Annotated in this window: 30 protein-coding genes and 6 pseudogenes (2 of these 36 only partly in view); 8 read left to right on the top strand and 28 right to left on the bottom strand. The window is 67.7% G+C overall.

Annotation, left to right across the window (positions count from 1 at the left end; translation table 11 throughout):
* A pseudogene (locus tag AZL_RS18670) lies at positions 1-1136 on the top strand (IS256 family transposase); its annotated part reaches 76 nt to the left of the window's first position; the annotation flags it as partial.
* A gap of 26 nt (positions 1137-1162) precedes the next feature.
* Here the strand turns inward: AZL_RS18670 and AZL_RS34485 are convergent.
* Entirely contained in the window at positions 1163-1984 is an 822-nt protein-coding gene (locus AZL_RS34485) for an IS5 family transposase (RefSeq protein ID WP_012976045.1), read from the bottom strand.
* Positions 1985-2075: 91 nt separating this feature from the next.
* On the opposite strand from AZL_RS34485, the pseudogene AZL_RS34480 reads away from it, so the two are divergent.
* Positions 2076-2982, top strand: a pseudogene (locus AZL_RS34480) (IS3 family transposase); the annotation flags it as partial.
* Between the two features lie 67 nt (positions 2983-3049).
* Here the strand turns inward: AZL_RS34480 and istB are convergent.
* The 12 genes and pseudogenes from istB to AZL_RS18610 form a co-directional block, all read right to left on the bottom strand.
* Positions 3050-3649 (bottom strand): annotated as a pseudogene (istB, locus tag AZL_RS18660) (IS21-like element ISAzs2 family helper ATPase IstB); the annotation flags it as partial.
* Positions 3650-3700: 51 nt separating this feature from the next.
* Positions 3701-5314: an IS66-like element ISAzs18 family transposase gene (locus AZL_RS18655; RefSeq protein ID WP_012975330.1), complete on the bottom strand. Its 1614-nt coding sequence runs from the start codon at positions 5312-5314 to the stop codon at positions 3701-3703.
* Positions 5315-5400: 86 nt separating this feature from the next.
* Complete coding sequence (gene tnpB, locus AZL_RS18650) at positions 5401-5748, bottom strand: IS66 family insertion sequence element accessory protein TnpB (RefSeq protein WP_012976042.1); 348 nt, start codon at positions 5746-5748, stop codon at positions 5401-5403.
* A complete protein-coding gene (locus AZL_RS18645; protein ID WP_042443257.1) occupies positions 5745-6161 on the bottom strand; it encodes an IS66-like element accessory protein TnpA in 417 nt (138 codons plus the stop codon). The genes tnpB and AZL_RS18645 overlap by 4 nt, the downstream gene beginning before the upstream one ends.
* A gap of 315 nt (positions 6162-6476) precedes the next feature.
* Positions 6477-7541 (bottom strand): malate/lactate/ureidoglycolate dehydrogenase, encoded by a 1065-nt coding sequence (locus AZL_RS18640; RefSeq protein ID WP_012976041.1) that lies wholly within the window; start codon positions 7539-7541, stop codon positions 6477-6479.
* Positions 7538-8908, bottom strand: coding sequence for a nucleotide sugar dehydrogenase (locus AZL_RS18635; RefSeq protein WP_012976040.1), 1371 nt, complete (start codon positions 8906-8908; stop codon positions 7538-7540). Before AZL_RS18635 ends, AZL_RS18640 begins: the two co-directional genes overlap by 4 nt.
* Positions 8905-9453, bottom strand: a complete 549-nt coding sequence (locus AZL_RS18630; protein ID WP_012976039.1) for a diadenylate cyclase — start codon at positions 9451-9453, stop codon at positions 8905-8907. The genes AZL_RS18635 and AZL_RS18630 overlap by 4 nt, the downstream gene beginning before the upstream one ends.
* A gap of 4 nt (positions 9454-9457) precedes the next feature.
* The gene (locus AZL_RS18625) at positions 9458-10522 is read right to left on the bottom strand and encodes a branched-chain amino acid aminotransferase (RefSeq protein WP_012976038.1); all 1065 of its coding nucleotides are present in this window, start codon (positions 10520-10522) and stop codon (positions 9458-9460) included.
* Positions 10523-10660: 138 nt separating this feature from the next.
* Positions 10661-11485 (bottom strand): alpha/beta hydrolase, encoded by an 825-nt coding sequence (locus tag AZL_RS18620; protein ID WP_012976037.1) that lies wholly within the window; start codon positions 11483-11485, stop codon positions 10661-10663.
* A gap of 4 nt (positions 11486-11489) precedes the next feature.
* Entirely contained in the window at positions 11490-13409 is a 1920-nt protein-coding gene (locus AZL_RS18615) for a glycosyltransferase family A protein (protein WP_012976036.1), read from the bottom strand.
* A gap of 3 nt (positions 13410-13412) precedes the next feature.
* Complete coding sequence (locus AZL_RS37060) at positions 13413-13577, bottom strand: hypothetical protein (RefSeq protein ID WP_247894350.1); 165 nt, start codon at positions 13575-13577, stop codon at positions 13413-13415.
* A gap of 47 nt (positions 13578-13624) precedes the next feature.
* On the bottom strand, positions 13625-14836 hold the full coding sequence (locus tag AZL_RS18610; RefSeq protein ID WP_012976035.1) for a benzoate/H(+) symporter BenE family transporter: 1212 nt from the start codon (positions 14834-14836) through the stop codon (positions 13625-13627).
* 528 nt (positions 14837-15364) lie between these two features.
* Here AZL_RS18610 and AZL_RS18605 point away from each other — a divergent pair.
* Together AZL_RS18605 and AZL_RS18600 are read left to right on the top strand one after the other, a co-directional pair.
* Positions 15365-16705, top strand: a complete 1341-nt coding sequence (locus tag AZL_RS18605; protein WP_012973088.1) for an IS1380-like element ISAzs3 family transposase — start codon at positions 15365-15367, stop codon at positions 16703-16705.
* A gap of 211 nt (positions 16706-16916) precedes the next feature.
* A pseudogene (locus AZL_RS18600) lies at positions 16917-17385 on the top strand (transposase); the annotation flags it as partial.
* Between the two features lie 54 nt (positions 17386-17439).
* On the opposite strand, the gene AZL_RS18595 reads toward AZL_RS18600, so the two are convergent.
* The gene (locus AZL_RS18595; RefSeq protein WP_012976033.1) at positions 17440-20415 is read right to left on the bottom strand and encodes a Tn3-like element ISAzs29 family transposase; all 2976 of its coding nucleotides are present in this window, start codon (positions 20413-20415) and stop codon (positions 17440-17442) included.
* 95 nt (positions 20416-20510) lie between these two features.
* Between AZL_RS18595 and AZL_RS36620 the strand changes: the two are divergent.
* Together AZL_RS36620 and AZL_RS34470 are read left to right on the top strand one after the other, a co-directional pair.
* A pseudogene (locus AZL_RS36620) lies at positions 20511-20633 on the top strand (recombinase family protein); the annotation flags it as partial.
* 98 nt (positions 20634-20731) lie between these two features.
* A complete protein-coding gene (locus AZL_RS34470; protein WP_012976031.1) occupies positions 20732-21235 on the top strand; it encodes a GNAT family N-acetyltransferase in 504 nt (167 codons plus the stop codon).
* A 43-nt stretch (positions 21236-21278) separates the two neighbouring features.
* On the opposite strand, the pseudogene AZL_RS18585 reads toward AZL_RS34470, so the two are convergent.
* Positions 21279-21614 (bottom strand): annotated as a pseudogene (locus tag AZL_RS18585) (DUF4158 domain-containing protein); the annotation flags it as partial.
* 349 nt (positions 21615-21963) lie between these two features.
* Positions 21964-27012, bottom strand: coding sequence for a beta strand repeat-containing protein (locus AZL_RS37530; protein WP_148219482.1), 5049 nt, complete (start codon positions 27010-27012; stop codon positions 21964-21966).
* Between the two features lie 406 nt (positions 27013-27418).
* On the opposite strand from AZL_RS37530, the gene AZL_RS18575 reads away from it, so the two are divergent.
* Both AZL_RS18575 and AZL_RS34465 read left to right on the top strand, forming a co-directional pair.
* Positions 27419-27919 carry a recombinase family protein gene (locus AZL_RS18575; RefSeq protein WP_086935439.1) on the top strand — a complete coding sequence of 167 codons (501 nt, stop codon included), beginning with the start codon at positions 27419-27421 and terminating at the stop codon, positions 27917-27919.
* A gap of 482 nt (positions 27920-28401) precedes the next feature.
* Entirely contained in the window at positions 28402-29265 is an 864-nt protein-coding gene (locus tag AZL_RS34465; protein WP_012976027.1) for a helix-turn-helix transcriptional regulator, read from the top strand.
* 66 nt (positions 29266-29331) lie between these two features.
* On the opposite strand, the gene AZL_RS18565 is transcribed toward AZL_RS34465, so the two are convergent.
* The 12 genes from AZL_RS18565 to AZL_RS18510 all read right to left on the bottom strand — a co-directional run.
* Positions 29332-30042 (bottom strand): formyltransferase family protein, encoded by a 711-nt coding sequence (locus AZL_RS18565; RefSeq protein ID WP_012976026.1) that lies wholly within the window; start codon positions 30040-30042, stop codon positions 29332-29334.
* Positions 30043-30113: 71 nt separating this feature from the next.
* The gene (locus AZL_RS18560) at positions 30114-32468 is read right to left on the bottom strand and encodes a phenylalanine--tRNA ligase subunit beta (RefSeq protein ID WP_012976025.1); all 2355 of its coding nucleotides are present in this window, start codon (positions 32466-32468) and stop codon (positions 30114-30116) included.
* Positions 32469-32498: 30 nt separating this feature from the next.
* Complete coding sequence (pheS, locus tag AZL_RS18555) at positions 32499-33533, bottom strand: phenylalanine--tRNA ligase subunit alpha (protein WP_012976024.1); 1035 nt, start codon at positions 33531-33533, stop codon at positions 32499-32501.
* Positions 33534-33641: 108 nt separating this feature from the next.
* On the bottom strand, positions 33642-39872 hold the full coding sequence (locus AZL_RS18550; RefSeq protein ID WP_042444224.1) for an AMP-binding protein: 6231 nt from the start codon (positions 39870-39872) through the stop codon (positions 33642-33644).
* Positions 39869-40720, bottom strand: a complete 852-nt coding sequence (locus AZL_RS18545; protein WP_042444222.1) for a homoserine O-acetyltransferase/O-succinyltransferase family protein — start codon at positions 40718-40720, stop codon at positions 39869-39871. The genes AZL_RS18550 and AZL_RS18545 overlap by 4 nt, the downstream gene beginning before the upstream one ends.
* Positions 40717-44664 carry a non-ribosomal peptide synthetase gene (locus tag AZL_RS34460; RefSeq protein ID WP_148219481.1) on the bottom strand — a complete coding sequence of 1316 codons (3948 nt, stop codon included), beginning with the start codon at positions 44662-44664 and terminating at the stop codon, positions 40717-40719. The genes AZL_RS18545 and AZL_RS34460 overlap by 4 nt, the downstream gene beginning before the upstream one ends.
* 14 nt (positions 44665-44678) lie before the next feature.
* Entirely contained in the window at positions 44679-46055 is a 1377-nt protein-coding gene (gene glyA, locus AZL_RS18535) for a serine hydroxymethyltransferase (protein ID WP_012976020.1), read from the bottom strand.
* Complete coding sequence (locus AZL_RS18530; RefSeq protein ID WP_012976019.1) at positions 46055-50080, bottom strand: condensation domain-containing protein; 4026 nt, start codon at positions 50078-50080, stop codon at positions 46055-46057. The genes glyA and AZL_RS18530 overlap by 1 nt, the downstream gene beginning before the upstream one ends.
* 8 nt (positions 50081-50088) lie before the next feature.
* Positions 50089-56337, bottom strand: coding sequence for a non-ribosomal peptide synthetase (locus tag AZL_RS18525; protein WP_042444220.1), 6249 nt, complete (start codon positions 56335-56337; stop codon positions 50089-50091).
* A gap of 14 nt (positions 56338-56351) precedes the next feature.
* Entirely contained in the window at positions 56352-57083 is a 732-nt protein-coding gene (locus AZL_RS18520; protein ID WP_012976017.1) for a thioesterase II family protein, read from the bottom strand.
* A gap of 2 nt (positions 57084-57085) precedes the next feature.
* On the bottom strand, positions 57086-57307 hold the full coding sequence (locus AZL_RS18515) for an MbtH family protein (protein ID WP_012976016.1): 222 nt from the start codon (positions 57305-57307) through the stop codon (positions 57086-57088).
* A gap of 6 nt (positions 57308-57313) precedes the next feature.
* A protein-coding gene (locus tag AZL_RS18510) for a branched-chain amino acid aminotransferase (RefSeq protein ID WP_012976015.1) crosses the window boundary here: on the bottom strand, positions 57314-57671 show its final stretch. It continues 743 nt past the right edge of the window; the window shows 358 of its 1101 coding nt (coding positions 744-1101); its start codon lies off the right edge, out of view; the stop codon is at positions 57314-57316.

The raw sequence follows: 57671 nt of genomic DNA, 5'->3' as shown, positions 1-57671 counted from the left end.
CGTTTGACCAGAACGGCTTGCTCGACCAGTTGAAGAAGGCGCTGACGGAACGGGCGCTGAAGGCGGAGCTGGATCATCATCTGACTGGTGACGAAAGCGGGAACCGTCGCAATGGCTACGGCCGCAAGACGGTGCTGACCGAGGGCGGGTCGATGGACCTGTCCATTCCACGCGACCGGACGGGAACATTCGATCCGGCGCTGATCGCCAAGTACCAGCGGCGGTTCCCCGGCTTCGACGAGAAGATCATCTCGATGTACGCGCGGGGCATGTCGACGCGGGAGATCACGGGGCATCTGCGGGAGCTCTACGGCATCGAGGTCTCAGCCGACCTGATCTCCACGGTGACGGACGCGGTGATCGAGGAGGTAACGACCTGGCAGAACCGTCCTTTGGAAGCGATCTACCCGCTGGTGTTCCTGGATGCCATCCGGGTCAAGATCCGGGACGAAGGCTTGGTGCGCAACAAAGCCATCCATGTGGCCATCGGCGTGCGGGCCGATGGCGCCAAGGAGGTGTTGGGCCTGTGGATCGAACAGAACGAAGGCGCCAAGTTCTGGCTGCGCGTGTTGAACGAACTGAAGAACCGAGGCGTCGAGGACATCCTGCTGGCCGTGGTCGATGGGCTGAAGGGCTTTCCCGAGGCGATCGCCGCCGCCTATCCCGAGACGATCGTCCAGACCTGCATCGTTCACCTGTTGCGCCACAGCATGGAGTTTGCGTCTTGGAAGGACCGCAAAGCCATCGCCGCAGCGCTGAAGACGGTCTACGACGCCGTCGATGACAAGGCCGCCGAGGTGGTGGCTCTGACCGCCTTCGAAGACAGTCCCTGGGGCGAAAAGTATGCGGCCATCGGCAAGGCGTGGCGGCGGGCGTGGCCGGAGGTCATTCCGTTCTTCGCCTTCCCCCGCGAGGTCCGGCGTATTCTCTACACCACCAATGCCATCGAAGCCTTGAACTCGAAGCTGCGCCGGGCGGTGCGGGCCAGGGGGCATTTCCCCAATGACGAGGCCGCCCTGAAGCTCCTCTTTCTCGTCTTGAACCGCGCCGAGAAAGACTGGAAGATGCCGCCGCGGGAATGGACCGCCGCCAAGGCGCAGATGGCCGTCATCTTCGGCGAGCGGTTCGCTAAGAGTCGGACTCGAAATCGTCATAGCTGTATCTATGTCCTGACCACCCGTCTTGAGAGCAGTTTGACGCTTGCGATGAAGATCCAGGCGACGGCACTCTCGACGGTGGCCTCGAAGTCCTTGGCGAGGCGCCGATTGCGGTTAAGCCAGGCGATGGTGCGCTCGACGACCCAGCGCCGGGGCAGCAGTTCAAAGCCTTTGGCGGCGTCGGACCGCTTGACGATCTCCAGGGTCCATGTCCCGATCTGGGCCAAAGCGGTTTCCAGTTTGGGTCCAGCGTAGCCGCCATCCGCAAAGACGTGGCGAAGCCAAGGGTAGGGTGTGCGAACGGAGGCGAGGAGCGCCGGAGCGCCATCACGGTCCTGGATGTCGGCGGCGTGAACGATGGCAGCGACCAGCAACCCATTGGTATCGGTCAACACATGCCGCTTGCGCCCTTTGATGCACTTGCCCGCATCGTAGCTCCGAGGTCCACCAGCTTCCGTTGTCTTGACCGACTGGCTGTCGATCACACCCGCTGTCGGGCTGGCTTCCCGCCCCATACTTTCCCGAACGATTGTTACCAGGGCGTGATTGATCGTCTCCCAGGTCCCGTCGTCGCGCCAGCGGTAGAAATAGCGCTGCACCGTCGTCATCGGCGGGAAATCCTTCGGCAGTTGCCGCCACTGGCACCCGGAGGTCGCCAGAAAGAGGATGCCGTTCACGATCTCCCGCATGTCGACCGTTCGAGGCCGGCCCAGGCGTCGAGCCGTTGGGAGGAGAGGTTCGAGCACAGCCCACTCCGCGTCCGTCATGTCGCTTGAATACCGCAATCCTTTCCGTCGATACTGCGCTCGGGTGATTTCGGTCCACATCGTCTTGTCATTCATCATGCCCTCTGTGCCAATGAGAGTGAGACACCGTGCCCCCTGAAGTTTAAGCTTGAGGGGGTAGGAAACTGATTTCGTGGTTATGCCCAACAAGATGCCCCTGTCCGCCCCTGTATCGGAGGCGGTTCCCGACGCCGGTGAGACGCCGCGGGTTGTTGCCGCGCCTGTGGCAGTTCCCCCGGAGTTTTCGTCGCGTCCGAAGCGCCGGACCTTCACGGCGGCGGAGAAGCTGCGGATCCTCGCCGAGACGGATCGGGCGGCGGACACCGGTGGGATCGCCGCGATCCTGCGGCGGGAAGGTCTGTATTCGTCGGCCCTGACCGACTGGCGCCGGCAACGCGATGCCGGTGCCTTCGAGGCGCTGAAGCCGCTCAAGCGCGGGCCGAAGGCGGCTCCCGCCAACCCGCTGGAGGCGGAGCTGGCCAAGGCCCGCCAGGACATCGCCCGTCTCCAGCGCCGCCTGGAACGGGCCGAGGCGGTCATCGACGTCCAAAAAAAATTCTCGGACCTGCTGGGGATTGCCTTGCCTCCCGCCGACAGCGACGAGACGCCGCGATGAGCGCGATCGCCACCTTGGCCCCCGACCGCGGTCTTGTGAGTGCGGCCTGCGCCGCTGTCGGCGTCGCCCGCGCCAGCGTCCATCGGCACCGGGTTCGGCTGGCCGGCCGGGAGCCGGCGCCTCGCCCCCGGCCACGCCCGCCGCGGGCGCTCGCGGTCCAGGAGCGCCAGACGGTGCTCGCCCTTCTGCGCGAGCCGCGCTTCGTCGCGATCTTGCCCCGGCGGAAGTCTACGCCACCCTGCTCGATGAAGGCGTCTATCATTGCTCCATCCGCACCATGTACCGCCTGCTGGCCGAGCATGACGAGGTCCGCGAACGCCGCGATCAGCTCCGCCATCCTGCGTATTTCGGCGAATTCGCCCAGGCGTTTCGGTTGAAAGCGCCCACCGTTTCGGCGAAGCCGCCCACCCGAATTGAAAGCTGGTGGGTGCCGGGGCCGAACCCTGGATTTACGTTATGAAGGTTGTGGGTTTAGTTGCCAAGCACCGGCCTTAGGTGTCGGGGGTTTCGCAGGCGGCGTCGGCCTTGGTGCGGCGCATGGGGTCGCCATGCAGGTCGATGCGGTAGGCCCGGTGCACGAGGCGGTCGAGGATGGCGTCGGCGTAGGTGGCATCGCCGATGAGCCGATGCCAGTTGGCCACGGGAACTTGGGTGGCCAGCATGGTTGCGGCCCGGTCGTGGCGGTCGTCGATCACCTCCATCAGGTCCAGGCGCTGAGCCGCGGTCAGCTCGGTCATCGCCCAGTCATCCAGGATCAGCAGGTCGAGCCGGGCGATCCGTCGCAGCAGCCGGGCGAGCGAACCGTCCAGGCGGGCGGTGGCCATATCGTCCAGCAGGCGGGTCAGCCGGGTGTAGAGTACGCTGTGGCCTTCCCGCGCCGCCTGGTTGCCGAGTGCACAGGCCAGCCAGGTCTTGCCGATCCCGGTCGGGCCGGTGATCAGAACCGGCCGGTTCTCCGTCACCCAACGCCCGGTGGCCAGCTCGCGCACAACACCGCGGTCGAGCCCACGCGGGGTGCGCAGGTCGAGATCCTCCAGGCAGGCAGTCTGGCGCAGCCGGGCGCGCTTCAGCCGGCTGGCGAGTGCGGTGGTAAGCGTCGTCTGGCGACTGCGGCGGAATTGGGTTGACGGCTCCGCTTCCGTTCACCCGTGGTCGGGAATCGTGAGGTTCCAGGGCAGGAGATCGGCGATTCGGTTGATCGGGTGATCCGCGATGCGGTCGAGCACATGTCGCAGGTAGGCCTGGGGATCGAGGCCGTTGAGTTTGGCGGATTCCACGATGGTATAAATCGCCGCGGCACGCTCCCCGCCGGCGTCGGAACCGGCGAACATCCAGTTGCGTCTTCCGATGGCCAGCGGCCTGATCGCTCGTTCGGCGGCGTTGTTGGAGTTCTCCAGCCGGCCGTCGTCCACGTAGCGCGTCAGTGCCGTCCAGCGCGAGCGGGCGTAGCGGATCGCCTTGGCCAGGTCGCCCTTGCCGGGGATGCGCACCAAGGCGGCGTCGAGGAAGGTGGCCAGTTCATCGAGAACGGGCCGGGCTTCCGCTTGGCGAATCCGGCGGCGGTCCTCGGCGGGCTGGCCGGTCAGGGGGCGTTCGATGTCAAACAGCCTGCCGATCCGTTTCAGCGCGTCGGCGGCCAGGGGCGAGCCGGTTTCGGTGTGCTCGTCGAAGAATTTCCGGCGCACGTGAGCCATACAGGCCACTTCGGCGACAGCGGCCGGTTTGCCGCCCTTGGCTTCGTACAGAGCATCGAACCCGCCATAGCCGTCGGCATGCAGGTGCCCACGGAAGCCAGCCAGCTCCCGTTGCGGATGTTCGCCTTTGCGGTCGGGGGTATAGCGGTACAGCACCGCCGGCGGCCCTTGTCCGGCGTGCGGGCGTTCATCGCGCAGATAGACCCACAGTCGCCCCGTCTTGGTCGTGCCACGCCCGGGATCGAGCACCGGCACCGGCGTGTCGTCCGCGTGTAGAACCGAACCGGCCAGCACGTGCCGGCCAATGGCCTCGGCCAGCGGCGCCATCAGCGCCGCCGCCTTGCCGACCCAGTCGGCCAGCAGCGAGCGTTCCAATTCCACGCCTTCGCGGGCGTAGATGGCCGATTGCCGATAGAGCGGCAGGTGATCGCAATATTTGGCGATCAGCACATGCGCCAGCAGCCCGGCCGAGGGCAGGCCGCGCTCGATGGGCAGCGACGGCATCGGCGCCTGCACCATGCCCTCGCAGCACCGGCACGACAGCGCCGGGCGGACGTGGCGGATCACGGTGAAACGCGCCGGGATGTAGTCCAGAACCTCGCGGACATCCTCGCCCACCGGACGCAGGGCGCCGCCGCAGGAGGGGCAGGCCTCAAACGGGGCGTGCACGATCTCGGTGCGCGGCAGATGCTCCGGCAGCTTGCGCCGGCCGGCTTGGGCACGGCTCTCCGCCGAGGGCGCCCGCGGCTCGGCGGGATCGGCCGGCATCCCTTCGGCCGCCGCGGCAGCCTCCAGATCCTCCAGCGCCAGTTCGAGCTGGTCGATCTCGCGGTCGATCTTCTCGGAGGAACGCCCGAATTGCATGCGCCGCAGCCGAGCCAACTGGATCTTGAGCTTCTCCACCTCCAGCGCTTTGGCCACCAGGCCGGCCTTGGCGGCGGCCAATTCGGCCTCGCTGGCCTCACGACACCGACGCTCGGCCGCCAACTCCGCGGCCTGCGCCGCGATGATCGCGCGCAGCGTCTCAATGTCGGTGGGCAGCGGCTCGGCGGTAGCGGGCATGGCCGGAGTCTACCCGATCGGCGGCTCCCGGAGGAGGAGCGATCACCACCCCGGCGCCGATCATCGGCGGGCGTGGCGGCCGGGACTCACCCCGCCATCTCCGGGCGCCATGTGCGCTGCGGGGCGCGCCAATCCATGCCCTCGATGAGCATCGCCAACTGGGCCGGAGTGAGCACCGCCACGCCCTCGCGGCTGATCGGCCACACGAAGCGCCCCTTCTCCAGGCGCTTGGTGAACAGGCAGAAGCCCTGGCCATCCCAGTAAAGAACCTTCACCAGATGACCTTGCCGACCCCGGAAAACAAACAAATGGCCGGCGAACGGGTCCTGCTGAAGGACCTGCTGGGCGAGCATGGCCAACCCGTCCATGCCCTTGCGCATGTCGGTGGCGCCCATCGCCAGATAGACCCGCACCCCGGCGGGAACCGAGATCATGGCGAATCCAACGCGCCGACCAGTCGGCGCAGCGTGGCCGGGGCGATATCCTCGGCGACGCGCAGCACGCGGCCGTTGGCGAGAACCACCTCGACCAGGGCGGCACGGCGCTCGGCTGAGGGTGCCGGCTCCGGCGCCGACGGCGTCTTGGTGGGAGAGAGCAGGCCGGCGGACGGCGGCCCCTCCAACACATGAACCGGCACGAAGGAGGGCGCCGCGGCAGACAGTTCTCCGCTCTTGAACTGTCGGCGCCAGCGGTAGATCAGGCTGGTGCACACGCCGTGGCGGCGGGCCACCGCGACGACGGCGCCGCGCCCGCCGTGGGCCTCGCCGACCAAGCGGATCTTCTCCTCGGCCGAGTAGGTGCGCCGCCCGCCGGCGCCGGTGATGACCTCGATACGTTGGACTGCCACAGTGCAAACCACGCTGCTTGCCACGATGCCAAGCCAGCCACACCCACCGGTGCCGCCGACGTCCAGCTTTCAGCACGCGGCACACTCCTCCCGCAAGGCAGCACTCAGACGACGCTTACGAAATAAACTTTCAGGACAGACTCTTAGCTTGATTCCGCCTCCCTAAACCCGTTCCGTCGGTCTTCGTCACCAATACAAGCCACCCCGGATCCCGAACAGAGCTTAATGTAAACAGTCCGGACCAAGGGCTGGCATAGTTGCTGGCACCCATGGCACCATCCCGTACTGCGCACTGGTTCAGTTCGCGGGGCAAAGCTACGGGTGAAGGTCTTCGGTGCTCGCGCCAACTTGCTGCGCTGTGCCGTGCAGCTGCTCCAGGGTCGTCGGATCCAGTGGCACGCCTTCAGCTAGGCGATGACGGCGCATTCTGCTTTCCGGCTCGCCTGGTATCAGCACCTGCCCGCCGGGCTCCGCCGGCCGGGTGGAGTGTACATAGCCGACGAGGTCCTCGACCTCGCGCACCAGCGTGCCGGGACTGCCGAGATGATCAGGATCGATCAAGATTGCCAGCATGTTGTTGGTGATAGTCCCCGGCCGAGGGGTGCCCGGCTGCATCGTTCCGGCACCCGTAAGCGCGCCAGCCAGCAATTCGCACAGAAAGGACAGCCCATATCCCTTGTGTCCGCCGAACGGCAGCAAAGTACCGGAAGGCTGCGCGAACATCACCGCCGGGTCGTTGGTCGGATAGCCGGCGGAGTCGAGAATCAATCCATCTGCCAATGCTTCGCCACGGTTCAGGGCCACCCGGCATTTGTTCCAGGCGATGGCGCTCGTCGCGAAATCGAGCAGGATGGGATCGGCACCGGTGCGTGGCATGGCGATGCAGATGGGGTTGGTGCCGAACCGTGATTCACCGCCGCCGAACGGCGCCACCAGGGGCGCCGTGCCGGTGATGTTGACGAAGCTGATCCAGACCAGCCCAACCGCCGCTGCCTGTTCGCCGTAGGCACCGATCCGGCCCATGTGATGCGCGTTGCGGACCGCCAGCAGGGCCAGTCCGTCCGTGACCGCGCGCCGGGCAGCCAATTCCGTTGCGTGGAAGACGACCGTCTGGCCATACCCCTGTTCGCCATCGACCACCAGGATCGCGCCGGTGTCCCGCACCACCCTGCCGGCTCGGTTGGGGTGGAGGAAACCAGCCTTCACGTTGGAGAGATAGAGCGGGAGGAGGCCAACGCCATGGCTGTCGTGCCCACAAAGGTTCGCATCGACCAGACTACCGGCGACGTGATCGGCCTCCGCCGCCGAACTGCCCATGGCTGCGAGCACGCCAGCGGAAAAGCGGCGCAGGGCGGCGGAGGGAATGTGGACTGCACTCACGCCGTCACCAGGGTCGTTGGAGCTACGTTCTTGCGAGCGCAAACGTTGCGGGTATCGACGATGAGGTCGATACCGCGGGCCAGAATGCCGTAATCCACATCGTCGTGATCAGTCGCGATCAGTGCGAGATCATATTGTCGCAGCTCAGCCGGGCTCAAGGCGACGGAGCTGCGCGGCCGGAGCCCAGGGTGTTCGTGAGACCATCTGATCGCCGGCACATGTGGATCATGGTAATCGACTTGCGCGCCCCTCTGCTCCAGCAGCTCGATCAGGCGCAATGCCGGGCTTTCGCGCAGATCGTCGATGTTCTTCTTGTAGGCAACCCCGATGACAAGCACGCGGCTGCCGTTCAGCCCGCGCCGCTTGACGCGGTCCAGGGCGGACGCCGCACGCTCCACAACCCGGCGTGGCATGGCGGTGTTTATCTCACCGGCCAGTTCGATGAACCGGGTGGAAATCCCATATTCCCGGGCCTTCCATGTCAGGTAGAAAGGATCGATCGGAATGCAATGGCCGCCCAATCCCGGTCCCGGATAGAAAGGCATGTAGCCAAAGGGCTTGCTCTTGGCCGCTTCGATCACTTCCCAGACGTCCACGCCCATTTCCTCGTAAACGACCTTCAACTCGTTCACGAGCGCGATGTTTACCGCACGAAAGATATTCTCCGTCAGCTTCACCGCCTCCGCTGTGCGCAGCGAGGACACGGACACGGTTCGTACTACGATCTTCCCGTAGAAGAGATTCGCCAGCCGCAGAGCGTCGGGCGAACCGCCACCGACCACCTTCGGGATCGAGGCCGTGTGGAAGTCGGGATTTCCGGGATCCTCCCGCTCCGGGGAAAAGGCCAGGAAGAAGTCGCGATCATGGACCAGACCGCCCTTCTCCAGGATCGGGCGCACCACCTCGTCGCAGGTTCCCGGATAGGTCGTGGATTCAAGAATGACGAGCTGGCCCCGCCGCAGACTGCGAGCGATGTCACGCGTAGCCTGCTCCACGCAGGTCAGGTCGGGTTCGCGGTGGCGGTTCAGCGGGGTCGGAACACAGACCACCACAATGTCCGCTTCGTCCAGGCGGGTGAAGTCGCCCGTCGGCTCAAAAAGGCCGCGGTCGATAAGATCGGTGATCCCTTCGGCTGGGATATGTTCGATGCAGCGGCGACCGGCGACCAGCGTCTCAATCCTATGAGGATCGGTGTCGAAACCGATCACGCGCATGCCGGCTGCGGCGATTGCCTGCGCCAGCGGCAGGCCGACGTAGCCCAGGCCGATGATGGCGGCGGTGGCCTCGCCGCGCTCTATCTGCAGGGCAAGCTCGTCCACGAGCGGGAGGCCATCGGCCCTGGAGGCCAAGATGTCGAGAAGGCTCATCGGATGTCTCCGGAATGCTTGGAATTTCCCCCATCACAGCGAGCGAGAACGGGGAACTGGCGTCGGCGGGACAATGCGTCGGCGGGTGAGGAGCGGAACAGGATGCGTCCCTGCACGAAGATCGTGACGGAGCGGTCCTTGTTCACGACGCCCGCGCAATGGACGCCGTTCGCCAGCGACGCGAAGCAGGCGGTGGCGAAGCGGCTGCCGGAACCGAAGAGGGAGATTAGTTCGGCCTCGGGCGAAATCGGAGGAGCAAGATAGCAGGACACATGCTCGATCTCGAAGTCGGTCGACAGCAGATGGAAGCCGTCGTGGTACGGGCTTGCCTCGTGGCCCAGCCGCAAGAGCACGTCGGGTAGGTCGCCCTTGAGATCTGGTTTGCTCAAGACCAAAGGCAGAAAGGGCAGCCCGGTCGCGGGTTCGCACAGGAGCGCTCCCGTTCCAGTGAACGTTTGGCCGGCATCGCGCGCCACCTGACACAGCGCGTCGCAAAGCCGGGCCTGAAAAGGGTCGGCAAAAAGCGGGGCGGCGGTGGTGGTCATCACGTCAGTCCACCGCCATGGACCAGCCGAACGGGTCGGGCCGCGTGCCACGCTGGATGCCGTCGAGCGCGTCGTAAAGCCGGCGGGCGAGGCTTTCTCCGCCGCCGTCGGGCAGCACGTGGGTGCGATCGCGGAAGGTGATCGAACCGACGGGCGCAACCACGGTCGCGGTGCCCGTCACAAAAACTTCGCGAACGCCGCCGTCGTCGATCCCCCGCAGCAGTTCATGGATCGGAATTTCACGTTCCACGACCGGCCGCCCCCAGTCGCCGATAAGCTGCATCACTGACTCCCGCGTCACGCCGGGCAGGATACGGCCGTTCAGCGGCGGGGTCAGCACCGTATCCCCGGTTACAACAAAGACGTTGGTGATGCCGGCCTCCTCAATCAGTCCGTGCCGGGCGCCGTCTAGCCAGAGCAGGTTGTCGTAGCCACGGGCACGCGCCGCCTCCAGCGCGACGATGGTCTGGCCGTAATTGCCGGAGGTCTTAGCCCCGCCGGCCCCGCCGTCCGCGGAACGGGCGAACTCCTGCGTCGCCAGAAGGCGGAAGGCTGGATTGCCGGGGCTGTAGTAGGGGGCGACCGGGGTGAGAATGATGTAGAACAGATAGCGCGACGCGCGTCGCACCCCGAGCGCAGCCTCGTTGGCCACCATGACGGGGCGGAGATGCAGCGAAGCTCCGGGAGCGTCCGGAACCCAATCGGCCTCGACGCGCAGCAGGGTGCGGACAGCATCGAGGAACATCGCCTCCGGCAGTTCCGGCATCGCCATGCGTGCGGCCGAGGTGTTCAGGCGCTCGGCGTTGCGGTCGGGCCGGAACACCGCGACGCCGCCGTCGGGTTGCCGGAACGCCTTGATGCCTTCGAACAGCGCCTGGCCGTAATGAAGGACGAGCGCCGCCGGATCGAGCGTGAAACTCCCATAGGGGACCACGCGGTGATCAACCCACCCTTCCCCTTCGCGATAGTCGCATACGAACATGTGGTCGGTTACGAATGTGCCGAAGCCCAGTTCCTGACCCCATGGCTTCGGCTTGCGGACGGGGGCGGTTTCGATATGGATGGTCAAAGGAACGGCTCCTGACGGCGGGATGTCGGCGGGCGGAAACGATGGGGACTGAAAGCTTCGGCGGCATGGGCAGCCGCATGGGCCGACGCTGTGCCGGTCGGCACGGATACCGGCAGTCGTCATCAATGGCCGCCGGTATCAGACGGGCGGCGGCGGTTCGCGGTTTTCGATCCAGCGTAGGCAGTCGTGCGCCCAGTGCAAGCCCTGCTCCAGCGCCAAGCCCAGCGCGTGCGGCCCGCGCTGGTAGAGATGCAGTTCGTGCCCCACCCCGTGACGCTCTAGCACATCGGCGAACAACAGGCTGTGCCGGCTGGACACTTCGGTGTCTTCCGTGGTGTGCCAGATGAAGGCGCGCGGACAGCCGTGCCGCACGGCGAGGATCGGTGAGAACGCCTCCTGCATCGCCCGGTCTTCCGCCAGGCCGCCCAGGAAATTGCGGCGCGTCTCCTTGTGGGCTATCGGGTCGGTCAGGCTGAGCACGGCATAGCAAAGCACGGAAAAGGCCGGGCGGAGGTCGAGCGGCGCCACCCTCCCCACCCCTTCGGCATCCAGGATCACGCGGCCGGCTCCGGTCATCATCACCCCGGCCAGATGACCGCCGGCCGAGGTGCCGACAAGACCGATGCGCGACCGGTCGATGCCCAGGTCCCCCGCCAGCGCATGGACACGCTCCAGCGCAGCGAAACCGTCGGCGCAGATGGCTCTCCGGTCATAACCGTGTGCGCCCAGGCGGAACTTCACAACGAACACCGCCACCCCCCTCTCGGCGAACCACTCGCCGTACCGGCGTCCGGACCGCTCCGACAGGAAGGTGTAGGCGCCGCCGGGAAAGGACAGGATTGCGGTGCCGGTGCGCCGCTCCGGCGACGGCAGATAGGCTTCCAGAACCGGATGGTCATGCTCGGCGTCACCCAGCGCAAAGGGCGGGCGGCCGTTCCACAGGTCAAGGCGTCGGATTTCCATGGCGTCACCGCCCACCGTCTTGCATACCGACGACCTGCCCGCGGGCATGGTCGATGACGAACTCGCGCCCGGCCCAAACCACGGCTGGGTCGATGGGAGTCCGCTTTTCGATCAGGGCGTTGCGGCTGTGCTCCACGTCTTCCAGAAGCCAAGCGTAATCCGCGCGGACAACCCCCTGCGTGTCCAGGAAATCCGCCAGCGTGCGGGCGTAGAACCGCATGATTTCAGGGTAGAAGCCGCTGATCAACTCTTCAGCCAAGCTTTCCGCCTCGTCCCGCTTGTCCTCGAAGCTGCGGCCGGCGAGCGCCGCCATTGCCGTGTCGCCCAGGGTGCTGGCGAGCGCTTGGTCCGTGCCCCGGGTACCGAGCAGCTGCGCGAACACCCGCTCCCGCACCACGGTTTGGACAGACCGGTCGCCGGCGGCGTAGAGGCAGATGGCGTTCTGCAAGAGCCAGCGCAGCGGGAACAGCACCCGCTCCGGAAACACGACGTCACGGAAGAAATCCTCGGAATAGCCGCGGATTTCGCTCTCAACCTGATCCTGGATGCGGGTCATGTGAAGGTAGAGGCCGCTTGCTCGCTCCAGCCCGCGGCTGCGCGTGTCGCCATAGAACACGCCCTGGCGGTTGGCGAAGTTACGGATCATCTTGGCCAGCCGGTCGATCTCGGTCTCCGTGTAGGCGGTTGCCGGACCGAGGACGGTGCGGCAGCCGACCGCCTGCTGGACCCGCCCCGACTGGTAGTCGGTACCGGTCACGATCTTCAGCGCCGGGCTGGACAGCTGGTGCTGCCCGCCGATAGCGAAGCTCCAGCAGCGGAACACCTTCAGCGCGTCGCTGGTATCGGGCGCCACCACCGCCTCGGGGATCCCCATACGCTGGAACATCCACAACAGGAACAGGTCATGCCCGATGACGGAGTGCCAGCGCCATTTCTCATCGGCCCGCACCCCCCCATTCTCCAGGAACAGCAAGGCGGAGTCGAAGCCCGAGACCGGCGCGCGGTCGAGAACGATTGTCCTGTCGTCCATGACGTAAGCCCAGGCACCGGCCGGATCCTCGATCACGCCATAGCGGCGGCCGCAGCCGTCCAGCCGGTCGAGCGGCACCGAAAGATCGATGCCGTCGCCGCTCAGTCGCATGGCGTCCTCCGCCGTGCGGCGCCGTCCCGCGCGCGGCAATCGTTCGAAGGCAGAGACGTCCGACAGGCGGAACGTCACGGGGACAACAGTGCCGGCGGTCGCCCCGGCCCGTAGGACCTTCAGGTCATGTGGGCGATGATCAGCGAAGAAACGCAGGGCGGCCGTGAATTTGTAGGTGAGAAAAGGCATCACGCCGTCCACGTCCTGGTGCTTGTCCAGGATCTCGCTGAAGCCATGGACAAGTTGGTGGTGGTAGACGGTGTCGCCATCTGATACGGCGATGCGGGCCGATTGCAGCCGCCCCCATTGCCCGTCGAACAGGCACATCGCGTGGATCGTTGCTATGGAGCGGTCCACGCCGTAGCGTGCGGCGCTGCCACCGCCGGGAGTCGTCTGGTTGATGCAGACGACACGCGCAGCCGACGGGACCGACGCGGCGGTCGCGCGGACAATGTCGCCCGAACCGTCGGTGGAGTTGTTATCGACGGCAACGATGACGACGCGGTTCAGGTCGACGCCGGTCTGGGTCAACAGCGACGTCAGCGTCGCTTCGATATGCGGCGCCTCGTCCATAAATTTGATGATCAGGAAGGTGTCGCGGCCTTCGCGGGCGAAGGTCTCCGCGTCGTCGAGCGGGGTGCACTGCTCCGGACCATAATAGTCTGCGCGGCCGTCGAGATGGCGTTCGACAATGCGGCGCTGAAGCTGCGCAAGCCGCTGCCAGCCGTCCGCATCCGTTTCTCCCCTGGGGGCGGCTAAAAGCTCCTTGCGCAGGTGGAGCACCGACTAGGCGTCCTCGATCTGCTCGAGCGGGATCTTGTTGACGTTCGACGTCCGCATCAGGTCGAGCAGCGGGCTGGCCAGACAGTCTTGCGCCGGGCGCGTCCTGTTTTCAATCATGGGGAGGAAATCCCAGAGATGCGTGTCATCGTGGGGGGTGGCGGTGGTCATGGCTGACGCTTCTTGAATGAGGGTGGAACAAGGGGGAGTGGGTGCGCTCAACCGTTCTTTTCGACGAAATGGACCATCGCCATGCCGACGAGGATGCCCCAGAACGCAGCACCGAGACCGAGGAAGGGAATGCCTGCCGCGGTGGTGACGAACACCATGAGCGGCGCCAGACTGCCTGGTTTGGCCGACCGGAAGGCGGTTTCCAGCGAACCGCCGATGGCGCCCAGCAGGGCCGTGCCGGCGAGCACGGCCACGGCCTCCTTCGGCAGTGCTGCGAACAGCCGGACGAAAGTGGTCGCGAAGATTCCGAACAGCAGGTAGAACACGCCGGCGCTGATCGCTGCGATATAACGCCGGGCCGGGTCGGCGTGGGTGTCGGGGCTGCCGACGATGGCTGCGATCATTGAGGACGGGTTGACATTGTGGCAACCGAACGGCGCCACCAAGATCGACGCAAGCCCGCACAGGCGCACGACACTGTCGGGCGGCGGTTCGTACCCCGACGCCTTCAGCACAGCGAATCCCGGCAGATACTGGCCTGTAAGGGCCAGGACGGTCAGCGGTATCGCGATGCTGACCATCGAACCGAACGAGAAGGCAGGCGTCGTCCACTCCGGCACCGCCGCAATCAGCGCCAAGCCGCCGGTGTCGACACGCCCGAGCGAGACGCACAGCGCGGTGCCACACAGCAGGGTAACGGCGACGGCCCAGCGCGATGAAAAGCGGCGGGTGATCAGGAACGCAGCCATCATGGCGCCGGCCAGGAGCGGCTCGCTCCTCAGGGCGCCGAAGATGGCGAAGCCGAACGAGATCAGGATGCCGGCGTTTAGTGCCGCCGCCAGCGCCATCGGGATGCGTTGAAGAACCCGGTTGAACAGCCCGAAGGCGCCGATGAGCGTGATGAGCAGGTTCGACACCATGAAGGCGCCGACCGCCTCTGCGAACGGGACGCCAGCGAGGCCGGTCACGAGAAAGGCGACGCCAGGCGTCGACCATGCAGTGATGACCGGCATGCGGAAGCGCAGGCTGGCGACGATCGAGGTGATCCCCGATGCAATGGAATAGGCCCACAGCCAAGACGCAATCTGGGATTCCGTGAGATGGGCGCTCTGCGCCACTTGAAAGACCAGGACGGTCGGGCCTGCGTAACCAATGATCACCGCAATCAGCCCTGACAGAATGGCCGACCAGGATGCGTCGCGCAAAGGCCCGAGCGGGCGGATTGGGGAAGCTGGAACGGCCAGTTCTTTGCCGAGCATGTCTTTGCACCTTGTAAGCGGGAAAATACCACAGAGCCATCGCGGGGGGACGGAGCGACGTTTGCCACCCGCAGGCAGACATGAAGCACGAGCAGCCCCTCATGGCAGTGAAGGACTCCCAATCGTTTTATTTCCAAGCTTTGAGCTTAAAAGATATTCGATGCCGTATTTTTATGCCCCGAATTGGCGATTTCCGTATGAATGAACTACGGCAAAGTCTTATTCAACCGAAAAGCAACCTAGGGAAGTAATATATCACAGAATTTCATTCATTAGCTTGTCCTTCTTTACTTTTGTATGCTAAAACGGATAGTGTCCGCGAACGTGGTGGAAATTTGGTGATCGCCCGGGGGGGGTGGGGCATGCCCCACCCCCCGGGCGGCGGCTTGCGCGAAAGAGGTGGTCATTGGGCCGGTCGGCTAGCCGGGAAAATTCATGAGGGTTGGCGGGTGTAGCGGCATCCGTTGAGCGGCCGTAGGATTTGGGTGCTGACGCCAACTCCTGCCGTTTCCGGAGCGCCCACCCGCCATGGTTGATCATACCCTGCCGCTGCCCGGCCTGTCACCCGTTGCTGGAAAGCCGGTGATCGGGCGCTTTGATGGCGGCCGCCTGTCCTCCGATGGCGGGCTGCTGGTGCTGCGGGAGGTGGCGAAGCGGCTGCGGATTGCCGATCGGCTGGCCGCCTGTATTGAGGACCCGCGCGATCCAACGCGCACCGTGCATTCGCTGGCCGACATCATCGGCTTTCGCCTGCTGGCCATCGCGGCGGGCTACGAGGACGGCAACGACGCCGGCAGCCTACGCTCCGACCCGCTGTTCAAGATGGCCCTGGAACGCCTGCCGTCCGAGCGTGACCTTTGCTCGCAAGCCACCATCTCGCGCCTGGAGAACCTGCCGGATACCCGCGCACTGCTGCGCATGGGCCGAGCCATGGTCGATCTCTACTGCGCGTCCTTTCGCCAGGTGCCCAAGCGCATCGTGCTGGATGTAGACGACACCTTCGACACGGTGCATGGCGGTCAGCAGTTGCGCCTGTTCAACGCCCATTATGACGAGTACGGCTTCCAGCCCATCGTTGTCTTCGACGGCAACGGCCGCTTTGTCACCGCTGTGCTGCGCCCAGCCAAGCGGCCCAAGGGGACGGAGATCCGGACCTTCCTGCGTCGCCTGCTCCGCGCCATTCGGGCAAACTGGCCCAAGACCGAGATCCTGCTGCGCGCCGACGGCCATTACGCCTGCCCGGAGGTGCTGGACTGGTGCGAGGCGGAGGGGCTCGACTACGTGCTCGGTCTGCCGACCAGCAGCACACTGCGCCGTCACGTCACCACGCTGGAGGCCAGCACCGCGGCGCGCTTCCAGGCCATGCCCGGAGCCGACAAGGTGCGCCGCTTCAAGGAATTCTATGACGGGGCCAGCACCTGGAGCCGGGTCCGCCGCATCGTCGCGCGCGTCGAGGCAGGAGACCAGGGCACCGACAGCCGCTTCATCGTCACCAACCTACGCCACGGCACGGGTCGCTGGCTGTATGCCGGCCTGTATTGCGCGAGGGGACAGGCGGAAAATCATATAAAAGCCTGGAAATCCCACCTTGCCGCAGACCGGACCTCCTGCACCAAGGCGACGGCCAACCAGTTCCGCCTGTTCCTGCACGCCGGGGCGTACTGGCTGCTGTGGAGCCTGCGCTCGCTGATGCCGAAACGCTCCCGCTGGCGCACGGTGCAATTCGACACCTTGCGGCTGCGCTTGGTGAAGACCGCCGCGCGTATCGTGGAGATGAAGACGCAGATCAAGGTGCACCTGCCGACCAGCGCGCCTGATCAGGCGATCATCCACCTCGCCCTCGGCCGCATGCCCCGGCTCATCTGCTGAGCACCGGGGCAGCGTGCCCCAGCCGTCACCCAATCCCCTCCACCACCAACTCCGACACCGTCACGCCGCCGTCAGCGCGGCGGCCGACGACGCGCGCCCATACAGCCCAACGTTGATCATCTCAACGCGGCGACCAGACCGCTCGCCACCCTGGTGAATAAAGGCGGCTAGAGTGGAGTTGCGACACTTCCTCTTGCCCGAAGGCCCCCCAATGACCGAGGACAGTATGGCACTGGCAGACCTGCTCCAGAAGGCCGGCGACAGCGATTTTCTGCGCGCCGTCGCCGAGACGGTGCTGCATGCTGATGGAAGCCGACGTCGAAGGCCAGATCGGCGCCGGGCGTCACGAACGGAGCGCCGAGCGGCAGACCTACCGCAACGGCTACCGCGACCGGGCGCTGGATACGCGCCTGGGCACGCTGAACCTGCGCATCCCCAAGCGCCAGGGCAGCTACTTCCCGCCCTTCCTGGAGGCCCGCAAGACCAGCGAGAAAGCCCTGGTGGCGGTGATCCAGGAAGCCTGGATCGGCGGTGTCTCGACCCGCTGCGTTGACGAGTTGGCCCAGGCGATGGGGCTGTCGGGGATCTCGAAGTCGACGGTCTCCAAGCTGTGCCGAGACATCGACGAGCGGGTCAACGCCTTCCTCGACCGTCCGCTGGAGGGCGACTGGCCTTACCTGGGGTGACGCCATAGAATGGGCGAGAATATACGCTAAGCGGACAAAGCCGGAACATCATGCGGCCAGGAGTTCGGTTGGAGCGCGCAGCGGGCGGTATCCCGACGTGCCCGGCACCCGGTCCGCACTCCAGAGATAGTCGCCGGTCAGGTTGATGTGTTGCCATCCCAGCGGCGCGAGATGGCTCAACAACTCGTCGGGAATGCGCTCACCCCCGGCGCGCAGGACATCGATGGCCCGCTCCATGTAGACGGTGTTCCACAGGATGATCGCGGCCACGACCAGGTTGAGGCCGCCGGCGCGGTGCTGCTGGTTCTCCGGCGTCCGGTCGCGGATGCGTCCAAGGCGGTGGAAACACACGGCGCGGGCGAGCGCGTTGCGGGACTCCCCCTTGTTCAACTCGGTCGTGGCTTGGCGGCGAAGTGCCGGATTTTGCAGCCACTCCAAGCTGAAAGCTGTCCGCTCGATGCGCCCGATCTCCCGGAGAGCCAAGGCCAATCCGTTCTGCCGAGGGTAGGAGCCGAGCCGTTTCAGCATCAGCGACGCCGGCACGGTGCCGGTCCGAATCGAGGTGGCCAGCCGCAGCAGGTCTTCCCAGTGCGCCTGGATCAGCGCCTCGTCGATCCGCCCGGCGATGAACGGCTCCAGGGTCGGCCAGGTTGCCGCCGGCCCGAAGGTGTAAAGGCGCCGATCGTGCAGGTTGGGGATGCGCGGCGCAAAGCGGAAGCCAAGGAGATGGCACAGCGCGAAGACATGGTCCGAAACGCCGCCTCCATCGACATGGTGGACGGCGATCCCGATGTCCGCGCCATGGTAGAGCAGGCCGTCGATGACGTGGGCCGCCTCGCTCTCCGCCACCGAGATCGCCTTGGTGTGGTAGGGCGCGTAACGGTCCGAGACGTGGGTGTAGAAGGAGATCGCCGGGCCGGACCCCTTGTGCGGGTTGACGGCCCCGGTTATCTCGCCGCGCCCGCCGAGCGGGAAGTGCTGGCCATCGGAACTGGAGGCCGTTCCGCCGCCGAAGCGGGCGGCCAGGGGCTGCGCCTGCTGGGCCGCCACGATCCGGGCCAGAGCCCGGCCGTAGGCGTCCTCGCTGACATGCCACCCCGCCGTCCAGGCGAGCCGCTTGTAACTGGCGACACTGCACGCCTCGGTCATGCGCGTCAGTCCAAGATTGGTGGCGTCGGCCAACACGGCGGTCAGGACGACGCGGCGGTCCTCGGCCGGCAGGCCGGTGCGCAGATGGGTGAAGCAGTCGACGGCGCCGGTCCACTCGGCGACCTCGTCGAGGAGATCGGTGATCCGCACCCGCGGCAGCAACGCGTAGACCCGGTCGGCCAGCCGTTCCGCGTCTTCCGGCGTCGCCGCTTGCAGCGGGGAGATCTTGAGGGTGTCGCCGCTGAAGCGAACATCCACAAGCTGGTCCCGGGCGGCCTTGTCGCAGACCTCGCGCAGCCGCGCTTCCAGCATCTCCTTCCGGTCCTGGAGGTAGCGCGTGGCGTCGGTCGCCACCGCCACCGGCAGCGGGCCGGCCTCCCGCATCTCGGCGAACAGCGGCTTCGAAATGAGCTGATCCTCGACGGCCCGGTACTGCCGGCTGCCGACCACCCAGACGTCGCCGGCGCGCAGCCGGTCCCGAAGCTCCGCGAAGAGGCACAGCTCGTAGGCTTGGCCATCGATGGCGCCGTCGCGGAAGACGGCGGACCGCCAGCTCCGTCGGATGAAACCGGTCGGGATGTCCTTCGGCAGGGTTCGCCGACTGCCGGCGTAGAAGGTACGCAGCGTCGCGACAGCACGGAGCAGCCCGGTCACGGCGGCGATGCCCTGGAACTCGAAGGCGTCCAGGAACAGCGGGCCGACCCGCCGCAGCAGCGCATGGTTCGCTTCGGCGAGCGCGAGGTAGTCCGGACCATCGTCCCGGGTCAGCCCCCTGGCTTCCGCGACGACCTCGGCGAACCGGTCCCAGGGGATCACCTTGTCCATCGCGGCGAAGGCGTCGGTTCCGGTTTTCCTGGCGTCGATCAGGGCGTCGCCGAGCTTGGCCAGCAGGCGCACCTTGTCGTTCATGGACCGGGCGTTGTTCCGGAGTTCGGCCGAAGCGCGCCGCTCGGCCCGCCGGAACATCCGTCCGATCAGCCGATCGAAGAGGCCGATGGCCTCGTCGGTGAGGCGAGCGATCGTGTCCAGCACCGTCACGACCAGGACGGCGTGGCGGCGGAGCGGACCGAGCGCCCGGAGGTGCTGGGCGGTCAGGCGGCTTCCCTCGCGGGCGAGCTGCCGGATCCGGTCGGCATGAACGCCATCGGTCGCCGCGGGGTCGATCCCCACCTGCCGGAGATGCCGAAGTTGGTCGACCAGGCGCGCCATGGACCGATGACCGGGCGCGCCGGGCGGCTGCCGGGTCCAGGCCAGGGAGCTGACCGCGGTTCCCGGATGGTTGTCCAGCAGCGCGTCCAATGCCGTGCAGCGTTCCGGAGACAGGGTGGAGTTCAGCTTGGCGGCGGCGTGGCGTTCCGCCAGCAGGAGGGCAGTGGCCACCATGCGCTCGATCGTGGTGGTTCCCGGGGCGGCAATGCGTCGCCGCCGCAACTCGGCCATCAGCGCCTCGGCGACCGTGATCGCGCTGACCGTCGCCAGGGCGATCGGCACCAGCCACGCCGAGAGTTCGCGATGATCGGGCTGGGTGAAGGTGCTGAATCCGAAGGCCTCGTGCAGCGCGTCCAGCTGATCGTAGCGGGTCGGTGCACGGGCCGCATAGTCGGCGAGGGTGTCCGGGTCGATGTCCAGCTGCTCCGCCAGGAATGCGACAATCGTCGGCGGGACCAGCTCGCCGGGCCGGATCAGCCGGCCGGGATAGCGCAGGGCGCAGAGCTGTAGGGCGAAGCCGAGACGGTTGTGCGGCCGGCGGCGCCGGGCGATGACCGCCAAATCGTCGGGGCCGAGGGTGTAGTGGCGGATGAGGTCGGCCTCGGCGGTGGGCAGGGCGAACAGGGCGGTGATCTGGGCGTCGGTGAGGACGCGGCGGCGCGGCATGGAGGAGCTGTCCCAGTTGGAGTATTGTCTGTTTTGGCTGGCGGCGACCCTAGCCGGGACGCGGGTTTGCCGGGCATGAATCCGGGAGGGTTCAAATGGGACAGCGTGCCGCCCTCTACTGCCGGGTCTCCACCGCCGACCAGTCCTGCGCGCGACAAGAGCGCGACCTCCTCGCCTTCGCCGCCCGCGCCGACTACCAAGTGGTGGGCGTTTTCAAGGGTCGCAGTTATCGTCTGATCGGCCGGGAACTGGGGCTCAGCAAGAATACCGTGACGGATATCGTGAAACGGCACCGTGATGTGGCTGAGGCCAACGAATGAATTCGGCAGTTCATCTCGCCCCTGTCCTTTATGGCTTACCCCTGGGTATCGACGTTCTACGAGCCGAGGCAGCTTGCGAGGGCCACCGATTCCTGGAGCGGCTCGTGACCGAGTGGATATCGCACAGGCAGCGCTTCGCCCGTGAAGGAGAGGTATTGCTCGCCGCCTATGTTGGAAGCGAACTGGCTGGTATCGGAGGGATGACCATCGATTCTGCTGTAATGGGCGCCTTACGTATGCGGCGCTTCTATGTGCGACCGTCGCTTCGGCACCGCGGCATCGGCCGCAAGTTGGCCCTCTCTCTTCTTGAGAGATCCCAATCCTTGGAATGCCAAGTGATGGTCAACGCCGGCACCGCTGATGCCTCGGCATTCTGGGAAGCGCTTGGTTTCATGCCGGATCCATGCAACGGCCACACGCATATTTTCCATCCGCGGAATAGCTGTTGGCGTCCACACGTCAGTCCAAGCGGTGGTGCCATCAGCCGCGAGCGTTCCTGATTTGTCCGCTTAGCGTATATTCTTGCCCGTCCTATGGCGTCACCCCGCTTCGTGCCATGATCGCGGCGACCTGCTCGCGCCGGTTCTGGTCGCGTCGGCTGTAGGCGATGAAGTCGTCCGGTTCGGCGGCCACCTGCCGGGCCGCGAACTCCAGCAGCGCGGTGGGTGGGCGCTCTTCCGGTCCGGGAATCCGCCCCGGATGATGGAGATAGCAGAGCAGAACCGCGCAGCCCAGGCGGGTGTGCGGCGTCCGCCGGAGGGCAATGATATCGAGGTCGTCCCGGCCGAGGGTGTAGTGGCGCACCATGGCGCGCTCATCGTCCGGGACCGCCAGAAAGCTCGCCCATTGCTCCTCGGTCAGCAGCCGCCGACGCGCCATACTCATCCCCTCCGTTCGTGTCGGCGGGACCATAGTGAAACCGAGGCTGCGCTGTCACGGTACACCCGAAAGGAATGAGGAAGCCTGAAAGTCGCGCCAGCCCCTTTCTGCGACATCGGCCGGACACCCAGACAGCTCCTTTTCGCGACACCCGTTCACGGGAGAATTCTACCGTGCGCATCGCCGCACGCGCGAAAAATATGATCGCCGCCGGCATGCCGACGAGGTGGCTATAGCCCTTTTCGCGACACTCTGATCCGCCTGGATCAGAGTGTCCGTTTCGCCACCCTTTGACGGACACGGTGCCTGAGCGAGCAAGGGGGAGGCCCGAGCCTCCCCCATTGCCGGTTCAGAGCGTCACGAACCAGGTGCTCGACACCGCGGCAGGCTGGATGCCGACCAGGGTGACGATATCGCTGGTCCCATAGACGATCACCGCGTCGCCATTGGCGTTGGTGTCCACACTGTAGCTCTGGCCGGCCGCCAGACCGATCCGGTCGCCCTGCGCCGCGTCGAAGTCGGTGATGGTGTCCTGGCCGTCCCCGGAGGCGAATACGAACAGATCGGCGCCGCTGCCGCCGGTCAACATGTCGGTGCCCAGGCCGCCCAGCAGGGTGTCATTGCCGGCGGCGCCATCGAGCGTGTCGTTCCCGGCATTCCCCGTCAGCCAGTTGTCCAGCCCGTTGCCGATGCCAACGGCATCGCCGCCGCCCTGGAACAGCAGCCGCTCCACATTGTCGCCCAGCGTGAAGGCCGACAGGGTGGTGCGAACCTCGTCGATGCCGGCATCGGCCCCTTCGATCACCGTGTCGCCGACGCTGTCGACCACATAGACGTCGTCGCCGAGCCCGCCGATCAGGGTATCGGCACCCAGTCCACCATCCAGCGTGTCAGCGCCCGCACCACCCGCAATCAGGTTGTCCAGTGCATTGCCGGTGCCGGCGAACGCCGCCACGCCCGTGTAGGTCAGGGTTTCCACCCCGTCGGTCAGGGTGTAGCCGGTCAGGGCGGTCCGCACCTCATCGATGCCTTCGCCGGCCAGTTCGACCACCTGATCGCCGAGGCCTCCGACGAGATAGACGTCGTTGCCGGCCCCACCGATCAGCAGGTTGCTCCCAGCCCCACCATCCAGGGTGTCGGCCCCATCTCCGCCGCTGAGCGTGTCGTTGCCGAGGTCGCCGGTCAGCAAATTGTCGAGTGCATTGCCGGTGCCGGCAAAGTCGCCGGTGCCGGTGTAGGTCAGGGCCTCGATGTTGGCGCCCAGCAGATAGCTCGAGAGGCTGGTGCGGACTTCGTCGGTGCCCTGGCCGGCCAACTCCGTCACCACGTCGCCGGCATTGTCGACGATGTAGACGTCGTTGCCCGCCCCGCCGGCCATGCTGTCTGCTCCCAGCCCGCCGTCCAGCAGGTTGGCGCCGCTGTTGCCGGTCAGCACGTTGTTCAGCTCGTTGCCGGTGGCGCTGATCGCCGCCGATCCGGTCAGCGTCAGGTTCTCGATGTTGGCGCCCAGCGTCCAGTTGATCGAGGCGTTCACCGTGTCGATCCCTTCGCCGACCAGTTCCGTCACCACGTCGCCGGCATTGTCGACGACGTAGAGGTCGTTGCCGGTACCGCCGATGAGCGTGTCGGCCCCGCCGCCGCCGTTCAGCGTGTCGTCGCCCTCCAGACCGGTCAGCAGGTTGGCCGCCCCATTGCCGGTCAGCAGGTTGTTCAGCGCATTGCCGGTGCCGGTGAGGGCGGCTGAGCCGGTCAGGGTGAGGTTCTCGAAGTCGGCCAACAGGGTGTGGCTGATCGAACTCTGCACGGTGTCGATGCCCTCGTCGGGCAGTTCCACCAGCACGTCGCCGACGTTGTCAACGACATAGGTGTCGTTGCCGGTGCCGCCGATCAGGGTATCGGCGCCGGCCCCGCCGTTCAGCGTGTCGTTGCCGTCCAGCCCGGTCAGCAGATCGGCTCCTGCGCCGCCGGTCAGGCTGTTGTTCAGGGCATTGCCGGTGAAGGTAACGGGACCGGTGCCGGTGTAGACGAGGTTCTCGACGTTAGCCACAAGGGTGTAGCTGGCGAGGCTGGTGCGCACCGTATCGGTGCCTTGGCCGGCCAGTTCGGTGACGACATCACCTGCGTTGTCGACGATGTAGGTGTCATTGCCGGTGCCGCCGATCAGCGTGTCGGCCCCGGCTCCGCCATCCAGCGTGTCGTTGCCGGCGTCGCCGGTCAGGCTGTCGTTGCCCGCTCCGCCGATGATGAGGTTGTTGCCGGTGTTGCCAATGCCGGTGAAGGCTGCCGTCCCAGTGTAGGTGAGGTTTTCGATATTGGCCGCCAGAGTGTAGCTGGACAGACCAGTGCGCACTTCGTCGGTTCCCTCACCGGCGTTCTCAACAATGACGTCGCCGATGTCGCTCACGAGGTAAGTGTCGTTGCCGGCACCGCCGCGCAGGGTGTCGATCCCGGCGCCACCGTCCAAAGTGTCGTTTCCGGCACCGCCCTGGAGGATGTTTGCCAACCCATTGCCGGTCCCGGTGAAGGCTCCGCTGCCGATGAAGGTCAGGTTCTCGACGTTGGCGCCCAGGGTGTAGGCGTTCAGCGTCGTGCGCACCTCGTCGGTGCCTTCGTTAGCCAGTTCGGTCACCACGTCGCTGACATTATCGACGACATAGACATCGTCACCGATGCCACCCACCAACGAATCCGTTCCGCTTCCACCATCCAGCGTGTCGTTGCCCGTACCACCGATCAGGGTGTCGTTCCCTGCGCCACCGAATGCAGTGAGTGGTCCGGACAGTGACGTCCACAGACGATCATTGCCGACATTCCCATAGACCACCTCAAAACCACTGCCACCAACGTCCAGGGTCAGGGCCGTTGGGGAGTCGAAAATCAGCGTGTCGACACCAGCGCCCCCGATGAAAACATCCCCCGCGCCTCCGACAATGGTGTCATTTCCGTTGCCTCCGTCGAGGTAATCGGAACTCCCGTTGCCCTGAAGCAGATCATCTCCATCGAGCCCGAAGATCCGAGTTCGGCTAATGCCTGCGACAAGCGTGTCGTTGCCCAAGCTGCCATACAGGGTGTCGTAGGGGAAAGCCGTCTTCAAAACCCGCGACTGGATCCCCTGGCTGCTCCCATCCGGAGAAGCCCAGGCGGTGACGATGCTGCCGTCGTCGCGGACGGCCATGGCTTGCTGATACTGGTTGCCCGCGGTCGTATCGGTCAGGAGGAACTCGCCGCCGACACGCACGGCATTGGCGTCGTAACGCTGCCCGAATATACCGGCACCGCTGCCATCCTGGTTGTCGCCCGCCGTGTACATCACCAGAAAGCCACCGTCGGGCAAGGATGCCATCCGGCTGTCGTGCTGATTGGCAGCAGTTGCGGTGTTGACTAGGAATTCCCCGCCGACTTTGCCTCCGGCCGCGTTGTAGCGTTGTCCGAAGATGCCGTTCCCGCCACCGTCCTGATTGGCCGAGGTCCAGGTCACGACGAAGCCACCGTCGGGCAGCGCCACCGCGCTCGGCAGCTGCTGGTCATAGGCGGTGGTCGCATTGACCTGGAAGACACTCCCCTGCATCGCTCCGGTCGCATCGAACCGTTGCCCAAAGATGCCCGTGCCGCTGCCGTCCGGCTTCTTCCACAAGGCAACGAAGCCGCCATCGGCCAAGCCCGTGATCGTCGGCGACCAATTCACCCCCACCCCGCCCCCGACGGTGCCGACCAGGAAGTCCTGGCCGACCGCGGCTCCCGCAGCATCGAAGCGGCGGGCGTTGATCGACTGGACGGTTCCGTCCGCGTTCATGGTGAACCAAGAGACGAGGTGTCCACCGCCGGCAAGCGGACTAACCGTAGGCCAAATCTGGCTTCCAGCAATGGTAGAATTGACGGTGAACTCGCTACCAGACGCGTTTCCGGCCGCGTCATAGCGCTGACCGACGATGTCGACATTTGGATTTGTCCCGGTCTGCCAGTAGACGACGAAGCTACCGTCGGAGTTGGCCAGGACCGTCGGCATCGCCTGGTCCCCAGCGGTGGTGGTGTTGATGCGGAACTCGCCGCCGACAGGATTGCCGGACGCATCCAGCCGACGCCCGTACACGCCGGCGCCGCTGCCATCCTGGCCCATGGACATCCAGACGATCACCGAGCTGCCGTCGTGGAAGGAGGCGATGTTGGGAACGCTTTGGTCGTTCGCCGTCGTCGTGTTCACCCAGCGCTCGCCACTCGGCAAAATTCCGGGGAGTACCGGGGCGATGATGCGCGACTGGATCCCCTGGCTGCTCCCATCCGGAGAAGCCCAGGCGGTGACGATGCTGCCGTCGTCGCGGACAGCCATGGCTTGCTGATACTGGTTGCCCGCGGTCGTATCGGTCAGGCGGAACTCGCCGCCGACACGCACGGCATTGGCGTCGTAACGCTGCCCGAATATACCGGCACCGCTGCCATCCTGGTTGTCGCCCGCCGTGTACATCACCAGAAAGCCACCGTCGGGCAAGGATGCCATCCGGCTGTCGTACTGATTGGCAGCAGTTGCGGTGTTGACCAGGAATTCCCCGCCGACTTTGCCTCCGGCCGCGTTGTAGCGTTGTCCGAAGATGCCGTTCCCGCCACCGTCCTGATTGGCCGAGGTCCAGGTCACGACGAAGCCACCGTCGGGCAGCGCCACCGCGCTCGGCAGCTGCTGGTCATAGGCGGTGGTCGCATTGACCTGGAAGACACTCCCCTGCATCGCTCCGGTCGCATCGAACCGTTGCCCAAAGATGCCCGTGCCGCTGCCGTCCGGCTTCTTCCACAAGGCAACGAAGCCGCCATCGGCCAAGCCCGTGATCGTCGGCGACCAATTCACCCCCACCCCGCCCCCGACGGTGCCGACCAGGAAGTCCTGGCCGACCGCGGCTCCCGCAGCATCGAAGCGACGGGCGTTGATCGACTGGACGGTTCCGTCCGCGTTCATGGTGAACCAAGAGACGAGGTGTCCACCGCCGGCAAGCGGACTAACCGTAGGCCAAATCTGGCTTCCAGCAATGGTAGAATTGACGGTAAACTCGCTACCAGACGCGTTTCCGGCCGCGTCATAGCGCTGACCGACGATGTCGACATTTGGATTTGTCCCGGTCTGCCAGTAGACGACGAAGCTACCGTCGGAGTTGGCCAGGACCGTCGGCATCGCCTGGTCCCCAGCGGTGGTGGTGTTGATGCGGAACTCGCCGCCGACAGGATTGCCGGACGCATCCAGCCGACGCCCGTACACGCCGGCGCCGCTGCCATCCTGGCCCATGGACATCCAAACGATCACCGAGCTGCCGTCGTGGAAGGAGGCGATGTTGGGAACGCTTTGATCATTCGCCGTCGTCGTGTTCACCCAGCGCTCAGACTGAAAAGTCCATGAACTCAAGTTGGACGCCATCGCTGATTCTCCTAGTAATGTTCTGATTGTATTTTCTGACCGTGCAATTCGGACTTCTATCCGCCAAAAGTCTTTCCGACGGACAGGTCTTTCAGGTTCCACATCGCGGCTACGGCAGGCGGACGTTCAATCTGCCGATCATGTCGCGCGACCGAAGGGCGTATTTATTTCATTTCTTCCCGTTAGGATGGACATTGGACAGCAGCACCCTAAGCAAATGGAGAGTTAGCTGTACCGATCGAATGCACATGAAGTCAATTCTTGCGTGAGTTGAGCAACATGACATTGCTCGTCCGCCAATCGGCCGTTTGACAGCCAGCCGCCAAACTGTCCGGAAACCCGCGTTGACGACGGCTTTCCGGACACATAGTTTGTCGGACGGGTTTCCGGACAAACGGAGCGGATGGTGGCCAACATCGGCTATGCCAGAGTCTCGACCGCTGATCAGGAACCGGCTCTGCAACTCGACGCCTTGGCCAAGGCGGACTGCGAACGGGTCTTTCAGGATCAAGCATCCGGAGCCAAGGCTGATCGACCTGGGCTGGCGGCGGCCATCGCCTTCGCGCGGGCCGGCGACAGTCTGGTGGTCTGGAAGCTGGACCGTCTCGGCCGGTCGCTGCCGCACCTGATCGAGACCGTGAACATGCTGGAGGCCCGTGGCGTCGGCTTTCGGTCGCTGACCGAAGCGATCGACACGACCACACCCGGCGGCCGGCTGGTGTTCCACATCTTCGGCGCTCTTGGCCAATTCGAGCGTGACCTCATCCGGGAACGGACCCGTGCCGGTTTGGTCGCTGCCGTCGCCCGTGGCCGGAAGGGCGGGCGCACGCCGGTGGTGACCGAGGACAAGCTACGGAACTACACAATCGCCTCAAGATCACAAAACAACGCACCTAATTTGGCGTAGTTCCTAAGATCTGCGTGAACCCCTGTCCACTGAACCGGGGCAAGATCAGTACCGGGCCTTCGGGATCTTGTGGCGGCGGGGTTCGTTGGCCTTGTCCGGCATCAGCGGCTCGACTTCAGCGGCCCGCCTCTATACCCGCTCGCCTTCCTGACCACCAGCCCGGGCTTTGTGGACCAACGTCCATCGGATCGGCCATATGCTCATTACAGTAGTACAAAAGTATTCAGAGAACCCCTCAGAATTGTTAATGACGATTCATTATCAACACTTCACGTGGTTGATAATGAACGGCTCAGTTGGGTTCCGGCCCCCTATCAAAGGCAGCCATTGCTTCCGCAAAGAGCCTATCCTGAGTAAATACACATAAAAATTTGCTTTGAAGGTTCCCGTTCCCCGCATTCATAGGCATGAATTTATTCCAATGGAGCGCGCTAGCCAAGATAAGTAGTGCTTTCTATGAAACTCCGCCATGTTGACAGGTAATGCCTCCGTCAGTAGTTTCTGTCTCCGATCATACCGATCCGGGTTGCACTCTCATGGGGCAAGAGCCTCCGACAGCTTGGGAGGGTGGGATGAGACAGGGGAAATTCAGAATATTAAGCAGGAGTGGCCGATTACCGAGACAGGATTCGGTCCTTTATTGCCGATTCATGGATTATTTCGATGACTTCAAGAGAAGCAAGGACAAATCACATTTTCTAAGCAGGATCATAGACAGTGTGGGGCCGTTCAATGTCACATATTTTGGTACGCAGTGCACGTCTTCTCCCGACCGTCACGTGAATCTTCTGACGACATACAGTGAAAAATGGCGGATGCGCTATTTTGACCGTCGCTATGAAAACATCGACCCGGTGCTCAGCGCGGCGCGGCGCGCGACCATGCCGGTGGACTGGGATCAGCTTCCCAAAACCGACTCGGGTGTCGAGGACTTCATAGCCGATGCGCTCTGCTATGGCATCCGCCTCCAGGGCGTGACGTTTTCCTTGCGGGACATGCATCAGCGGCTTGCCATCGTCTCGTTGCAATCCAATGACGATCCCGCGGTCTGGCGGGTGCGCCGGCCGAGGATCATCCCCGATTTCATTCATTTCTCCCTCGCGCTGCACAGTGCGATGGTCAGCTCCGAACCCGACGATGCGGAAGAGGTTCCCTGCAAGCTCAGCCCCCGGGAGCGGGAGGTTCTGGACTGGGCATCGCGCGGCAAGACCAGCTGGGAAACCGGCATGGTTCTCGGCCTGAGCGAGAAGACGGTGAATTTCTATCTGCGCAATGCTTGCCAGAAAATGAATGCCGCGACCAAGGTCCAGGCCGCGGCGCAGGCGGTCCGTGAAGGGCTGATCTGACCGCCTGCGCCCCTTTGCCGTCTCCCTCCGCCATGCGGCGGAGGGAGACGCTTGTCCGATCGTTCGTCAGGCGCCGACCGACGCGCCGGACAGGCTCCGGGTTTCGATCTTCCCGTGGGGGTCACGCACCGGGATCCTGCCGGGACCGACCGCGCTCTGGCGCAGATCCTCGAGCAGAAACAGGTCGGGCCGGTGCAGCGGCGCGCGGCCGATCGACGGCTCCCAGGTGGCGAGCGCCTCGTCCTGCTCGACACCGTGGATGTAGCCGTGCTCCAGAAAGCGCTGCACGGTCTGTGTCAGGAGCTTCACGCCCAAAGGGCCGAGGGCGCGGCGCCAGAGATCCGCCGCCGTGTCCCCGACCTGCACGTGGACGTGCTCCTGGGCAAGGATCGGCCCACCGTCGATGCGGTTGTTCAGACGATAGACGGTGCCGCCCGTGATACGGTCGCGCATCCGGATGGTCCATTCGATCGCATCGCGCCCGCGGTGAACCGGCAGGAGTGACGGGTGATAGCCGATCGCTCCGTATCGGGCGCGCAGGCGCGTCCGTTCGCTGATGAAATCGTGGGAATGGGCGGCGACGATCAGGTCGACGTCGTCCGGCATGGTGCGCGAGGTCAGGGACCCCGCCTCGATGGTGTCGATACCGGCCTGCCGGGCCGCCTCCATCAGCCGGTCGCCGCGCGGCGCGCTGACGAGGACGACCTGTACCATCGGCGACAGGGCGCGAAACACTTCCGTGCCGAACCATTTCTGTCCTGCAATGACGATTTTCATTCGGGGGCTCCAAGTGTCCGAAGCAAAAGATGTCCGAAGCGGGATATCGGGATCGGGCGGTGTGCGGCTTCTCATCGCAGCGTGATGCCGTGGGTTGCGAGATACCCCAGCATAGCATGGCGGAACTGCTCCAAATCCTCCCCATCCAGCGTTCTTTCGCGGTCGGCGAGGAAATAGCGGAAGGTGTAGCTTTGCCCGTCCGGCCCCAAATCCTTGCTGCGATAGGTCATGAGGAATTCGCGTTTGCGCACCAGGCGATGGGTGAAGCCTTCGAGAACCGTTTCAAGCGCGGCAAACCCCCGCTCCGGATTCCAGAGGACCGAGAAATCCTGCGTGGAGCCTGGATATTCCGAAAAGGGTCTGAACGCGGCGGCCGGATAGCCGGGCTGGGTCAGCCGTTCCAGGTCGACCTCGAACCAGACCACCTGCCGCCCGGTCGCCACCTTGTCGCGGATCGGGCCGTACAGGACCCCGATCGTGCCGATCGGGCCTGTATCGTCGGCAAGCGTCGCCGTCAGGTCGGGCACCTGCCAGGGCAGGGTCGCGTCGGGCGGTTCGATCGGCAGCGTTCGCAGCCGTCCGCGTCCGGTGGCGGCGACGATCTTCTCCAGGATGCCCTTGATTTCGCGGTAATGGCTTTCGAGCGTGTCGTCGCGCCCGGCCCGCAGGCTGACGCCGCAGAGCCGGTCGACTTCGCGATGGGGGGTCGTGCTGGGCAGCACCACGCGGCCGATCTCGTAGATCGCGCAGTCGGTCCGATGGCCGGCATTGCTCCGTGCGACATCGAGGAGATTCGGCACGAGCGTCGTGCGCAACCGCCCCTTGTCGGGGGCCACCGGATTGCGCAGGCGCAGCGCGCCTTCGGGCTCGTAGCCGATCTCGCGCAGCCAGGTGTCGTCGGTCCACAGGTAGGTCTGCACCTCGGCGAAGCCGTGGCCGGTGGAGAGCAGCCGCCGGATTTTGCGCTGCCGCATCTGCCCGGCGTTCGGATCGACCGGCGCGATCCGCGCCGTCGGCAGCCGCGGGGCGATATTGGCATATCCAAAGATGCGCAGCACTTCCTCGACGATGTCTATCGGCAGCCCGATGTCCTGTCGGCTGCGGTGCGGCGGCACGGTGACGGCCAGCTGTCCGTCGCCGCGCTCGATCCCGAAGCCCAGCGCGCCCAGGATGCGGTCGATCTCGGCGTCGGGGATCGCGGTGCCGGCGTTGCGGCTGATCTCGTCGGTCCGCATCGTGATCCGGCGCGGGGTCAGCCCGGCGTCGCCCTGCACGCAAAGCCGGCTGCGGGCCGCCGGGGCGGCACCCCAGGCTTCGAGCAGCCGGAAGATGCGCGCCTGCGCGAGGCTCGCCATTCCCGGGGCCAGGCTCTTTTCGAAGCGCTGGCTCGCTTCCGTGCGCAGGCCCAGCCGGCCGGCGGTGCGGCGCACCCGTGCGGCGCGGAACTGCGCGGCTTCGATCAGAATCCTCGTCGAACCGTCGCCGACGGCGCTCCGCGCGCCGCCCATGATGCCGGCAAGGCCGACCGGCGTGTCGCCGGCGAAGACCACGAGATCCTCCGGCTCCAGCCGCCGCCCGCGTCCGTCCAGCGTGACGAAATCGCGGGCTTTGCCGGCCATGCGCACGGCAAGTCCGCTCACCACGTCGCGGTCGTAGGCATGGGTGGGCTGGCCGGTCTCCAGCATGACATAGTTGGTGGCGTCGACGAGGATACCGGCGGACCGGATGCCCATGAGCGCGAGGCGCGCCTGGACCGGCAGCGGCGTCACCGGCAGGTCCGCGACGTCCACTGCGAAGCCGGTCAGCACCTCGCAATCGCCGGCGGCTTCGTTGGCGACGGGCAGATCGGGCAAATCGCCGAACCGCGGCAGGTCGGCCGTGTCGAGCGGGGTGAGCGGACGCCGCAGGATGGCGGCAAGTTCACGCGCGAAGCCGTAGACGCCCCAGAGATCCGGCCTGTGGGTCGCGCTTTTGTTGTCGATCTCGATCAGCGTGTCGCCGGTCGGAATGAAGCGCGAGAGCGGGGTGCCCGGCGACGCGTCCGCGGGACAGAGGATCGGCCCGACGTCTTCGCCGAGACCGAGCGCCGCCATCGACACGAGGCCGCCTTCCCTGCATTCGCCGCCATTCGGCCAGGGGAAACCCGGCGGTCCATAGGCCACATGGCGCCCTTCGGCCAAGCCGGGTGCCGCGGCATGGCGCAGGGTCACGCGCTGCCCGCCACCGGCGTTGAGTTCGAGTTCGAGCCCGCCGTCGATCGGCCTGGCGGCGAGGATGCGGGCGACCACGGCGAAATCCGAGGCGATCTTCACCTCGGTCAGTCCCTCGACCTCGGCGCAGCTGACGGTGAGGCGCTCGGCGATCCCTTCGGGGGCGAGGCCGGTGAGATCGACGTGATCTCCCAGCCAATTCAAGGAGATGAGCATGTTCTTCCCTTTACGGCAGCGGCGGGTCGGTTACAGAACGGCGGGGAATTGATCGAGAAGACGCAGGTCCCCCGAGCCAAGGAGCCGGATGTCGGGAATCGAAAAGTTCATCATCGTCAGCCGCGTCAGGCCAAGCCCGAAGGCGAAGCCGCGATAGCGGTCCTGGTCGATCCCGCCGGCGCGCAACACGTTCGGATGGACCATTCCGCAGGGCATCAGCTCCACCCAGCCCGTCTGCTTGCAGACCCGGCACCCGTTGCCGCCGCAGATCAGGCATCGCAGGTCGAGTTCGAAGCCCGGTTCGACGAAGGGGAAGTAGCCGGGCCGCAGGCGCACGCTCACCTCCCGGCCGAAGACCTGCCGGAGAAGCGCTTCCATCACCGCAAGGACGGTGGCGACCGTCACGTCCTCGTCGATCATGAGGCCTTCGAACTGATGGAAGGTGGTCTCGTGGGAGGTGTCCGTCGCCTCGTTGCGGAAGCAGCGGCCGGGGAAGACCGCGCGCAGCGGCGCACCGTACATGCGCATGGCGCGAACCTGCGTCGCCGAGGTGTGGGTGCGCAGGAGCCGCCCGTCCTCCAGCCAGAAGGTGTCGTGCATGTCGCGCGCCGGATGGTCGCCGGGGATGTTGAGGGCGTCGAAATTGTAGAATTCGTCCTCGACCTCGAAACCGGTCTCGACGCGGAAGCCCATGCTCTGGAACACGTCCTCAAGGAACATCTGCGTCTGGGTGACGGGGTGCAGGCTGCCGGCCCGCGCACCCGTGCCGGGCAGGGTCAGGTCGACCAGTCCCCGCCGGCGCGCCCGTGCGGCGCGCTCCTCCGTCTTGGCACGAGCTTCGCCGATCGCCGCTTCGGCAAAGGCCTTGAGGCTGCTGACCCGGCGGCCGGCCTCCCGCTTCTCCTCCTCGCTCAGGGTCGAGAAGTCGGTTCCGCGAACCTCGCCCGCGATCAGGCCCTGCCGGCCGAGATACTTGACGCGCAGGGCTTCGATGTCCTTCGGCTCCCGCGCTTCGCTCAGTTCCGCGGCGAGCTGGTTTTGCAGCAGCTCCGTATTCGTGCTCATGACACATCTCCCGTCCGGTCGTTCCACCATCGGCATGGACCCGGTCCTTCTTGTTGAGCCTTTTGTTCAACCTGTTGTTCGGTCCGTCTGACCGGGGGGGGGCAGACTTCAATCAAAGGTTACCTCATCGAGAGCGGCAAGGAAGTCCTCTTCGGCAAGTCCGAGGCGGGCACCGCCCCGCAGAAGGCCGCGCAGCACGTCGCGGCAGGATTCGAGCCAGTCGGCGATCTCCTCCTCGGAATGGACCTCCGGCGTGAATTTGACGGAAAGCTCCAGTTCCGCTCTGATTGCCTGTGCGGCGATGTCGATGAGATAGCGCCGCGGCGCCCCGGGCGCCTGGGTGGCGCCGAGTGAATCCGGCACCGCGCGCACGACCGCATCGACGGTCTTGGAGGTGTCGAAGGAGCCGAGATAGTTGAAGCTCACCTGCTGCTCGGGCAAGGCCGCCAGCGGGTGTTCCCTGGGGCACAGCCCGAGATGCCGCAGGAACCCCCATTCGAGATCCCGCCCCCGCGCAGCCTCCAGCGCGGAGCGGGTGACGCGCAGCGCATCCGCCGGGCTTTTGCAGGTATCGAAGTCGAGCCGCATCGGGGTGATCGAGGTGAACCAGCCGACCGTCCGGGACACATCGGCCGATACCGTGCCGTCAAGGCGTCCATGGCCTTCGGCATCGAGGACGATGCGTTTGTCGCCCATCCATGCCCCCAGGCTCCAGGCGACCGCGGTGAGCAGGACCTCATGCAGGCTCGCATCGCCGAGCGGCGACCCGACCGACACGCGCATGCTGCGGATGCAGGTGCCCGCATCCGGGAGATCGCGCGGATCGACCGGTCCCGGCAGGCGTCCCGCCGGTCCGCCGATCCGGTCCGCCCAAGCCTGCGCCAGCGCGCTCCCATCGGCGTCCGCCGCGTGGCGGGCCAGCTGCGCCGCCCATTCCATGTAACCGGCGCCCGCCACCGGAGCGGGAGCGGCGTCGGGCGTCATCAGGGCGGTGAGTTCCTCTTCGATCACGCGCCAGGAAACGCCGTCGACGCAGCCGTGATGCACGACCAGAACCAGTTCGGTCTGTGGCCGGGTCGCATGAAGGCAGGCGGCGATCACCGGCCCGTTCCCGATGTCGAGCAGGCCATGCAGGCGCCGTTCCGTCTCCCCGACGTCTTCCCCTGCCGGCGCCATCGCGAATGCCAGACTGGTTTCCGGCCTGTCGGTCGGCGCCAGCCGCCAGCCGCCATCCACGTAGGCAAGCCGCAGCCGCAGCGCGTCGTGCCGGTCGATGAGCGCCAGCAACGCCCTGCGCGCGGTGTCGGCGTCCACCCCGTCCTGAAGCGCGAAGCGCATGCTCATGCCGAAGTGGTTGCGGTCCGAAGCGCTTCGCGTGCCCGCGAGCCACCAGGCGAAGATCGGCGGCAGCGGCACCGGACCGCCCTTGTAGGCCGCTTCCTGTCCGGCGGGTCGCGCCAGCCGGCGATCGCGGGCGAGATGCGACAGGAGCGTGCGCACCGTCTTGTGTTCGAACAGGTCGAGCGGCTTGAACGAAATCCCGATGGCCGCCGCGCGGGCGACCACCTGGATCGCGCGGATCGAATCCCCGCCGTTGCCGAAGAAGTTGTCGTCCGCGCCCAGTTCGGGGCGGACCAGCACGTCGCGGAAAATCGCGAGCAGGGCGTCGGCCTGCTCCGGCGGGACGTGCGCTTCGGCCGCCGCGCCCCGCGACCGGCAGCGCACGGCGTCCTCGGGAACGCCGACGGCGCGCGCGACCGCCGCCGCGTCGGTCGTCCCCGTCGCCTCGATCCGGGTGCGGATGCGCCGCGGCGGCAGGTGCGGCATCACCATGGTCCCGCCCGCGTAAAGCCCGACCAGCAGATGCGGCGCGGCTTCGGCGAGGGCGACGTGCAGCGATCCCAGTGCCTGCCGCGGGGCGAGGGTGTCGAATCCCCGCCGCCGCGCCAGAGCGCGGAGGTCGGCGGAGGCGTCGGCCGCCATCCCGGTCGCCTTCCACATGCTCCAATCCACGCAGACCGCGGGGCCGTCGCCGCGGGCCGCCGCCGACGCCGCGAACGCCGCCTGATAGCTGCAGGCGGCCGAATAGTCGGCGAAGCCGGCACCGCCGAAGAAACCGTTGACCGAACCGAAGACGATCACGGGACGGGAGGGGCAGGCGGTCCTGATCGCATGCAGCACCCGGATGCGCGCCGTGGCGCGGGCGAAGGCGAGGTCGGTGCCATCGGTTCCGGAAATGCCGGTTCCGGAAATATCGGTTCCTGACAGGCGTTCGGACACCGACCCTTCGCCGGCCAGATCGAAGACCGCGTCGAACGCGCCGTCCGCGGTCTCGGCCGTCGAGACGACCCGCGCGAGGGCGGCCGGATCGGTGGCGTCGGCCCGGGCATAGGCGATCCGGCCGCCCGTGCTTTCGGCGTGGGCGCGCAGATGGGCGAACGCCTGGGCGCGACCGCCCGCATGATTTATCTCGGAACGGCCGACGGTCAGCACATTGGCCGAAAAGGCGGTCAGCAGGTGCCGGCACAGATGCGCGCCCGATCCGCCGAGACCGCCGATCACGAGATAGCGTCCGCCCTTGCGCAGGAGCGGAGAAGGCTGTTCAGGAATGGCCGCCGTCTCGACGGGCCGCAGCCGGGGGACAAGGCGCACCCCCTCGCGGTAGGCGACCCGGATGGTCTCGCCGTCTTCCACCGCCAATGCCGCCGCCAATGTTGTCGCGCCGTCGACCAGCGACACCCGCAGCCGGGGATGTTCCTGGCCGAGCGTGGCGGAAAGACCGGTCAGGACCGCCTGCCCGATCCTCGTCTCCGAACCGTCGGCGCAGAATGCGCCCGAGGTGGCGAACAGCACGACGGGTGCCGGCTCCAGCGCTTCGGCCGCGCGGCAGATCGCCTTCCAGCGCGACCGGGCCTCCGCGAGCGTGGCGAGCGCGGCGTCCGCCGCCGTGTCGGCCGGCGTCCCGGCGAAGCGCCCGCAGATCACCCGTTCCAGACGCCCATACCGGGCGGCGGCGGCGACGACCCGGGCGATGTCCTCCGGATCGGCCGGATCGTAGCTGGCGGTGCCGGACGGGTCGAAGCCGCCGAACGCCCCGCCGGACCACGCCCGCAGCCCTTGCACGGCATCCCGCGGCGCATCGAGCCAGAGAATGCCCCCTCCTTCTCCGCCGCCGCCGACTGTGCCGGGCAGCCGCGGCAGCGGCGCCGGAACCCATTCCGGGACATAGGTCCAGGACGGCACATGCTGGCGTTCGCCGATCAGGCGGGCATTGCGCAACGTGATCCGTTCGGCATGGTCGCCGGCAAGGAAGCGTTCGGCGAGGATGTTGCGGCGGATCTTGCCGATTGCGGTGCGCGGAAAGTCGGCCGGGTCGAGCCGCACGCAGACCGCCGGCGGCAGGCCGTGCTCGGCGACCAGCGCCGCGGCGATGGCATCCGGGGAAACCGCATCCAGGTTGGCCCCGGCGGCATCGTCGAGCGCATAGAACACGACGAGGTCGTCGCCCGCCGCCTCCGTCTGGCGCACGCCGATGGCGGCGCAGGCGCCGCGGCGGATGCCGGGAATGGCCTCTATGGTGGCCTCCAGGGCGCGGGAAGCGTGATTCATCCCGTTGATGATCACGATTTCCTTCTCGCGGCCGGTGACGACGAGCCGTCCGTCGACGACGAAGCCGCAATCGCCCATCCGCAGCCAGCCGTCGTCGGTGAAGGCTTCCTCGTTGGCGCGCGGGTTGCGCCGGTAACCGGCCATGACCTGGGGACCGCTCACCTCGATGCGCCCGATCACGCCTTCGCGGCAGATCCGGCCTTCGGCGTCGACGACGCGGCAGCGCATGCCGCCGAAGGGGACGCCGACCTCGACGAAGCTGCTGCTTTCCCCCGGCAGGCCGCGCCGGACGGGCTGGTCGAGGGCGGTATCGCCAAGCCAGTGGACGCCGGTCGTCCGGCCGGCGACGAGGTCGTGCGCGCCGATGCAGGCGGAACTCGTCTCGGTCATGCCGAAGACCGGCTTGATGACGTCGCCGGGCAGGCCGTGCGGCATGAGCAGCGCGAGGAAACGCTGGTTGCCCTCGAAGCCGACCGCCTCGCCGCCATTCTCCCACAGCTTGACGCAGCTGAGGTCCCAGGCGCCCGCGGCGATCTCCGCGGCGCGTTCGACCAGCATGTTGAAACCGAAATTCGCCATCCAGAGCAGGGACACGCGGTGGCGGTCGATGAGGTCGAGCATCCGCAGCGGCTCGGCGAGGATAAGGTCCGTGGCAACGTGGATCTGCGTGTTGGCGCGGCAGAGATCGCGCATATGATGCTGGACCAGGCCGCCGATATGGTCGATCGCGAGCCAGTTGAGCGAGGTTTCGACCGGTCCGAAGCCGAAGGCGTCGCCCACCGCGCGGGAAAGCGAGACGAGGTTGGCGTGGGTCAGCACGACGCCCTTCGGCTTCCCGGTCGACCCGGACGTCAGCAGCATCAGCGCTTCGGGCATGGGCCTGAACCGGTCCGGCGTCAGCGGGGCGTGCTCCTGCGCGTCGTCGATGCTCAGAAGCTCCGCCGAAAGGCCGCGGGCGCGCAGAGCCTCCCGCACCCGGCCGATTTCCGCCCCGCCGGCAAGAACCGTGCGGCGGGCGAGCATCGTCTCCTCGCCCATCAGGTGCCACAGCGGATTGGAGGGCGCCTCGTAGGAGGCGGGCGGAGTGAGCGGCAGCGGAAGGACGCCGGCGAGGATCGCCGCCCAGACGCCGGTGAACAGGTCGGCGGGCTGTTCGCAATGGACGACCAGTTCGTCGCCCGGCCGAAGGCCAAAGGCGGTCAGCGACGCGGCGACGCGGGCGGCGTGGTCGAGAAGCGCGCGGTAGGACAGCCGCGTCTCGGCGCCGGTGCGATCCACCAGGATCAGTCCGCGGTCCGTGTCGCCGGCCGCGATCAGGCGGTCGATCAGCGTGTCGGAGGAGGGATCGAGCGGCGGCCCCTCGATCTGCGCGAGGCGATCCCCCGGATAGGTCGGTCCCGGCGCCGAGAAGGTCGCGGGCAGCGGCAGGTCGGCCGGCATGTCGGCCTCGAAGCCGACCGAGAGGCGAACCTGCTCCTCCCCGCCCAACTCCGCGGCGGCGCGCGCGAGAAGCCAATCGTCCGGGGGCGCGTCCGCGGACAGCGTTGCGATGTCGACGGTCCCGTCGGCCAGGCGGGGCAGGGCGGGCATGGGGGCGCCCGCTAGCGGCCCGGCCCAGGCCGGCAGCCGGATCGCAGGCAGGGCGCGGTCGAGCGCGCGGTCGAGGGCGCCGGCCGGCCCATACAGGACGAGGCGTTCCCGCGCGGTGCCGCCGTCACGGCACAGTGCGATGCATCCGGCTCCGCCCGCCTCCGCCAGCGCGGCCGCGACCAGCCGCGGTGCCAGCAGGCGTCCGCGATGGAGGAAAGGCCTGCGGGCCGCATGGTCGACCTCGACGAGGCCGCCCGGGCGCCGTCTTGCGCGCAGGCCGGTGCCGGTCTTGCGGTCCTCCGGGGTGACGAGCGCGTCGAGCGTGTCCACGACGACGGGCAACCGGCCCGACAGGGCGAGCGTGCCCCAGGCGTTCTCGGGAAGCGGTTGCCCGGACGCGCCGAGGATGCGGTGACGGTCGAGAACCCGCAGGCGTGGCGACCCGTCCGTGGCATGGGCCAGGACGTAATGGTCGCCGAAGGCATGCGCATGCGGGACGGAGAGCGTCGCGTCGCTTCCGCCGGGTCCGCCGCCCCAGGTGAGGACGGAGCCGAAGCCCGTGATGTCGAGGCCCGCGAGGACGGCGTCCGGCGCCGCCAGGAGCGCGCCGGATCCGCCGCCCGCCACCGGCCCGGACACTGCCGGCCGCTCGCCTTCGCGGACCAGCGTGATCCGCGCGACGCCGGCCGCAGCCGCACCGAGCGCGAGCGGCAGCCAGACGTCGGCGCGATGATCGCAGAGGATCGCCAGCTCGCCGGGCCGCCCCTCCGGCAGCGGCAGGCGTCCAAGCGTTTCAAGCGGATGCGCGACGGCCCCCACCAGCTCCTCGACGACGACCAGCCCCGCCTCGATCCGCAGGGGGATTCCCGTGGCGGTGCATCCTGCGGCGGGGGTCGCGCCGCAGGACCAGACGGCCAGCATGCCGGCGAGCGCCTCCAGCGGGTCGGCGTCGAGGCCGACCAGTTCGAAGGGTTCGGGACCGCGCGCGGCCAGCGCACGGGCCCGCTCCGCGACGCGCGCGGCGAGTTCCGCCGCCGCGATGCCGTTCACGCGGCTCTCCGAGACCTTCAGGCGGGAAAGGAGCGCCTTTGCGGTTTCGACCGGGCCGTCCGCGGCCGCGAAGGTGGGGGCGATCGTCATGCGGATGCTCCGGTGTCCAGGCGCGTCTGCGCCGCCTTCCGCATGCCACGCTTGATCCGGGTCGCGGAGAGCAGCCAGGACGAGATGAAGGCCCGGCTGTTGGCCCGCCACCGGTTCACCGGATTCTCGACGTCGTAGCCGACGGGGGACGTCGCATCCTTGCCCTTGGACAGCGCCGAACGATATTCCTCGGCAAGCCGTTCGGTCGGATAGTCCTGATGCCCTTGCAGCATGACATGCCGTCCATCCGCGGAAACGACGGTCGTATGGCCGCTTGCCGCGCACCAGTCGAGCGGCACCAGCCGGCCCGCCTCCACGGCCCTGGCGAAGGCCTTCGGCTCCAGCTGGGCATAGCGGCTCTGCGGCAGGAAGTAACGGTCGTCGAGCCCGCGCATCAGGGGATGGTCGGGGCGCAGGTTCGTCATTTCGTAGACGCCCGAGACCTTTTCCGGGAAATGCTGCTTCTCGATGTCGTAGAAGACCCGGCCGACGACCTGCGCTCCCCAGCAGACGCCCGCGATCGAACCGACCCTGGCGCTGGCGTCGCGCAGCGTTTCCACGATCTCCTCCCAATAGGAGGCTTCCTCGAAAACCGGATTGATGTCCATCGCGGCACCGGTCAGCAGGAGCGCGTCGCAGGCGTCGATGTCCGTCTCGTCGTAGAAGCGGTGGGTGCGGGCGAGGATTTCCGGATCGCTGGAGCGATAGGGATGGTTGCGCACCCGGATCCAGTCGATCTCGGTGCCCGGCGGCAGCACCTGTTCCATGTAGCCGAAATACACTTCGGCCTGCGGCATCAGGTTGATGATGGCGAGCCGGGCGGGCGGGTTGGGAGACGCGATGGTCATGCGGTCACCTTTTCGGACGTGGCATGCTTGTCGCCTGTGGACGCGAGCACGGCGCACAGTTCGTTCGCGACCTGCTGCGGATGGGTGCGGACGAAATAATGGTCGCCCGGCATGAGCCTGATCGCGCAGCGTTCCGCGAATGTCCGCCATGCGATCCAGTCGCTTTCATAGGAGCGGGTCAGCGGATCGTCCCTGCCGATGAGGCAGGTCAGCGGCGTCGAGAGGCGGGGCAGGGCGTCCGCGACACAGTTGTGGAAATAGCGGCGCGCCTCGTTGCCGTCATGGCGCAGCAGCCGTCCGATCTCCCTGGCTTCGTCCGGACCGATGTCCTCGAAGCCGCCGAGCGCGGCGAACTCGCCGGCGAGGTCGCGGTCAGAAATGCCTGCGAAAAGTTCGCCTGCCGGCTGTTGGAGCGCGTGGTGCGGATAGGCCGCGGCGACGACGAGGCCGCGCAGGTCGGCCCCGGCATTCTCCAGACGGCGCGCGATCTCGGTGGCCAGGGCCACGCCGCCGCAATGCCCATAGACCAGGATCGGCCGGTCGCCGAACTCGGCCGCCGCCTCGGCGACGCGCGCGCCGATCTCGCGGACGCTCTGCAACGGTTCGGAGGAGGCGTCGTGGTCGTGGCCGGGCAGGCGGACCGAAACGACCTGCATCCGTGCGTCGAGCGCCTCCGCCAGACCCTGGTAGACGCCGGCATGGCCGCCGCCATAGGGCACGCAGATCGCGACCGGGGCGTCGGCCTCGCCGGGGCCGGCCGCGAGTTCGGCGAGAATCCCGCCGTCGGTACGGCCCCCTTCGATGTGCTCGGCGAGCGCGCGCACCGTGCGGTACTGGTAGAGGGCGGCGATCGGGATCGGACGGTCCGGGAACTGGCAGGCGCGCAGCGCCTTCAGCGAATTGCCGCCCATGTCGAAGAAGCTCGTCTGCGCGCCGACGCGCTCCGGCGGCAGGCCCAGCACCTTGCCCCAATGCGCCGCGAGCCGCCGTTCAAGCTCCGTCGCGGGCGCGACGAAGCCGTCCGTCCCGAGCGCGAAGTCGGGCGTCGGCAGGTCGCGCCGGCTGACCTTGCCGTTCGCGCTCACCGGCAGCCTGTCGAGCCAGACGACGGCTTCGGGAACCAGATGCTCCGGCACGCGCTGCCGCAACCATCCCCGCAAGCGCGGCAGGTCGGGCTTGGCGGCACCTTCGGCGGCGACGAGATAGGCGGCGAGCCGCCGGACCCCGGCGAGATCCTTCGGCGCCGAGACGATGCAGCCGGCGACCGCCGGATGCCCGCGCAGGGTCGCTTCGATTTCGCCGAGTTCGATGCGCACCCCCCTGACCTTCACCTGGAAGTCGATGCGCCCCAGCAGTTCGATCGTGCCGTCCGGCCAGTAGCGGGCGAGGTCCCCGGTCCGGTAAAGCCGTTCGCCGCCGTGCCCCGCGCGGACCCAGGGATTGGGAATGAACTTCTCCGCCGTCAGCGCCGGCCTGCCGAGATAGCCCATCGCCATGCCGACGCCGCCGAGCAGCAGTTCCCCCGGAACGCCGACGGGCGCCGGTTGCAGGTTTTCATCGACGATGTAGGCGCACTGGTTGCCCATCGGCCGGCCATAGGGAATGCTCAGCCAGTCCTTCCGCACCTCGCCGATGGGATAGGTGACGGAATCGATCGACAGTTCGGTGGCGCCGCCGGCCGAGACGACCGTCGCCCCGGGAAAGGCGCGGCGCACCCGGTCGGGCTGGGTCAGGGGAATCCAGTCGCCGTCGAGAACGGCGAGACGCAGCGAATCCCGCGGCCGCGGATCCTCCTCGGCGAGGTCGAGCATCGCGTCCATCAGGGTCGGCGCCGAATGCCAGAGCGTGATCCCCTCGCGCGCGATCAGATCGAGCCAGTGCCCCGGATCCTTCTCGCGTCCGGGATCGGGAAAGACGAGGCTACCGCCGGAGTGCAGCGTCCAGAACAGGTCGCAGACCGAGATGTCGAAGCTCAAGGACGAGACGCAGAGCGTGCGGTCGTCCGGCCCGATGTCGAACATCCGGCAATAGTCCTCGACATTGTTGACGCGCCCGCGATGGTCGAGCATCACCCCCTTCGGCTTGCCGGAGGAGCCGGAGGTGTAGATCACGTAGGCGAGGGCGTCGGGCGCGACCGTCCGGCCGACCGGGGTCGCGGGGCAGGCGTCGATCTCGGCACCGGAGGCGGCGAGGTCGAGGATCCGCGCGTCGACGCCCGAAACGGCCCCGCTGCCCTTGCCCCAGGTGAGAACCAGGGCGAGCCGCGCATCCTCGATCATCATACGGATGCGCTCGCCCGGATAATTCGGGTCGAGCGGCACGTAGGCCGCCCCGGCCTTCATCACCGCCAGCATCGCCACGACGGTGGCGGTGGATTTCTCCGTGCACAGGCCGACCAGATCGCCGGCGGCGACGCCGCGCGCGACGAGCGCGTGCGCGAGCCGGTTGGCGGCGGCTTCGAGTTCGGCATAGGTCATGCGGCCGTCCCCGGCGACCAGCGCCGTGGCGTCCGGCCGTCTGCGCGCCTGCTCCTCGGCCAGCCCGTGCAGGGTGCGTTCGATGTCGTGGGGCCGCGCGGTGTCGTTCCAGCCGTTCAGCATCGTCCAGCGCTGCGCTTCGGAAAGGACGCCGACGTCGCCGAGCCGCCGGTCGGGGCTGCCGGCCAGCCGGGCGACGAGAGCGCCGAGCTGTTCGAGCATCGCGTCCGCGACGGCGTCGTCGAGCCGGTGGCGATAGTGGGTGAGGACCAGCATGATCCGGTCGCCGGGGAAGGCGCGCACCGCGACCGGGTAGTTCGTCGGTCCGGTCCAGCCGTAATCCGTCAGGCGGATGCCGCCCCAGCTTTGGGCGTGCGCCGCGTCGAGCGGGTAGTTCTGGAAGCTGAGCAGCGTTTCGAACAGCGGCTTCCCGCGTTCGACCTCGGACAGGTCCTGGATGTGCGCAAGCCCGCAATACTGATGCTCCTGGCAGCGCAGAAGGTCCTTCTGGATGCCGGCGAGCCAGGATCCGACGCGCGCCTGCGGATCGATGCGCACGCGCAGCGGGATGGCGTTGATGAACAGCCCGACCATGTTTTCGACCCCCGGCAGTTCGGGCGGCCGGCCGGCGGTCGTCGTGCCGAAGGCGACCTCGTTCTCGCCGGAATAGGCGGAGAGCAGCCGTGCCCAGGCACCGTGGACGAGGGCGCTGAGCGACAGTCCCATCCGTCCGCAGGCTTCCCGGATCGCCGTGCTCGTCTCCTCGTCGAGGAGGAGATCGCGGATGCGCTCGGTTCCCGATCCGCCCTCGTGCACGCCCTGTCCCTTGTCGACGGCAAGCCGTGTCGGGACGGTGAAGCCCGCGAGGTGTTCGCGCCAGAAGCGATCGTCGGCGGCACGGTCGCGGCGGTCCAGGAAGCCCAGGAAGTCGGCGAACCGGGGGGCGGGGTCGAGTGCCGGCGGCCGGCCCGTCCGGGCCAGTCCGTCATAGAGCGAAAGCACCTCGTGCAGGACGAGGCCGAAGCTCCACCCGTCGAGCAGGATGTGGTGATGGCTCCATACGAACAGGTGTGCATCCTCGGCCACCCGGCGCAGGACGAGCCGCATCAGGGGCGCGCGGGCCATGTCGAATCCGCGGGCGCGATCCTCGGCAAGCAGGGCGTCCCAGGCCGGGCCGACATCCTCGCGGTCCCGCCAATCGTCGTGGTCGATCCCGATCGTCACCCGGGCTCCGACCACCTGGACCGGCACCTGCGTGCCTTTCCAGGCAAAGGCGGAGCGGAGGATGGCGTGCCGCGCGATCACCTGATTCCAGGCCGCCTCGAAGGCGTGCAGGTCGAGCGCGCCGCGGATCGTCGCCCGGATCTGTTCGAAGTAGGTCGGTTCGCCCGGATGGCTGAGCGTATGGAAAAGCAGCCCCTCCTGGAGAGGCGTCAGCGGATAGGCCGCTTCGATGTTCCGAGCCATGCTGCTCACCTTCCTCAGGCGTTGGCCATCGCGGCGTAGGGGAGGGGGTGGGCGGCGCAGAGCGCCTGCACGCGCCGTTCGACCGAGGCGCGCGTCGTCCCGTCGAGCGAGAAGGCGCCGTCCGCACCGATCGTCGTGGCACGGACCACCTCGTCGATCAGCTCGGCGCAATCGTGCATCTCGGCGGGACCCATGCCGCGCAACGACACCGTGTTGGTGCCGAGACGGATCCCGCTCGCGGTCCGGGCGCTGCGGGCGTCGGCCGGAATCTTGTTCTTGTTGACCAGGATCCCGCAGGATTCGAGCGCGCGTTCCGCGATTTCGCCGGTGATGCCCTCCGGCACGCGGAAAAGGACGATGTGGTTGTCGGTGCCGCCGCCGATCACCTCGTAGCCGCGGGCGACGAGGTCGGTGGCCAGCGTGCGGGCGTTCGCCAGGATGCGCTCCGCCCGTTCCGCGAAGGCCGGCCCCTGCGTCCGGCCCAGCGCGACCGCCTTGGCGGCGATCGTGTGCACCTCGGGCGAACCCTGCATCATCGGGAAGACGGCGCTCTGGATGCGCTGGGAGAGGGTCCGCTTGCCGTCGTCGCTCGGCCTGTCGGCGTCGCGCCCCATCAGGATGAGACCGCCGCGCGGCCCGTAGAGCTGCTTGAAGGTACAGGTCGTGGTGAAATGCGCCGCGTCGATCGAACTCGGATGCAGCCCCGCCACGATCAGCCCGGCGATGTGGGTGACGTCGGCGAGAACCAGGGCGCCCACTTCGTCGGCGATCTCGCGGATGCGGTCGAAATCGATGGTCCGCGTGCAGGACGTCGTGCCGCAGACGATCATCCTCGGCCTGTGCGCATGGGCGATGTCGCGCATCTGCGCGTAATCGACACGCCCCTGGGCGTCGATGCCGTAATGGCGCGCGTCGTAGAGGCGTCCGCTGAGGTTGACGGAGGTGCCGTGCGTCAGATGTCCGCCCTGGTCGAGCGCCAGGCCGAGGATCGGATCGCCCGGCTTCAGGAAGCAGGCCATCACCGTATGGTTCGCGAAACTCGCGCAATGCGGCTGGACGTTCGCGAAGCGTGCCCGGAAGGCCGTGCAGGCCCGCTGGATCGCAAGACGTTCGGCCTTGTCCACGAAGGTGCAGCCGGCATGATAGCGGCGTCCCGGATAGCCTTCCGCCGTCACGTTGACGATGCTGGCGCCGGTCGTCGCCAGGACGGAAGGATGCGTGCCGCCGCAGGATGCGACGAGCGAAAGGGTTCTCATCTGGCGCTGATGTTCCGCTTCAAGCAGGTCGGCTATCGCGGGATCGTCGTTGCAGAGGCTGTCGATACCCTGTTCGAGGTAGCGCCTGAGACTGCTGTCGAGCGCAACGTCCTCGTTTCTGTGGATCGCAAGCATCACCATGCCTCCTCTTGAAGCAGCGTTTCGATCGGTTCGTCGGGGTGGGTAAGGCCGGCATCCAGCAGCTCCGTCCAGTCGCGCTGGAAGCTGCGGACGGTGGCCTCCTCGAAGAGGGCGGTGCGGAAGGCGAGGATGCCTTCGAGGCCGCCGTCCGCGCACTCCCACAGCACGGCGGAAAGGTCGAGCCAGGATACCGGCGTCTGTTGCAGGATCGGTGTCGCGGCCGCCTCGCCGAGGCGGAAGGGTATCCGGCCGGCCGGGCCGCCGCCTTGCAGCGACAGCAGCGTCTGGACCAGGGGCGGCCGGCCGGCCTCGCCGCTCGCGCCCAGCTCCTCGACCATCCTGTCGAAGGGGTAGCGGGCGTGGGCCATCGCGTCCGACAGGCCCGCGCGCACCCGTGCGAACAGCGTGCGGAAGCTTGTGCCCGAGGTGTCGAGACGGAGTGGCAGCGTGTTGATGAAGCAGCCGGGAATGCGCTCGGCGGCGGCATGATGGCGTCCGGCGACCGGGACGCCGATCACGATGTCGGACGCCTGCGACACGCGGGAGACGAAGGCCGCGTAACCGGTCATCAGCCATGCGAAGAGCGTGCCGCCTTCCCGCCGCGCCGCGGCCCGCATCGCCGTCACCTTTTCCGCCGGGACGGCGAGCCGCAGCCAGGCGCCGTCATGGTCGAGGCGGCCGGTTCCGGGAAAATCGGTCGGAAGAGGCAGTTCGAGCGGGGCGCCGGCCAGGGTTGCGGTCCAGAAGGCGCGATCCCGAGCAAGCCGCCCGTCTCCGCCCGTCTCCGCTTCGAAGGCCGCCCAGTCGAGGAACTGCATCGGGGGTGCCGCCACCGGTTCGCCGGCATAATCGGCGGCGATCTCGCGCAGCAGCAGCTCCAGCGACCACTCGTCGCAGATCGCATGGTGGAGGACGAACTGGAAACGGCCCGTTCCGTCACCCGCATCCTCGATCAGGAGCGCCCGCCACGCACCGGCCGCCGCGAGGTCGAAGGGGCGGGCGGCATGCGCCGCGAGGATGGAGGCGTCATGCCCGGCGGGAACCATGCCATGCGTTTCCAGACGCGCCGCCATGTCGACGCCCGGCATGGCGTAAAGCATGAGCCGGCCGTCTTCGAGCGCGAAGCGGCTGCGCAGGATGGCGTGGCGCCGGACGAGGCGCTCCATCGCATTCGCCAGCCGGACGGGATCGACGCGGGCAGACAGCGAGAAGGTTGCGGTGACGTTGTAGGCGCCCGATGCGGGGGCCATTTCCTGGAGAAGCCACATCCGCCGCTGGGAATTGGTCGCTGGCGCGCGGTCGCGACCGGGCAGCGCTTCCGGCCCCTCGCTGCCGCCGGCCGGCGCCGCGGGCCGGGCCGCCGCAATGGCCGCCGCTGCGATCCGCGCGGCGACGGCGGTGAGGGTCGGATCGTCGTAGACGTCCTCCATCGAAAGACCGACGCCGAACCGTTCCCGAACCGCGTTTTCCAGCTGGACATGCATCAGGCTGTCGCCGCCGAGATCGAAGAAATCGTCCAGGCGTGAAACCGCGTCGGTGCCAAGCAGCCGGCTCCAGATCTCCGCCAGTCCGCGCTCGGTCTCGGTGCCGTCGGCTTCCTTCAGGCAGAGTGTGGCTCCGGCGGTGCGGCCTCGCTCTGCCACGATGAAGGCGGCGAGCGCGGCGAGCGTCGGATGATCGTACACGTCGCTGAAATCGAGTTCGTAGCCGAGCCGGTCGCGCACCGCGTTCTGAAGCTGGACCTGCATCAGGCTGTCACCGCCGAGATCGAAGAAATCATCTTCGGGACCGATCGCGTCCGCTTCGAGCAGGCTGCGCCAGATCGCGGCGAGCACGCTTTCCACGTCGCCATCGGCTTCCGCCGGTATGGCCGCCGCGGCTGCGGTGGCGGTCGTCGTGGCGACCGCAGGCTTCGGCAAGGTTTCGACCCAGCAGCGGACCGGATCGAACAGGTCGGCCGGTATCGGCACCCGGCGCCCATAGCCGCCGACGAAGACGACGAACGTCGCGAAGGGGATGGCGGCCCCCGCCCGGTAGAGGGCGGCGGCGAATTCCAGGAGCGCCCGCCGCGGCTCGGCCCCGGCGTCGAGACGCAGGAGATCGCCGTTCCTGCCGGCCAGCATTCCGGCCACCTGCGCCGCCAGTGTCCCGTCCCACGGCGTCGCGACCACGAAAGGCCCCTGGACCGACAGGCCGTCGAGGGCGGCGCCCAGGCGGGCGGGATCGATCGGCGCCGGCTGCATGACGGCTGCCGCGACCGTGCCGGTATCGAGCGCGTCGAGCACGGCGTTCCCCGATCCGTGCCCGATCCGGCTGCGTCCGACCAGTCCCGCCGCCGTCAGTGCCCGCATGACGGCGAGTTTCCCGGCATGGGGGCCGTCGTTTCCGATCGCCGGGCCGATGCCGGGAAAGGCCGCGAGCCATGCGGCGGTGAGATCGGCATCGATCTCCCCTTCGTGCGGCAGCAGGAAGGTCACCGCCCGTTCGCTCCCGATCTCCGATAGGCCGTCGCCGTCCGCGATCCCGCGAAGCGCGGCGACCGCGTCGTCGGCGTCGTCGGCCACGATCGCCGCGCGCCAGGTCTCGTGATCGCGCCCGACCGCCTGGACGCAAGCGAGATCGGCAAGCGAGACCTTGCCGGCGGCCAGATGGCCGGCGAGCGTCGCGGCATGGCGGCGCAGCGCGTCCCGGGACGTTGCGGAAAGCGGAACGAGAAGGGGCGAGGAGGACGCATGCGGCGGCGGTTCCGCCGGCGCCTCTTCAAGCACGAGATGGACGTTCGTGCCGGTGATGCCGAAGGCGCTGACGCCGCCGCGGCGCGGGCCGGCAGAAGGCCAGGCTTGCGTTTCGGGCGAAAGGACCAGGGCCGAGCCTTCGACCGGAAGATGGGGGTTCGGCGCGGTGAAATGGGCCGAGGCGTAGCGACGGCCGCGTTGCAGGGCGAGAACGAGCTTGAGCATGCCGGCGGCGCCGGCGGCCGAATCGAGATGGCCGATATTGGACTTCAGCGACGAGAGCACGCAGAAGCCGCCGCGCCGGTCCTCGCGGCCGAAGGCGTCGTCGAGCGCCTGGAACTCGATCGGATCGCCGAGACGGGTGCCCGTGCCGTGCGCCTCGATCATGCCGATGCTCGCCGGCTTGACGCCGGCATCCGTCCAGGCCGCCCGCAGCAGATCGGCCTGCGCGGTCTGGCTGGGTGACGCGAAGCCGTTGCTGCGCCCGCCGTCCTGATTGGTCGCCCCGCCGAGGATCACGGCATGGATCGGATCGCCGTCGGCCTGCGCCGCGGCAAGCGGCTTCAGCAGGAAGAGCGCGCCCCCCTCGCCGAGCCCCGTGCCGTCGGCCTGCGCATCGAAGCTGCGCGCCCGCCCGCCCGGAGAGAGGATGCCCTCGTTTCCCGGCACGACGGCGAATGGCGGACGCGGGAACAGGCGAATCCCCCCGGTGAGCGCGAGGTCGGCTTCGTCCCGTTGCAGCATGCGCACGGCGGAGAGAATGGCGGCCAGCGAGGAGGAGCAGGCCGTGTTCAGGCACAGGGCCGGCCCGTGCAGGTCGAGCGCATAGGCCACCCGCCCCGCCTGGGCCGCGGCGAGATATCCCGATACGAGCGGAACCTCCTCGCCGGCGAGCAGCGGCGAATAGTCCTCCGCCGCCTCGCCGAGCACCACCGCCGTGCGGCTGCCGCGCAGGTCCGCCAGCGAACGGCCGGCGTTCCAGATCGATTCACAGGCGAGCATGAGCAGGAAGCGCTGCTGCGGATCCATCTGCCGGGCTTCGCGCATCGACATGCCGAAGAACTTCGGGTCGAAGGCATCGATGCGATCGAGAAGCGCGCATTCGGCGAAGGCGGCCCCAGGGTCCCGTCCGCCGTCGCGCAGGCGTTCCGGCGGCACCGGCGCGACGGCGTCCACACGGCGTTCGAGCATGTCGGCGAAGCGGTCGGGATCGCCGCCGGCACCCCCCGGGAGGGCGGCGGCGATGCCGATGATCGCGACGGGCCGGTTCGGTTTCGTGAGCATGGCCGGTCCTATAGGCGGATGGTGAGGTCGAGGGCGTCTTCGGCGTCGATCGCGCCGTTCGTCTCCAACTCGGCGGCGATGCTTGCCACCGTGTTCAATCTGAACAGGTCGATCGGTTTGAAAACGCCCCGGTATTGCCGATCCAATTCCTCGTGCAGGCGCACCATCAGGAGCGAGGTGCCGCCGAGCGCGAAGAAGGAGTCGTCGCGGCCGATGGCGACGCCCGGCAGAAGCCGGCTCCAGATTTTGGCGATCCGCGTTTCGACGGGGCCGCGCGGCGGCTTGCGATGCGCCGCCGCGGCTTGGGGCCGGGCGGCCGCGGCGGCCAGCGCCTTGCGGTCGAGCTTGCCATTGCGCGTCAGCGGGAAACGCTCCAGCCGCTGCACGGCGGCGGGCACCATGTAGCCCGGCAGCTTGCGGGCGAGCGCCGCATGCAGCGCCGCCTCCGCCACGGTTTCCGGCCCGGTGACGAACGCGACGAGCCGCCGTTCGCTTCCCGATCCCGCGACCACGACCGCGACGTCCCCGATCCGGGGATCGAGTTCAGCCAGCACCTTCTCGATCTCGCCCGTCTCGATGCGGATGCCGCGCAGCTTCACCTGTTCGTCGGCCCGTCCCACGAAGACGAGTTCGCCGTCGGGACGCACCCGCACGAGGTCGCCCGTGCGATACATGCGTGCCCCCGGCCGGGCCGCGAAGGGGTCGGGCAGGAAGCTCTGCGCCGTACGGGCCGGCTGGCCGAGATAGCCTCGCGCCACTCCGTCGCCGCCGACATGAAGCTCGCCGACGAGGCCGGGCGGCACCAGGTTCAGCCCTTCGTCGAGCACATAGGCGCAGGTGCCGGCGAGCGCGCGGCCGATGCCGGGCGCCTCCGTGCCGGCGGCATCCCTGCCGACGGCGGCCCGGCACCGGCCGATCGTGGCGCACACCGTCGTCTCGGTCGGCCCGTATCCGTTCCAGACCCGCTCGACGCCCGACCAGCGCTGCACGATTTCGGCGGGAAGCGCTTCCCCGGCGAAGACGAGATTGGCGAGCCGGTGTCCGCAATCGGGCGGCACCATCGCCATGTTGGACGGCGGCAGGGTAAGATGGGTGATGCCGCGCGAGGCCAGCATCCGCGCCAGGGGCGCGCCAGGCAGCAGCTCTTCCGGCGGGGCGAGGTGCAGGCAGGCGCCGTTGAGCAGCGCCATGACCATGTCCCACACCGCCGCGTCGAAGGTGGGCGGCGCATATTGCAGGACATGGGCGCCGGGGCCGGCCAGGAAGGCGTCGCGATGCAGCGCGCGCAGCTGCGCCAGCCCGCGGTGCGTGACGAGCACCCCCTTCGGCCTGCCCGTCGAGCCGGAGGTGTAGATCACGTAGGAGAGGCTGTCGGGCGATATGGGCGGTGCGGCGCGCCGGGGTGCCCGTGCTTCCGTCCCGTCGATACGCAGGGTCCGCGGCACCTTCGCGGCGAGGCGGGCGGCCCCGTCGGCATCGGTGACCAGTACCGCGGCGCCGGCGTCCGCGACGATCAGCTCCAGCCGCTCCTGCGGCAGCGCCGGATCGAGAAGGAGGAAGGCGGCGCCGGCCTTGGCGGCGGCGATCGCCGCGACGACCGATCCGCGGCTTTTCGGCAGGAGAACCGCGACACGATCCTCCAGGCCGACGCCGGAGGCGGCGAGCCGGTCCGCCAGCGCCTCCGCCTCCCCGTCCAGGGCGCGGTAGGTCATCGCCCCGTCCGCATCCCGCAGGGCCGGAGCCTCGGGGCTGCGGGCGACCTGCTCGACGAACATCTCGTGCAGACAGCGGGGGGCGGGGGCAGGGTCCGGGGCCGGTGCGATCGCGCCGGCGGGACCCAAGGGCAGCCGGTGGAGCGGCGTGTGCGGAGCGCGCACCGCTTCGGCAAGCAAAGTCTCGAAGAAACCGGCGATCCGTTCCAGGGTTTGTGGATCGAACAGGTCGCGCCGGTAGTCCCAGCGCGCGGTCCAGCCGCGGCGGTCGCGCCCGATCATCAGGGTCAGGTCGTATTGGGTGTCGAGAGGCGGGATGTCGATCCCTTCCAGGGCAAGGCCCGCCGGGGAGCGTTCGGCGACCAGATCCGCGTTGAACACCAGCATGGCCTGGACAAGCGGCGTATGTTCGACCGCGCGCCGTATGTCGAGCGCCGAGACGATCAGTTCGAACGGCGTCGTCTGGTGCCGGTATGCCTCCATGCAGCGGGCCTGCATCTGGCCGACCAGCGCCGCGAGGGAGGGGCGTCCGGAAAAATCGGCGCGGAGAGCCAGGGTGTTCAGCAGGCAGCCGACGATCGATTCCGCCCCCGGCGTTTCTCGGTTCGCCACCGGGATCCCGACGACGATGTCGTCCTGCATCGACAGCCGGGCGAGAAGCGCCTGATAGACGGCGAGCAGGCCGACGAAGGTGGAGGCCCCCGAACGGCGGGCGACGGCGGCCAGGCCGTCGACGGCGGCATCGTCGAGGCGCCGCTTCAGGCGCGCCCCGCGATAGCTCGTGGCGCGGGCCGGAGGATGGTCGAAGGGCAGTTGCAGACGCTCGGGAGCATCGGCCAGCGCCTCGCGCCAATAGGCGAGGTCGCTTTCCCTGCGCGCGGGGTCGTCGAGCAGGCGCCGCTGCCACAGCGCATAGTCGATGGTTGAGGGAACTGGCGCGGCATCCGACGGCGGTGCCGGCTCCTGCCCGAGCGCCGCTTCATAGGCCTCCCACAGCTCGCGCATGATCACGTCGAGCGACCAGGCGTCGGCGGCGAGGTGGTGGATGACCAATCCGAGAACCGTGCGGCCGGGCTCATGCACAAGCATCCAGCGGGCCGGCGGCTCGATGGCGAGATCGAAGGGGGTCGCCAGCATTTCCGCGAGCGCGTGGTCGCGGGCGGCGACACCGTCGACGGTGACTTCCCGCAGGAACGCCCGGTCGTCGGAGCGGGCATATTGTTGCAGGCGTCCCTTGGCGTCGTGCCCGACACGCAGGCGAAGGCCGGCGTGTCGGCGCGTCAGCGCGTTGATCGAGGCACGCAGGGCGCGGACGTCGAGCGGCCCTTCGACGGCGGTGCCGATCCCGATGTTCAGCATCGTGCTGCCGGTGCGCAGCCGGTCGACGGTCCACAGCCGCTCCTGCGCGAAGGAAAGAGGGACCGGCCCGTCGCCGGACCCGGGAAGGATCGGCGGCGCCTGCATCGGCGCCGCCGCCGCCCGTTCCTCCCGTTCGGCGATCGCGCGGACGGTGCGCAGGGTGAACATCTCCGCAAGGGTCAGGCGCACGCCCAACGCCTCCTGCGAGCGGGCGATGAACCGCATGGCGAGCAGCGAATGTCCGCCGCTTTCGAAGAAGTCGGTGCCGGCGGCGGCGGCGGAGCCGGTGATCTCTGTGAAAAGCGCCGCGACCCGCCGTTCGGAGGGTGTCATCGGGTCGGCATCCGCGGCCGCCGCCCCGGCGGGAGCCGGCAGGCGGGCGCGGTCGATCTTGCCGTTGGCGTTGAGCGGGAAACGTTCCAGCGGAATGAAGCGTCCGGGGATCATGAAGCCCGGCAGCGTTTCCCGCAGCGCCGCCCGCACCGCCTGTTCCGAGGCACCGCCCGTCCAGTAGAGCGCGAGTTCGCGGGCGTCGTCCTGTCCGACCAGCGTCACCAGCGCCCGTTCGACGCCGGCCATGCGTTCGGCGACGCTCTCGATTTCCGGCGTCTCGATGCGGAACCCGCGGAGCTTGACCTGATGATCGTTGCGCCCGAGATAGCGCAGGCCGCCGTCCGGCATGAGGACGGCGCGGTCGCCGGTGCGATACATCCGCCTGCCCGGCAGCCACGGGTCCGGCAGGAAGCGTTCCGCCGTCAGTCCGGGACGGCCGAGATAGCCGAGCGCTACGCCTTTGCCGCCGAGATACAGCTCGCCCACCACGCCGGCCGGAACGGGCCGGAGAGTGTCGTCGAGGAGGTAGCAGTTCGTTCCGGAGATCGGCCAGCCGATGAGGGGTTCGTCCGTGTCCTCCAGCGCCACCTCGCTCCAGGTGGAGTAGGTGGTGTCTTCCGACGGGCCGTAGAGATTGCAGAGCCGCACCGCCGGCAGCAGCTTGCCGATTTCGGCGCACAGGCGCCTCGGGAGCGGCTCGCCCGCCAGGTTGACGACGCGGGTCGCTCCGCCGAGCGCGCCGGCGCGGGTAAGCTCGGCCATCGCCGACGGCACCGTGTTGACGAGGCTCGGGGCCGGCAAAGGCGCTTCGACGAGGGCGAGCGCCGTCTCCACCAGCCGGATCGCCCCCCCGGTGGCGAGCGGAAGGAAAATCTCGAAGACCGAGAGGTCGAAGCAGATCGAGGTGCTGGCGAGCACGCAGGCGAGGTCGTCCGCCGGGAAGACGGTGCGCGACCATGCAATGAAGGCCCACAGGGCGCGGCGCGGGATGATGACGCCCTTCGGCCGTCCGGTGGAGCCGGAGGTGTAGATGAGATAGGCCGCCGTTTCCGCGCCGTGTCCGCGTGTCGGCACGAAGCCTGCCGGCGACGCGTCGCCGGCGATGTCGGCGATGTCGAGGCTGTGCGCGGGAAGGTCGCGCAGGACGCCGCGCGTGGCCGCCGCACCCACGATCAGGGCGCAGGACGCGTCGCGGGCGATGAAATCGAGCCGATTGGCAGGGTAGGCCGGATCCAGCGGCACATAGGCGGCACCGCTATCGAGGATCGCCAGAAGCGTGGCAATCAGATCTGGGACGCGGTGCAGGCAAACGCCGACAAAGTCACCGGGTCCGATCCCGTGCGCGACGAGGGCATCGCGGATCGCGGCGACCCGGCGTGCGAGTGCGCCGTAGTTCAGGCTCTTTCCGTCGTGGCGGATCGCCGTCGCCTCGGGCATGCGCGCCGCGATGTCGGCGAAGGCGGTGACAGGATCGAGGGGAGGGAGCCTTTCGTCGGCCCGCAGCAGCGCGCGCGTCTCGGCGCGATCCTCCCCGCCGGTGAGGTCGAGCGGGCCGATCCCGGCGTCCGGATCGTCGGCGAGGGAGCCCATCAGGGCGAACCAGCCTTCCAGCATACGGGAAGCCAGCGCCGGCGTGATCGTGTCTGTGCGATGCTCGATGGCCGCGAACAGTTCCTCCGCCGGCGCCGCGTCGGAAGAGGAGCGGACGCTGGCGCGATCAATCTGGAGGAGGACGTCGAATTTGGGGTGCGCGTTCTCGACGAAATGCCAGGACGCCTCGACGCCATCGAAGACGGGCACGGTGCAGGCGTCGGGCTGGACTACCAGCATCGCCTGCGGCAGGCCGCCGACGCGCGCCATCAGCCGGTCGAAGGGAACCGCGCCGGTTTCGAACACGGCGAAAACCACGTCGCGCATGCGCAGCAGCAGGGCCGTCCAGCTCTCCTGGCGGCGCGGATCGACCGGGACGACGACGGTGTTGAGCTGCAGGCCATAGGTCTCCGCATCGCTCGCGTGATCCCTCGTGAGGAACGGGACGGCGACCGCGACCGTCGGCTGGCTTGCGAAACGCGACAGCATCACGCCGTAGCCGGCGAGATAGAGCATGACCTTCGATACGCCGATCCGGCGGGCGAGGGCGTCGAGACGCCGGTCGAGCGCCGCGGGAATGGTGCGGCGCGTCGTGGCGGCGCCGGGCTGTTTCGACGGCCTGCCGGCGGTCGGCAGGGCCAGCGGCCCCACGCGCCCGTCCAGCAGCGCCGCTGCGCGTTCGAAATCCGCGTCGAACGCCGCGGAGGCGAGATAGGCGCGTTCGCGCCGCACGACCTGCATGTAGTCGCCGGCGTCCGGCGTCGCCGTCCTCCCCTGCCGGATCGCACGGTAGGCATCGCCGAGCTGGCGGAAGAACAGGCCGGACGACCAGCCATCGGTCACGATGTGGTGCACGCTCAGGACGAACAGGTGGTCGTTGCCGCCCAAATCAAGGAGATGCGCGCGGAACAGCGGCCCATGCGCCATATCGAAGCTGCGCGCAGTCTCCGCCCGCAGCCATGCGTCGATCTCTTCCGGTGCCATGATGTGGAAGGCGATCTCGGTGCCGACATCCGCCGGAACCCGCTCCGTCTGATGCAGTTCGTCTCCGTCGAGGCCGAACACGGCCCGCAACTGGCCGTGCGCCGCGACGAGCTGCGCGAAGGCCCCCGATAGGACGGCCACGTCGAGCGGACCACGCAGCCGGATCGCCTCGGTGACGGTGTAGGCGCTGTTGTCGGGCTGCATGCTCTGGAGGAGCCAGAGGCGTTCCTGGGCCGATGTCGCGGGGAATTTGCGCATGGCCATGGGGCTGGCGGTCATGAGGGGCGCTCCTCTCATCGAATCGCTTGAGGCATGCTGGCGGGCATGCCGGCGCTTGCGATCAGGTCGCGTGCGAGATCCGCCCGGATTGCGCGCGCGACCTGCGGCAGTTCGGCATTGATGAAGAAGTGATCACCGTCGAAAAGGCGCAGGACACATGCGCTTTCGGTGAGCGCGCGCCACGGCTCCAGATCCTCGACCGGTACGATCGCGTCGCGACGGCCGCCCATGACGGTGATCGGGCAACGGACCGGGGCGTGGCTCGGCCCATAGGTCTCGACGCACCGGAAATCCGCGCGCAGAACCGGCAGGAACATCGCCATGAGGTCGGCATGGGCCAGCACTTCCGGTTCCGTGCCGTCGAGCCGGCCGATTTCGGCAGTCAGTTCGCCGTCGCTCAACGCGTGCATCTCCGGCCGGTTGGACGGCAGGGAGGGAGGGCGCGCCCCGCCGATGAAGAGGCGCGTGACGCTGCGGCCAGCCTCTTCGAGATGGCGGACCAGCGCATAGGCGGCGATCGCTCCGAAGCTGTGCCCCAGCACGGCGAGCGGCCGGCCATCGTCGGCGCACTGGCGCGCGAGTTCGGCGACGAGCGCCGTCATGGACCCCAGCGGGCGCTCGCCGAAGCGTGAGCCCCGCCCGGGAAGGCGCGCCGGCCGGATGTCGGCGACCGCTGAGAAATGCTCCTGCCAGCGGGCGAAGACATCCTCGCCGCCGCCGGCATAGGGGATGCAGAAGAGCCGCATCGTCAATCCCGGCGGCGCAGGCTTGCCGGACGCATGTCGGTCCAGACCCGTTCGATCCGCTCCAGGCATTCGGCCTTGGGGGCCGGGGCCGGAACCGCCTTGCGCCATCCGGCGGGCACGTCCCGGCCGGCCGGCCAGATCGAATATTGTTGCTCGTCGTTGACGACGACGTCGTAGAGTTCCCCGGTTCCGGCCGCCGCTTCAATCGTCGTTTCAGTCGTCATGGGAGGTCACGCTCCTATCGGGGCAACGGGGACCTGCCAGCCCGCGGGGGCCGGTGCCAGGCCGTGCTGGATGTCGAGCAGCTTCCGGCGGAACATCCCGGCGATGCGTTGGGACGGCAGGTCGAGCCGCAGGCCGCTTTCGTCACCCAGGGTCTTGACCGGCGCGACCACCGAGCCGGTGCCGCAGCCGAACAGCTCGACATCCCCGCCGGAGCGGATGGCGTCGAGCACCTCTTCGATCTCGATGGTCGCCTCGTGCATCGGCATGCCGAAGGAGGTGGCGAGCCGCAGGAGGCTGTCGCGGGTGATCCCCGGCAGGATCGTGTCGGTCAGCGCCGGCGTGAGCAGCCGGTCGCCGATGCGC

The organism is Azospirillum sp. B510, assembly GCF_000010725.1.
Classification (GTDB): Bacteria; Pseudomonadota; Alphaproteobacteria; order Azospirillales; family Azospirillaceae; genus Azospirillum; species Azospirillum lipoferum_B.
The sequence above is the reverse complement of the archived record's forward strand: the minus strand, read 5'-3'. Positions and strand labels throughout refer to the sequence as shown.

What these genes read in the sequence shown, in the direction of transcription:
- tnpB (WP_012976042.1), bottom strand. Translation starts at nt 5,748, where the DNA reads ATGATCTCGGTTCCCGCCGGGGTGCGGGTCTATCTGGCGATGGGCGCC.
- AZL_RS34470 (WP_012976031.1), top strand. Translation starts at nt 20,732, where the DNA reads ATGAATTCGGCAGTTCATCTCGCCCCTGTCCTTTATGGCTTACCCCTG.
- AZL_RS37530 (WP_148219482.1), bottom strand. Translation starts at nt 27,012, where the DNA reads ATGGCGTCCAACTTGAGTTCATGGACTTTTCAGTCTGAGCGCTGGGTG.
- AZL_RS18630 (WP_012976039.1), bottom strand. Translation starts at nt 9,453, where the DNA reads ATGACCACCACCGCCGCCCCGCTTTTTGCCGACCCTTTTCAGGCCCGG.
- AZL_RS18550 (WP_042444224.1), bottom strand. Translation starts at nt 39,872, where the DNA reads ATGACGATCGCCCCCACCTTCGCGGCCGCGGACGGCCCGGTCGAAACC.
- AZL_RS18620 (WP_012976037.1), bottom strand. Translation starts at nt 11,485, where the DNA reads ATGGAAATCCGACGCCTTGACCTGTGGAACGGCCGCCCGCCCTTTGCG.
- pheS (WP_012976024.1), bottom strand. Translation starts at nt 33,533, where the DNA reads ATGAGCACGAATACGGAGCTGCTGCAAAACCAGCTCGCCGCGGAACTG.
- AZL_RS18530 (WP_012976019.1), bottom strand. Translation starts at nt 50,080, where the DNA reads ATGCTCACGAAACCGAACCGGCCCGTCGCGATCATCGGCATCGCCGCC.
- AZL_RS18560 (WP_012976025.1), bottom strand. Translation starts at nt 32,468, where the DNA reads ATGCTCATCTCCTTGAATTGGCTGGGAGATCACGTCGATCTCACCGGC.
- AZL_RS34465 (WP_012976027.1), top strand. Translation starts at nt 28,402, where the DNA reads ATGCCTCCGTCAGTAGTTTCTGTCTCCGATCATACCGATCCGGGTTGC.
- AZL_RS18655 (WP_012975330.1), bottom strand. Translation starts at nt 5,314, where the DNA reads ATGCCCGCTACCGCCGAGCCGCTGCCCACCGACATTGAGACGCTGCGC.
- AZL_RS18635 (WP_012976040.1), bottom strand. Translation starts at nt 8,908, where the DNA reads ATGAGCCTTCTCGACATCTTGGCCTCCAGGGCCGATGGCCTCCCGCTC.
- AZL_RS18545 (WP_042444222.1), bottom strand. Translation starts at nt 40,720, where the DNA reads ATGACCATCGCGTCTCCCAACCCGCCCGCCCGGCTCGCCATCATCAAC.
- AZL_RS34460 (WP_148219481.1), bottom strand. Translation starts at nt 44,664, where the DNA reads ATGGCTCGGAACATCGAAGCGGCCTATCCGCTGACGCCTCTCCAGGAG.
- AZL_RS18605 (WP_012973088.1), top strand. Translation starts at nt 15,365, where the DNA reads ATGGTTGATCATACCCTGCCGCTGCCCGGCCTGTCACCCGTTGCTGGA.
- AZL_RS18525 (WP_042444220.1), bottom strand. Translation starts at nt 56,337, where the DNA reads ATGACCGCCAGCCCCATGGCCATGCGCAAATTCCCCGCGACATCGGCC.
- AZL_RS18520 (WP_012976017.1), bottom strand. Translation starts at nt 57,083, where the DNA reads ATGCGGCTCTTCTGCATCCCCTATGCCGGCGGCGGCGAGGATGTCTTC.
- AZL_RS37060 (WP_247894350.1), bottom strand. Translation starts at nt 13,577, where the DNA reads ATGACCACCGCCACCCCCCACGATGACACGCATCTCTGGGATTTCCTC.
- AZL_RS18610 (WP_012976035.1), bottom strand. Translation starts at nt 14,836, where the DNA reads ATGCTCGGCAAAGAACTGGCCGTTCCAGCTTCCCCAATCCGCCCGCTC.
- AZL_RS34485 (WP_012976045.1), bottom strand. Translation starts at nt 1,984, where the DNA reads ATGTGGACCGAAATCACCCGAGCGCAGTATCGACGGAAAGGATTGCGG.
- AZL_RS18595 (WP_012976033.1), bottom strand. Translation starts at nt 20,415, where the DNA reads ATGCCGCGCCGCCGCGTCCTCACCGACGCCCAGATCACCGCCCTGTTC.
- AZL_RS18565 (WP_012976026.1), bottom strand. Translation starts at nt 30,042, where the DNA reads ATGAAAATCGTCATTGCAGGACAGAAATGGTTCGGCACGGAAGTGTTT.
- glyA (WP_012976020.1), bottom strand. Translation starts at nt 46,055, where the DNA reads ATGCTTGCGATCCACAGAAACGAGGACGTTGCGCTCGACAGCAGTCTC.
- AZL_RS18515 (WP_012976016.1), bottom strand. Translation starts at nt 57,307, where the DNA reads ATGACGACTGAAACGACGATTGAAGCGGCGGCCGGAACCGGGGAACTC.